64 protein-coding genes (2 of these 64 only partly in view) are annotated in these 57,237 nt (G+C 31.6%); 27 read left to right on the forward strand and 37 right to left on the reverse strand.

Translation table 11 applies throughout. The annotated features are described in order from the left end of the window. Both mnmA and AX016_RS09810 read left to right on the forward strand, forming a co-directional pair. Positions 1–667 carry the 3' portion of a tRNA 2-thiouridine(34) synthase MnmA gene (gene mnmA, locus AX016_RS09805; RefSeq protein ID WP_100895434.1) on the forward strand. The gene continues 524 nt to the left of window position 1, outside the view, so 667 of the gene's 1,191 nt are visible here — the last part of the coding sequence; its start codon lies off the left edge, out of view; its stop codon occupies positions 665–667. Between the two features lie 28 nt (positions 668–695). Beyond that, entirely contained in the window at positions 696–1,637 is a 942-nt protein-coding gene (locus tag AX016_RS09810) for an NAD(P)H-dependent flavin oxidoreductase (protein WP_100895435.1), read from the forward strand. A 1-nt stretch (position 1,638) separates the two neighbouring features. Here AX016_RS09810 and AX016_RS09815 read toward each other — a convergent pair whose 3' ends face one another. The 10 genes from AX016_RS09815 to AX016_RS09860 all read right to left on the reverse strand — a co-directional run bounded on the left by AX016_RS09815 (position 1,639) and on the right by AX016_RS09860 (position 11,077). Continuing rightward, complete coding sequence (locus AX016_RS09815) at positions 1,639–2,424, reverse strand: ABC transporter substrate-binding protein (RefSeq protein ID WP_100895436.1); 786 nt, start codon at positions 2,422–2,424, stop codon at positions 1,639–1,641. A gap of 35 nt (positions 2,425–2,459) precedes the next feature. Further along, positions 2,460–2,879 (reverse strand): response regulator, encoded by a 420-nt coding sequence (locus AX016_RS09820; RefSeq protein WP_100895437.1) that lies wholly within the window; start codon positions 2,877–2,879, stop codon positions 2,460–2,462. Continuing rightward, positions 2,876–4,492: a sensor histidine kinase gene (locus AX016_RS09825; RefSeq protein WP_100895438.1), complete on the reverse strand. Its 1,617-nt coding sequence runs from the start codon at positions 4,490–4,492 to the stop codon at positions 2,876–2,878. The genes AX016_RS09820 and AX016_RS09825 overlap by 4 nt, the downstream gene beginning before the upstream one ends. A gap of 123 nt (positions 4,493–4,615) precedes the next feature. Continuing rightward, positions 4,616–4,843 carry a putative signal transducing protein gene (locus AX016_RS09830; RefSeq protein ID WP_100895439.1) on the reverse strand — a complete coding sequence of 76 codons (228 nt, stop codon included), beginning with the start codon at positions 4,841–4,843 and terminating at the stop codon, positions 4,616–4,618. Positions 4,844–4,982: 139 nt separating this feature from the next. Further along, entirely contained in the window at positions 4,983–6,314 is a 1,332-nt protein-coding gene (locus AX016_RS09835; RefSeq protein ID WP_100895440.1) for a DUF58 domain-containing protein, read from the reverse strand. A gap of 3 nt (positions 6,315–6,317) precedes the next feature. Next, positions 6,318–7,304: an AAA family ATPase gene (locus AX016_RS09840; protein ID WP_100895441.1), complete on the reverse strand. Its 987-nt coding sequence runs from the start codon at positions 7,302–7,304 to the stop codon at positions 6,318–6,320. Then, entirely contained in the window at positions 7,291–8,502 is a 1,212-nt protein-coding gene (locus AX016_RS09845) for a DUF4350 domain-containing protein (protein WP_100895442.1), read from the reverse strand. Before AX016_RS09845 ends, AX016_RS09840 begins: the two co-directional genes overlap by 14 nt. Further along, positions 8,499–9,236: a DUF4129 domain-containing protein gene (locus tag AX016_RS09850; RefSeq protein WP_100895443.1), complete on the reverse strand. Its 738-nt coding sequence runs from the start codon at positions 9,234–9,236 to the stop codon at positions 8,499–8,501. Before AX016_RS09850 ends, AX016_RS09845 begins: the two co-directional genes overlap by 4 nt. Before the next feature lies 1 nt (position 9,237). Next, complete coding sequence (locus tag AX016_RS09855) at positions 9,238–10,122, reverse strand: hypothetical protein (RefSeq protein ID WP_100895444.1); 885 nt, start codon at positions 10,120–10,122, stop codon at positions 9,238–9,240. Beyond that, the gene (locus tag AX016_RS09860; protein ID WP_100895445.1) at positions 10,112–11,077 is read right to left on the reverse strand and encodes a stage II sporulation protein M; all 966 of its coding nucleotides are present in this window, start codon (positions 11,075–11,077) and stop codon (positions 10,112–10,114) included. Before AX016_RS09860 ends, AX016_RS09855 begins: the two co-directional genes overlap by 11 nt. 33 nt (positions 11,078–11,110) lie before the next feature. On the opposite strand from AX016_RS09860, the gene AX016_RS09865 reads away from it, so the two are divergent. Beyond that, positions 11,111–11,827, forward strand: a complete 717-nt coding sequence (locus AX016_RS09865) for an RDD family protein (protein WP_100895446.1) — start codon at positions 11,111–11,113, stop codon at positions 11,825–11,827. Between the two features lie 4 nt (positions 11,828–11,831). Further along, entirely contained in the window at positions 11,832–12,452 is a 621-nt protein-coding gene (locus AX016_RS09870; RefSeq protein WP_100895447.1) for a trimeric intracellular cation channel family protein, read from the forward strand. A gap of 32 nt (positions 12,453–12,484) precedes the next feature. Here AX016_RS09870 and AX016_RS09875 read toward each other — a convergent pair whose 3' ends face one another. Continuing rightward, complete coding sequence (locus AX016_RS09875) at positions 12,485–13,195, reverse strand: peptidylprolyl isomerase (RefSeq protein ID WP_100895448.1); 711 nt, start codon at positions 13,193–13,195, stop codon at positions 12,485–12,487. Here AX016_RS09875 and AX016_RS09880 point away from each other — a divergent pair. Both AX016_RS09880 and AX016_RS09885 read left to right on the forward strand, forming a co-directional pair. Then, entirely contained in the window at positions 13,194–13,835 is a 642-nt protein-coding gene (locus AX016_RS09880; RefSeq protein ID WP_198519424.1) for an NUDIX hydrolase, read from the forward strand. The genes AX016_RS09875 and AX016_RS09880 overlap by 2 nt on opposite strands. A gap of 38 nt (positions 13,836–13,873) precedes the next feature. Beyond that, positions 13,874–14,680: a lysophospholipid acyltransferase family protein gene (locus AX016_RS09885; RefSeq protein ID WP_100895449.1), complete on the forward strand. Its 807-nt coding sequence runs from the start codon at positions 13,874–13,876 to the stop codon at positions 14,678–14,680. Positions 14,681–14,768: 88 nt separating this feature from the next. Here AX016_RS09885 and AX016_RS09890 read toward each other — a convergent pair whose 3' ends face one another. From AX016_RS09890 to AX016_RS09900, 3 genes are all read right to left on the reverse strand, one after another. Continuing rightward, a complete protein-coding gene (locus AX016_RS09890) occupies positions 14,769–15,416 on the reverse strand; it encodes a hypothetical protein (protein WP_100895450.1) in 648 nt (215 codons plus the stop codon). 4 nt (positions 15,417–15,420) lie between these two features. Then, on the reverse strand, positions 15,421–15,915 hold the full coding sequence (locus AX016_RS09895; RefSeq protein ID WP_100895451.1) for an RNA polymerase sigma factor: 495 nt from the start codon (positions 15,913–15,915) through the stop codon (positions 15,421–15,423). Between the two features lie 69 nt (positions 15,916–15,984). Further along, entirely contained in the window at positions 15,985–16,881 is an 897-nt protein-coding gene (locus AX016_RS09900) for a site-specific tyrosine recombinase (protein WP_100895452.1), read from the reverse strand. A 184-nt stretch (positions 16,882–17,065) separates the two neighbouring features. On the opposite strand from AX016_RS09900, the gene AX016_RS09905 reads away from it, so the two are divergent. The 5 genes from AX016_RS09905 (at position 17,066) to AX016_RS09925 (ending at position 20,248) form a co-directional block, all read left to right on the forward strand. After that, positions 17,066–17,617, forward strand: coding sequence for a hypothetical protein (locus AX016_RS09905; RefSeq protein WP_100895453.1), 552 nt, complete (start codon positions 17,066–17,068; stop codon positions 17,615–17,617). A 164-nt stretch (positions 17,618–17,781) separates the two neighbouring features. After that, the gene (locus AX016_RS09910) at positions 17,782–18,327 is read left to right on the forward strand and encodes an outer membrane beta-barrel protein (protein ID WP_100895454.1); all 546 of its coding nucleotides are present in this window, start codon (positions 17,782–17,784) and stop codon (positions 18,325–18,327) included. Positions 18,328–18,502: 175 nt separating this feature from the next. Then, on the forward strand, positions 18,503–19,006 hold the full coding sequence (locus tag AX016_RS09915) for an outer membrane beta-barrel protein (protein WP_100895455.1): 504 nt from the start codon (positions 18,503–18,505) through the stop codon (positions 19,004–19,006). 78 nt (positions 19,007–19,084) lie between these two features. After that, positions 19,085–19,507, forward strand: coding sequence for a type II 3-dehydroquinate dehydratase (gene aroQ, locus AX016_RS09920; protein ID WP_100895456.1), 423 nt, complete (start codon positions 19,085–19,087; stop codon positions 19,505–19,507). Between the two features lie 9 nt (positions 19,508–19,516). Then, positions 19,517–20,248 (forward strand): diphthine--ammonia ligase, encoded by a 732-nt coding sequence (locus AX016_RS09925; protein WP_100895457.1) that lies wholly within the window; start codon positions 19,517–19,519, stop codon positions 20,246–20,248. A gap of 8 nt (positions 20,249–20,256) precedes the next feature. On the opposite strand, the gene AX016_RS09930 is transcribed toward AX016_RS09925, so the two are convergent. The 6 genes from AX016_RS09930 to AX016_RS09955 all read right to left on the reverse strand — a co-directional run bounded on the left by AX016_RS09930 (position 20,257) and on the right by AX016_RS09955 (position 24,438). Beyond that, positions 20,257–20,547, reverse strand: a complete 291-nt coding sequence (locus AX016_RS09930) for a DUF3817 domain-containing protein (protein ID WP_100895458.1) — start codon at positions 20,545–20,547, stop codon at positions 20,257–20,259. Between the two features lie 82 nt (positions 20,548–20,629). Beyond that, the gene (gene lpdA / locus AX016_RS09935) at positions 20,630–22,021 is read right to left on the reverse strand and encodes a dihydrolipoyl dehydrogenase (RefSeq protein ID WP_100895459.1); all 1,392 of its coding nucleotides are present in this window, start codon (positions 22,019–22,021) and stop codon (positions 20,630–20,632) included. A 329-nt stretch (positions 22,022–22,350) separates the two neighbouring features. Further along, positions 22,351–22,878, reverse strand: a complete 528-nt coding sequence (locus tag AX016_RS09940) for a DUF1572 family protein (RefSeq protein WP_100895460.1) — start codon at positions 22,876–22,878, stop codon at positions 22,351–22,353. Between the two features lie 11 nt (positions 22,879–22,889). Then, entirely contained in the window at positions 22,890–23,291 is a 402-nt protein-coding gene (gene msrB, locus AX016_RS09945) for a peptide-methionine (R)-S-oxide reductase MsrB (RefSeq protein ID WP_100895461.1), read from the reverse strand. Continuing rightward, positions 23,291–23,779 carry a peptide-methionine (R)-S-oxide reductase MsrB gene (gene msrB / locus AX016_RS09950; protein ID WP_100896842.1) on the reverse strand — a complete coding sequence of 163 codons (489 nt, stop codon included), beginning with the start codon at positions 23,777–23,779 and terminating at the stop codon, positions 23,291–23,293. Before msrB (AX016_RS09950) ends, msrB (AX016_RS09945) begins: the two co-directional genes overlap by 1 nt. 122 nt (positions 23,780–23,901) lie before the next feature. Then, a complete protein-coding gene (locus AX016_RS09955; protein WP_100895462.1) occupies positions 23,902–24,438 on the reverse strand; it encodes a hypothetical protein in 537 nt (178 codons plus the stop codon). 171 nt (positions 24,439–24,609) lie between these two features. Between AX016_RS09955 and AX016_RS09960 the strand changes: the two genes are divergently transcribed. Together AX016_RS09960 and AX016_RS09965 are read left to right on the forward strand one after the other, a co-directional pair. Next, on the forward strand, positions 24,610–25,419 hold the full coding sequence (locus AX016_RS09960) for a M48 family metallopeptidase (RefSeq protein ID WP_100895463.1): 810 nt from the start codon (positions 24,610–24,612) through the stop codon (positions 25,417–25,419). Between the two features lie 82 nt (positions 25,420–25,501). Further along, the gene (locus AX016_RS09965) at positions 25,502–26,821 is read left to right on the forward strand and encodes an MFS transporter (protein WP_100895464.1); all 1,320 of its coding nucleotides are present in this window, start codon (positions 25,502–25,504) and stop codon (positions 26,819–26,821) included. An 87-nt stretch (positions 26,822–26,908) separates the two neighbouring features. On the opposite strand, the gene AX016_RS09970 is transcribed toward AX016_RS09965, so the two are convergent. Genes AX016_RS09970 through AX016_RS09985 form a run of 4 tightly spaced genes read right to left on the reverse strand, consistent with a single transcriptional unit; the run spans position 26,909 to position 29,804 of the window. Beyond that, on the reverse strand, positions 26,909–27,631 hold the full coding sequence (locus tag AX016_RS09970) for a head GIN domain-containing protein (protein WP_100895465.1): 723 nt from the start codon (positions 27,629–27,631) through the stop codon (positions 26,909–26,911). A 13-nt stretch (positions 27,632–27,644) separates the two neighbouring features. Next, positions 27,645–28,721, reverse strand: coding sequence for a hypothetical protein (locus AX016_RS09975; protein WP_100895466.1), 1,077 nt, complete (start codon positions 28,719–28,721; stop codon positions 27,645–27,647). After that, on the reverse strand, positions 28,702–29,250 hold the full coding sequence (locus AX016_RS09980) for a hypothetical protein (protein WP_100895467.1): 549 nt from the start codon (positions 29,248–29,250) through the stop codon (positions 28,702–28,704). The genes AX016_RS09975 and AX016_RS09980 overlap by 20 nt, the downstream gene beginning before the upstream one ends. Beyond that, positions 29,247–29,804 (reverse strand): RNA polymerase sigma factor, encoded by a 558-nt coding sequence (locus tag AX016_RS09985; RefSeq protein WP_100895468.1) that lies wholly within the window; start codon positions 29,802–29,804, stop codon positions 29,247–29,249. The genes AX016_RS09980 and AX016_RS09985 overlap by 4 nt, the downstream gene beginning before the upstream one ends. A 218-nt stretch (positions 29,805–30,022) precedes the next feature. Here AX016_RS09985 and lon point away from each other — a divergent pair, with 218 nt between their 5' ends. Both lon and cmk read left to right on the forward strand, forming a co-directional pair. Then, positions 30,023–32,467, forward strand: coding sequence for an endopeptidase La (lon, locus tag AX016_RS09990; protein ID WP_100895469.1), 2,445 nt, complete (start codon positions 30,023–30,025; stop codon positions 32,465–32,467). Positions 32,468–32,522: 55 nt separating this feature from the next. Beyond that, entirely contained in the window at positions 32,523–33,215 is a 693-nt protein-coding gene (gene cmk, locus AX016_RS09995; RefSeq protein ID WP_100895470.1) for a (d)CMP kinase, read from the forward strand. 57 nt (positions 33,216–33,272) lie between these two features. Here cmk and AX016_RS10000 read toward each other — a convergent pair whose 3' ends face one another. Continuing rightward, the gene (locus AX016_RS10000) at positions 33,273–33,653 is read right to left on the reverse strand and encodes a LysM peptidoglycan-binding domain-containing protein (protein WP_100895471.1); all 381 of its coding nucleotides are present in this window, start codon (positions 33,651–33,653) and stop codon (positions 33,273–33,275) included. Between the two features lie 272 nt (positions 33,654–33,925). Between AX016_RS10000 and rpsA the strand changes: the two genes are divergently transcribed. The 8 genes from rpsA (at position 33,926) to mtaB (ending at position 41,951) form a co-directional block, all read left to right on the forward strand. Next, positions 33,926–35,758 (forward strand): 30S ribosomal protein S1, encoded by a 1,833-nt coding sequence (gene rpsA, locus AX016_RS10005; protein ID WP_100896843.1) that lies wholly within the window; start codon positions 33,926–33,928, stop codon positions 35,756–35,758. A 209-nt stretch (positions 35,759–35,967) separates the two neighbouring features. Continuing rightward, positions 35,968–36,507 (forward strand): bifunctional pyr operon transcriptional regulator/uracil phosphoribosyltransferase PyrR, encoded by a 540-nt coding sequence (pyrR, locus tag AX016_RS10010; RefSeq protein WP_100895472.1) that lies wholly within the window; start codon positions 35,968–35,970, stop codon positions 36,505–36,507. A 10-nt stretch (positions 36,508–36,517) separates the two neighbouring features. After that, complete coding sequence (locus AX016_RS10015) at positions 36,518–37,444, forward strand: aspartate carbamoyltransferase catalytic subunit (protein ID WP_100896844.1); 927 nt, start codon at positions 36,518–36,520, stop codon at positions 37,442–37,444. A gap of 6 nt (positions 37,445–37,450) precedes the next feature. After that, a complete protein-coding gene (locus AX016_RS10020; protein WP_100895473.1) occupies positions 37,451–37,783 on the forward strand; it encodes a ribonuclease Z in 333 nt (110 codons plus the stop codon). A 79-nt stretch (positions 37,784–37,862) separates the two neighbouring features. After that, entirely contained in the window at positions 37,863–38,768 is a 906-nt protein-coding gene (locus AX016_RS10025; RefSeq protein ID WP_100895474.1) for a ribonuclease Z, read from the forward strand. A gap of 137 nt (positions 38,769–38,905) precedes the next feature. Beyond that, entirely contained in the window at positions 38,906–39,829 is a 924-nt protein-coding gene (locus AX016_RS10030) for a DMT family transporter (RefSeq protein ID WP_100895475.1), read from the forward strand. Positions 39,830–39,916: 87 nt separating this feature from the next. Next, the gene (gene pdxH / locus AX016_RS10035) at positions 39,917–40,564 is read left to right on the forward strand and encodes a pyridoxamine 5'-phosphate oxidase (protein WP_100895476.1); all 648 of its coding nucleotides are present in this window, start codon (positions 39,917–39,919) and stop codon (positions 40,562–40,564) included. A gap of 58 nt (positions 40,565–40,622) precedes the next feature. Beyond that, positions 40,623–41,951 carry a tRNA (N(6)-L-threonylcarbamoyladenosine(37)-C(2))-methylthiotransferase MtaB gene (gene mtaB, locus AX016_RS10040; RefSeq protein ID WP_100895477.1) on the forward strand — a complete coding sequence of 443 codons (1,329 nt, stop codon included), beginning with the start codon at positions 40,623–40,625 and terminating at the stop codon, positions 41,949–41,951. 53 nt (positions 41,952–42,004) lie between these two features. On the opposite strand, the gene AX016_RS10045 is transcribed toward mtaB, so the two are convergent. After that, a complete protein-coding gene (locus AX016_RS10045) occupies positions 42,005–42,301 on the reverse strand; it encodes an N-acetyltransferase (protein WP_100895478.1) in 297 nt (98 codons plus the stop codon). A gap of 180 nt (positions 42,302–42,481) precedes the next feature. Between AX016_RS10045 and AX016_RS10050 the strand changes: the two genes are divergently transcribed. Beyond that, positions 42,482–43,132: an alpha/beta hydrolase gene (locus tag AX016_RS10050; RefSeq protein ID WP_100895479.1), complete on the forward strand. Its 651-nt coding sequence runs from the start codon at positions 42,482–42,484 to the stop codon at positions 43,130–43,132. Positions 43,133–43,187: 55 nt separating this feature from the next. Then, the gene (locus AX016_RS10055) at positions 43,188–44,129 is read left to right on the forward strand and encodes a lytic transglycosylase domain-containing protein (protein WP_100895480.1); all 942 of its coding nucleotides are present in this window, start codon (positions 43,188–43,190) and stop codon (positions 44,127–44,129) included. Positions 44,130–44,209: 80 nt separating this feature from the next. Here AX016_RS10055 and AX016_RS10060 read toward each other — a convergent pair whose 3' ends face one another. Both AX016_RS10060 and AX016_RS10065 read right to left on the reverse strand, forming a co-directional pair. After that, a complete protein-coding gene (locus AX016_RS10060) occupies positions 44,210–44,725 on the reverse strand; it encodes a hypothetical protein (RefSeq protein WP_100895481.1) in 516 nt (171 codons plus the stop codon). A gap of 3 nt (positions 44,726–44,728) precedes the next feature. Continuing rightward, positions 44,729–45,619, reverse strand: a complete 891-nt coding sequence (locus AX016_RS10065) for a DUF6263 family protein (RefSeq protein WP_100895482.1) — start codon at positions 45,617–45,619, stop codon at positions 44,729–44,731. 166 nt (positions 45,620–45,785) lie between these two features. Here AX016_RS10065 and rpmH point away from each other — a divergent pair, with 166 nt between their 5' ends. After that, positions 45,786–45,947, forward strand: coding sequence for a 50S ribosomal protein L34 (gene rpmH, locus AX016_RS10070; protein WP_013619748.1), 162 nt, complete (start codon positions 45,786–45,788; stop codon positions 45,945–45,947). Positions 45,948–46,068: 121 nt separating this feature from the next. Beyond that, complete coding sequence (gene carB, locus AX016_RS10075) at positions 46,069–48,921, forward strand: carbamoyl-phosphate synthase large subunit (protein WP_100895483.1); 2,853 nt, start codon at positions 46,069–46,071, stop codon at positions 48,919–48,921. A 144-nt stretch (positions 48,922–49,065) separates the two neighbouring features. Here the strand turns inward: carB and AX016_RS10080 are convergent, their stop codons facing one another. The 9 genes from AX016_RS10080 to AX016_RS10120 form a co-directional block, all read right to left on the reverse strand. Further along, on the reverse strand, positions 49,066–49,695 hold the full coding sequence (locus tag AX016_RS10080; protein ID WP_100895484.1) for a DUF1266 domain-containing protein: 630 nt from the start codon (positions 49,693–49,695) through the stop codon (positions 49,066–49,068). 203 nt (positions 49,696–49,898) lie between these two features. After that, positions 49,899–50,633, reverse strand: coding sequence for a LytR/AlgR family response regulator transcription factor (locus tag AX016_RS10085; protein ID WP_100895485.1), 735 nt, complete (start codon positions 50,631–50,633; stop codon positions 49,899–49,901). Further along, on the reverse strand, positions 50,626–52,326 hold the full coding sequence (locus tag AX016_RS10090; protein ID WP_100895486.1) for a tetratricopeptide repeat-containing sensor histidine kinase: 1,701 nt from the start codon (positions 52,324–52,326) through the stop codon (positions 50,626–50,628). Before AX016_RS10090 ends, AX016_RS10085 begins: the two co-directional genes overlap by 8 nt. 98 nt (positions 52,327–52,424) lie before the next feature. Continuing rightward, positions 52,425–53,039, reverse strand: coding sequence for a hypothetical protein (locus tag AX016_RS10095; protein ID WP_100895487.1), 615 nt, complete (start codon positions 53,037–53,039; stop codon positions 52,425–52,427). A gap of 99 nt (positions 53,040–53,138) precedes the next feature. Further along, positions 53,139–53,684: an acyl-CoA thioesterase gene (locus AX016_RS10100; protein WP_100895488.1), complete on the reverse strand. Its 546-nt coding sequence runs from the start codon at positions 53,682–53,684 to the stop codon at positions 53,139–53,141. Positions 53,685–53,688: 4 nt separating this feature from the next. Next, complete coding sequence (locus AX016_RS10105; RefSeq protein ID WP_100895489.1) at positions 53,689–54,054, reverse strand: 6-phosphogluconate dehydrogenase; 366 nt, start codon at positions 54,052–54,054, stop codon at positions 53,689–53,691. A gap of 32 nt (positions 54,055–54,086) precedes the next feature. Next, positions 54,087–55,421, reverse strand: a complete 1,335-nt coding sequence (gene rmuC / locus AX016_RS10110) for a DNA recombination protein RmuC (RefSeq protein ID WP_100895490.1) — start codon at positions 55,419–55,421, stop codon at positions 54,087–54,089. A gap of 131 nt (positions 55,422–55,552) precedes the next feature. Beyond that, positions 55,553–56,362, reverse strand: a complete 810-nt coding sequence (locus tag AX016_RS10115; protein ID WP_330400388.1) for an ABC transporter ATP-binding protein — start codon at positions 56,360–56,362, stop codon at positions 55,553–55,555. Position 56,363: 1 nt separating this feature from the next. Then, on the reverse strand, positions 56,364–57,237 hold the 3' portion of the coding sequence (locus AX016_RS10120) for a FecCD family ABC transporter permease (protein WP_100895492.1). It continues 158 nt past the right edge of the window; only the last 874 of its 1,032 coding nucleotides appear in the window; its start codon lies off the right edge, out of view — the gene reads right to left on this strand; its stop codon occupies positions 56,364–56,366.

A 57,237-nucleotide genomic window follows, 5' to 3' on the forward strand; every position in this document is an offset into this window, starting at 1 on the left:
GCTAAAGCCAGAAGTACGTAAAATTGCAGCAGAAAACGATTTAATTACAGCAGATAAAAAAGATTCTCAAGGTCTTTGTTTTATAGGTAAAGTTCGTTTGCCAGATTTTCTTCAACAAAAACTAAAACCAAAACAAGGAGTTATAGTAGAGGTTTCTTCTAATTTAGAACAATACAATACTGCAATACCAGAGTTTACCACCAAAGAAGAAGAACTGTCTTATTATGCTACAAAACCAGTTTACAATGTAGCAGACGGTAAAGTGGTAGGTGAGCATCAAGGAGCGCATTATTTTACTAAAGGACAGCGTAAAGGTTTGGCTGTTGGTGGTACCAAAGAACCTTTGTTTGTTATAGAGACAGATGTTAATGAGAATGTAATATATACCGGTCAGGGTAAAAAACACCCAGGATTGTACCGTAGAACACTTTTTGTTTCTAATGAAGAATTGCACTGGGTGCGTACAGATATGGCTTTACAGGTTGATGAAACAATGGAGGTTATGGCACGTATACGCTATAGGCAAGCTTTACAAAAAGCAACTTTATATAAGGTTGATGCTGGTTTGTATGTAGATTTTGAAGAAGAACAATCTGCTATGGCAGAAGGACAATTTGTTGCTTGGCACATAGGAGATGAACTTATAGGTTCTGGAGTTATATCATAATAATTTTTAAGTTTGATAAAATAAGAATATGCAAAATAGAATAACATCATTATTTAATATTGAATATCCAATTATACAAGCCGGAATGATTTGGGCTAGTGGTTGGAAACTTGCGTCTGCTGTTTCTAATGCAGGTGGTTTAGGAATAATTGGTGCTGGGTCTATGTATCCAGATGTCTTAAAAGAGCATATTTTAAAATGTCAAAAAGCTACAAACAAACCTTTTGCCGTTAATGTTCCAATGTTGTACCCTAACGTAGAGGAGATTATGAAAATAATTGTAGACTTGGGTGTAAAAATAGTATTTACATCTGCAGGTAATCCTAAAACGTGGACAGGTTATTTAAAAGAAAACGGAATTATAGTAGTGCACGTTGTTAGTAGTTTAAAATTTGCATTAAAATCTGAAGCTGCAGGAGTAGATGCTATTGTTGCAGAAGGTTTTGAGGCAGGCGGGCATAACGGTAGAGATGAGACTACTACCTTGGCATTAATACCAGCTGTAAAAGAACAATTAAAAATACCATTAATAGCAGCAGGAGGTATTGCTACAGGTAAAGCAATGTTGGCTGTTATGGTTTTAGGTGCAGATGGTGTGCAAATTGGTAGTCGTTTTGTGGCAAGTGACGAGGCATCTTCTCATCAATTATTTAAAGAGAGTGTAGTAGCTGCACAAGAAGGAGATACGCAGTTAACATTAAAAGAACTTGCGCCAGTACGTTTACTTAAAAATAAGTTTTTTGTAGAGGTACAAGATGCTTACGCAAAAGGAGCAACACCAGAAGATTTAAAAACACTTTTAGGTAGAGCACGCGCCAAACGTGGTATGTTTGAAGGCGATATGGAAGACGGTGAATTAGAAATAGGACAAGTAGCCGCTATTATTCATAAAATAATGCCAGCGGCAGATATTGTTAAAGAAATAGTAACCGAGTTTCAGTTGGCTAAAAATGCAGCTGTAAATTTATAATCTAGTAGTGTAAAGACTTAAAATAGATAAATGCATCTAGTAGTCTGCTACCATACCAAGAAAAGTATTCGCCATCTACCAGCTCAACAGTTGTAGATGGCATTATTTTTTTAATCTCATCTATATGTTCTCGTTTAAATGGATAAGGTTCTGATGATAGTAAAATGTAATCAGGGTTTAGTTCTTTAATAGTTTCTAAAGTAGCTTCAGGGTACCTTAAACTGCCTTTAAAAACATTTTTATACTTGTTTAGGCTAAGCATATGATCTATAAAAGTTTGTTTGCCAGCTGCCATATATGGATCTTTCCAAATTAAATAGGCTACTTTTTTAGCAGGTTTGTCTTTTATAAAATTTTTAAAAGAATTTGCTTCGTTTCTAATAGTGCTAACAATTTTTGTAGCATCTAAAGAGCTATTAAAAATAACACCATATTGGGTAATTAAATCTAGCGCATCTTCTAAGTCATTAATGTCTGATACGTGTACGGGGTATATTTTTTCTAGCTGCTCAACAATTTCTTTTGTATTTTCTTCTTTGTTGCATAAGATAATATCTGGTTTTACAGCTTCAATTTTAGCTAAGGAAATTTTTTTTGTACCACCAACTACTTTTTTAGACATACGTAGATGTTTAGGATGAATACAAAATTTTGTAACACCTACAATGTACTCTTCTAAACCTAAATCTACCAACAGCTCAGTTTGTGATGGCACTAGAGAAATAATTCGTAAGGGTCTTTTTGGGCATTCAAATTGCCTCCCCATTTGATCTGTAATCTTTTGCATATGGGTAAATATACCTTAATTATTAGCTGTAATGTTTATATATCATCAGGAAACATAAAAAAGCTTTTAAGTATATCTCTTAAACCGTCTGGCGTAAGTGGTTTACTTTTAAAATCGTTTATTTGGGTAAAACCTAAAGCTCTAGCTTTATCATCAGGATTTAAAGATGTTGTTAGCATAACAATTACTGTTTCTGCCATTTGGTTTTCTTCAAGCTTTTTATACTCTTGTAAAAACTCCCAACCATTCATAATAGGCATATTAATGTCTAATAAAATTAAGCTTGGTTGCGGAAAAACACCATCTTTTTCTGTTTTAAGGTAATCTATGGCTTCTTGTCCGTTAGTTTTAACAATAACATCATTTGTACAATTAAGCTTTTTAATAACCATTTTGTGCAAAAAATTAGTTGCCTCATCATCATCTATTAACAATATACTTTTTAGCATGTTCATTCTTGTTTTTTAATAGTAAATTTAAATTCGCTCCCTTTATTTGGTTCAGATGTTACCCATATTCTACCTTGGTGCATTAGTACAATTTTTAAGCAATGCGTAAGCCCTATTCCTATTCCTTCATAAACGTCTTTAGAATGTAAGCGTTGAAACATAGAAAATATTTTATCTTGATGCTTTTTTTCTATACCAATACCGTTGTCTTTTATACTAAATTCCCAAAAATCTCCAAGGTCTTTTGCTTTTATTTCTATTACGGGTGTTGCGCCTTCTTTTTGGAATCTAATAGCATTTGATAGCAGATTTTGAAATAGAATACGTAGCTCTGTTTTTTGACCTTCTATTTTTGGTAACTTTTTATAGTGTATTACAGTATTGGTTTCTTTAATAATATGGTCCATTTCTGCAATAACCTCATTAAGTAATTTATTAGTTTTTACCTTGCTAATTTCATTTTTGGCTCCAATTCTAGAATAGTCAAAAACAGCTTTAATAAGCAAGCTCATTCTTGTAGATGCTTGTCTAATAAAGTTTAAATACGTAATACCATTTTTATCTAACTTGTCACTATACTCTTCTTTAAATAGTTGAGTAAAGTTCATTACAGTACGTAAAGGTTCTTGTAAATCATGAGATGCAATAAAGGCAAACTGTTCTAGTTCTTTATTTTTTTGACTAACAGCATAATGAGCATTTTTTAATGCGGTAAGTCGTATTTGTTCTTTTTTATGGGTAGATATATAGTCTAACATAATTCCAATAAATGGTATAGCATATGATATTGCTTTTAAAGAATGGGCTATGTTAAAGTTAGAATCATGTAAATGTTCAGACCCAAAAGCCATATACATTTGCGTAGCTATAGCAGGTATCATACTCCATAAAAGAGCATTAGAAAATATATTGTTTTCTTTTTTATGGAACTTTGGAAATAAGTATAATGCTAAAAATGAGAATAATACAAGCGGAATTAAATCATAGGGCCTTGTAATAAAACTATCATGTATTGTTGTAGTTGGTAAAGATTTACTTAGGGCAGAAAAATATACAGTTAAAAATACAATTAGACCAAAAATTAAGGTCACAATAAATACAAAGCGCCTTCCGTTTTTTGGAAGCATCCTTTTCTTTTGTAACAAAATTATACTAACACCCAAAATTAAAATTACACTATTAAATATTCTAGATAGTGCCCAAGTAAATGGTAAAAAATTTTCATTACCAGTAGCTGGATTTATTATTTTAATAGCTGCCAAAGCATGAAAGGCATCTATAAAGCCAGCACATAACAATGCGCCTCCAATAATAGGAGTAGTTGGGTTGTTTGTTATTCTGTATTGTATAAAGGCTAATACGGCAGTTGCAATGGCAATACAAATTGCTGTCCATTCTAAAATTAAATGTGTAAAAGTACCTCTTAAATGAGTTAAAACTAGATCTTGAGAAGCATGGTCTAAGGCGACTTTTTCTCCGTTAGCATTAAATATGATATTTATGTTTCCAAAATCAACTCCAATTAACTGAAGTATAAAAGGAAAAATACATATAACTAAAATGGTAAGAATTAAAGTTTTGGAAAACCTTAATTCTTTAAACTGGGGGGAAGTTTTCATATGTAAATAAATACTTACTTGTAATTAAATATTACGTGTAAGATATTACAGGTTTTAGTTTTATTGCCTAACACTACTACTTTTTATTGTTTTTAAGCAGTAATTAGGTAATATTTCTGGTTGTTATTTTTTAAAATGACTTTTTATTAATTCTAAAGCTTTTTCTACTTCATCATTATGTACATATAAGTCTTGTTCTCCAGGTATAGCAGAAGCAAAACCAGCTAGTCTTCCAGATTCTGACTCGTCTTTTACAACGCCTTCTATATTTATTGAATGTAATTTTTCTACAATAGCTTTTACATCAAATTGGTTTCCGCTATATATTTTTTGGTAGTTTGATTTTAACATAGGTTGTAATTATGGTTTAAAATATATAATATAGGGAAAAATAAAGAAATTTTACATTAAAACTATTTATTTGTAGTACTTTTTTAAGTATTATTTGTAAGTGGTTCTGTTACAGAAGCTAACTTTTTAGTTTTAACTTTTATAAGAGTCCTCTAGCTTTAATTTCTAAGTATTTATTAATGGTGTTAATAGTAAGCTCTTCTGGCTTGGTAAGTATTGTTTGTATGCCGTATTGTTGCAGTTCTTTTTGCATTAACCTTTTATCCATAGAAAACTTTTCTGCAATAGTTTTATGGTAAATACCCTGTATGTCTTCTGCATCAGAATTTATTAAGCTTTCTAATTCTGTATTTTCAAAAAATATAACAACTAATACATGCTTTTTTGCAATAGCAAGCAAATATGGTAACTGCCTGCGCATTGCTGTTATATGTTCAAAATTAGTATATAGTAATAATAAGCTTCTATGGTTTACTTTACGTTTTAAATGTGCATAAAGTAATCCAAAATCAGAATCTACGTAGTCTGTAGTAATATTATAAAGCTTTTCTAGTATGGCATTTAAATAAGTAGGCTTTTGCATAGCAGGTAAAAATGACTCTATGTTTTTAGAGAAAGATATCATTCCTGTTTTGTCATTCTTTTTAAGAGCTACATTAGAAAATGCTAACGTACTATTTATGGCATAATCTAAAAGTTTTAAACCATTAAAGGGCATTTTCATTACTCTACCAGTATCTATTACAGAGTAAATGGGTTGTGATTTTTCATCTTGATATTGGTTAACCATTAACTGGTTACTTTTAGCTGTAGCTTTCCAGTTTATGGTTCTAAAGTCATCACCAGGAACGTACTCTTTAATTTGCTCAAACTCTTGCGTATTACCTATACGTCTAATTTTTTTCATTCCAAATTCTGATAATTTATTGCTGATAGCTAAAAAATCATATTTCTGCATTTGAATGATAGATGGATATACTGGAACCATCTGGTTTTTAAGATACAAAAATCTACGTTTTACAATGCGTAGGGGAGAAGAAGCATAAATATTTAAGTTGCCAAAATAATATTCACCACGTCCTACTGGTCTAACTGTATATTCAAAAGTTTTAGGTTCTTTTTTTGTAAGTATTGTATTGTATTTAAAATCTCTTTTTTGAAATTGAATAGGCAATTCTTCAACAACAGAAACACCAGTTTTAAAAGCATAAGTACTTACAAACTGCATAACAATAGGGTTATGGTCACTGTTTGATAATTTTTGCGGTAGTGTTCTGCTTGCTTTTACACTATTTTTTGATGCGAATAGTAAAACTATATCAAATAAAAACAAGGCAATTAAAACCATAGTACAAAGCCATGCAATAGGGTATAGCCATTTGTACCAATACGATGTCATGAACATTGCGGCAAGTATGGCTAAGTACCAAAAAAAGGTGTTATGTATGTAAAACGATTTTAAAAAACGCATGTATTATCTAGGTATTTCTACAGATTCCATAATCATATGTACAACACTTTCTGTTGTCATACCTTCCATTTCGCGCTCTGGAGTTAAAATAACTCTATGGTTAAGTACAGGTGTTAGTGCTTTTTTTACATCTTCTGGAGTAACAAAGTCTCTACCATTAATGGCAGCAAAAGCTTTTGCTGCATTTAAAGTTGCTAAGGATGCTCTAGGAGAACCACCAAGGTATAAATGTGGGTGGTTACGTGTTTTAGAAATTATTTCTGCTATGTAGCGTAGAATTTTTTCTTCAACAATTACCTCTTGTATGTTTTTTTTGTATTCCTTTAATTTTGCAGGAGACAACACATCTTTTATAAGTGTTTGCGGCTTTATGCCTTTACGTTGGTGGTGTGTTGTTAGTATTTTTATTTCTTCTTCTAGTGTTGGGTATTCTACTTTAATTTTAAACAAAAAACGGTCTAATTGTGCTTCTGGTAGGGCATAAGTACCTTCTTGTTCAATTGGGTTTTGTGTAGCTAAAACCATAAAAGGAGCCTCCATTTTATAGGTTTTACCGTCCATAGTTACTTGTGTTTCTTCCATAATCTCAAACAAAGCAGCTTGTGTTTTAGCAGGAGCTCTATTTATTTCATCAATCAAAATAATATTAGAAAAAATAGGCCCTTGTTTAAACTCAAATTCAGACGATTTTACGTTAAAAATAGAAGTACCTAAAATATCACTAGGCATTAAATCTGGTGTAAATTGTATACGACTAAATTCTGTTTTTAAAGTTTTAGCAAATAATTTGGCAGTAACCGTTTTTGCTATTCCAGGTACACCTTCTATTAAAACGTGACCATCTACTAATAGCGAAACAATTAACAACTCTACAAAACGATCTTGACCAATAATTACCTTAGCCAGCTCTTGCTTAATTTCGGTAACAGCATTTTTTAAATCTTCTAAAGGTATTCTATTATCAAAATTGATATCGTTATTTGCTTCCATTTGCTTTGTCTTTAAATTGTTCTATTTTTTTATCTAATGCTATTAGTTGGTCATTAGTTATATTTTGTTGTTGTAAAAGTTGATCAAAATATGAAAACAACTTTGTAATTTCTTCTTTGGTATGAAAACTTCTTGCAGAAACGGTATTGTAAAAATCATCGTTCTTTTCTAGGGTATTTACATGAAATTTAGAGCGTACATAGTCCATAAAAAAGTTAATCTTGTGCTCTGCAATTTCTTTTTGCCTGTTTCTTTGGTAATACATATCTGCAATGGTACGGGTAAATGCCAAAGTCTGATTTTTTAAAGGAGTAACTATTGGTATTGCACGTTGTTTTCTTTTTCCTTCAAAAAAGACATAAAATAAAGCACCAATTAGGGCTATATAATATGCCCATTTTAATTCTTTTGCGCTTAAAAATATACGCATTGGAGATGTGTAAAAGGTTTTTCCTGATTTATGGTGATTATCTATGTAAATATTTTTAGAAGTGTCTACATAAGCTAATAAAGACGATGTGTAATCTGTATTGTTTTCATTATCTAAAATAAAAAAATTGGTAAATGCGTAAGGAAAATGATTTAAAATAACGGTTCCTTTACCATAGTCTTGTTTTATGATGTTTGCATTTTTTATAGAGATTGTTTCAAAATCATCTATAACACCCAACACTTTTGCGTTTAGAGTATCTATTTTAGAAAAATAATTAATATCGGATTTTTTACTAAAAACAATAGGTTTTTTAGTTTTTATAGACGGATTAACTAAATGCATATAAAATTTATGATCTAATTCATCTGTGTAAAGTGTTTTTGTGCTAAAATTAAGCTCATGTTCTAAAGCGTTACCAAAACTAGAGCCTGCAAGGTAAAGTGTATTTCCTTTGGCAGTCCACTCTAATAATTTACTTACTTCGCTTTTATCTAATTCAAGGTTGTTATTTATTAGCAAATATGTACCTGTTATAGTGTCGTTTTTATTTAAAAATATAAAAGGTGGTTCGTAAACAGATGTTGTTTTATCTCCTAATTTATTTTCTAAAATATCATTAAAAACCTTAGTGCCAAAAGGAATTTTATGGTGAGTAGCAAAAGAAGGAAACCAGTTGACCTCTTTAGGTTTACTATACTCTAAAGCCAAGTAAACAATAAGTGTTACTGCTATAATGATGATATATGAGCTTCCTTTTTTTATCACTTTTTAATGATGCTATTTTGTAGTTTAATAAATTCTTCTGCTGCTTTATTGTACTTAAGTTCATCTATAGTAAAATCTCCATACCAAACATAATCATATAATCTTGTTATGGTTATAAAAGACTTAGCGTAAGTAGAGCCGCTTAGCTCTTGTTGGTAATCATCATTAGTTTTTTGTAATTGCCAATCTATGAGCTCTTTGTCGCTCATTATTTTTAAAATATGCAAGTAGTAATATCTAATGGCTAATCTGTAATTTTTATCCTCTAAAGCCTTTTTTATAAGTTGTTGTATGTCTTCGTTCTTAATAATATTTTCTTCTTCAGACAAGGTAACAGAACTTTGATTTTTTTTAGATAAGTGTATACTGTTTGCGTTTACCTTTAAAAAGAATTTTATACCAATAAAAATTAATATTCCAAGCAGTACGTACGGTATAATTTTTAAAAAAGCAGCTAAATAGCCTACAGCTTTTGTTCCTCCAAATAGCCATTGAAAAAAGCGTAACCAATAAGAGTAAAGCCAAGATTTAAATTTATCCCACCAAGAGTTATCTGCTTTTTCTAAGGTGTAATTATAACTAGAGTCATCTTTGTAAGATTGTAAGTCTTCTTTTGTTATTTTCTTTACAGATAAAGGTGCATCATCATAATCTACCATAGTAGAGTCTTGAAAACTATACGCAGATAAAGAAAACGTGATACTAATAAGAAAAGAAAAAAGAAGTTTTTGCATATTATAAATCGGTAGTATTTCCTAAATTTTTAATACGCTCCATAGTACCCGTTAAATTTTTTCTTTCGTTTAAATCAAAATAAATAAGAGCGCCAGAAATGACCGTTAAAATACTTAATAGGTATTGGCACAAGCTACTTAAGGCTTGTATTATTATGCTAATAGGATCGGTTAAATTGTTTCCCATAGTACTAGGGTCTACTTCAGCAGAAAACACTCCCATTTTTGCCCACATATATATGGCAGAAGGTATTCCAAATGCCATACCTGCAACAAAAACAACAATAACAATTACTAAAAGAGTAGCAAAAGTTATCCACCAATAATCTTTAACTAAACCAAAGCTATCACTAAAGGCATCACCAACAGATTTTTGGTTAAAAATTAAAATACTAAAGGCTAAAGACATTGGAACATAAAGATAAATAGTGCCCAAACCACAAGGTATTAGTCCAATAATTAGGCAAATACTAGCTAAAAATGATAGTCCAATAAACTTCCAAAAACTATTGTAAACTTCAGATTTAATTTGATTGTAGTTTATAGAACCATTATTTTCTATATAACTTTTTATATAATGTAAGGTAACAGATTGTGCCATTGAATAAGCAACTATCATTGATATAAAAAAAAGAAAGAAAGAAAGAAAAAACATAAAAAGATCCGAGGATTTCCTTGCTTTTTCTATGTTAAAATCAAACAAGTCTCCGGTAGAATATGAGTAAAATGCGTGACAAATTAAGTAAACAACCAAATACGGACCAGCTATTTTAAAAAAGGTGTTAAAAAATGGTTTTAATTGAGTTCTTAAAAAAGCAAAAGTGTCGCCTAAAATTTCACCTAAATCTCTTTTCTTTTTAAACTCTACGTAATTGTTATTCTGCATGGTTGGTTCTTTTGTGTAATAAATAAGGATAAATAACGTAATAATATAATATTAAAACTAATGAGCTTGTAATAATTAATATAGCAAGCCAATCTGGCATTTCTGTATGTCTAGTAACAAAACCCTCTAAAAAGCCAGCTACAACAAAGAAAGGAACAGTAGATAGCATTATTTTTAAGCCGTTTACAGTGCCTCTTTTAAAAGATTCTAGTCTTGTATAAGTGCCAGGAAAAAGAATCCCTTTTGCTAAAACAAGTCCGGCACAACCAGCAATTATAATTACAGATATCTCTATAGTGCCGTGTATCCAAATAGTACGTGCAGACTCCCATAGCAATCCTTTTTCATAAAACATATACTGAAAACTACCTAGCATAATGCCATTTTGCATCATCACAAATAAAGAACCTATACCAAGCAAAATGCCATATATAAAAGCCATCATAGCTACTTTTATATTGTTAATAGTAATCCCTAAAAACATTTTAAATTCACTTTGCTGTTTGTAAACAGCCATAGGATCATCATTGGCAATATTTTCTAAAGTCATATTTACATAGCCATCGCCTAAAAAAGATCTAACAAAATCACCATCATTAGCAGCAGAGAAAGCTCCTACTGCGCAAAAAAATGAAAAAACTAGAAATGCAATTAGTAATTCACGACGATTGTGATAAAATAATGTGGGAAATTCTGTTTTCCAAAAGCTGATTATTCTGTTTTTTGGCTCTTTTTTGGTCTTATATATTTTTTGATGAGCTTCTGAAGCCAAAGAATTTAAAAAAAATGCGGTGTTGCTACCAGGGTAGAAAGTCTTGGCATAGCTAAGGTGATCGGTAATTTCGATATACAAATCTGATAATTTGTTTGGGTCAATTTCCGTTTTCTTTGCCAGGACACTTTCAAAAGTAGTCCATTTGTCTTTATTTTGCTTTACAAAGGCAGCTTCGCGCATTGGCTTTAAGATTTGTACCAAAGAAACTAAAATATGAACGAAATTCAAATAGAAACTGCTCAAAATATTAGCATTCATCAAAATGCTGCACATTTGGGTGATAGGATGCTGGCCTATATTATAGACAGCATTGTTATTTTTGTTTACACGTTACTTATGATTCTTTTGTTGGTATATATGAATATCCATTTTAAAGATATGTGGCATTTATATTTAATAGTAACATTACCAGCTTTCTTCTATTATTTATTGTTAGAGTATTTTATGAATGGCTCTACGGTTGGTAAAAAAATAATGTCTATTAGAGTTGTAAAATTAGATGGGTCTAAACCAAATTTTTCTAGCTATTTTATACGTTGGATTATGCGTATTGTAGATGTAGTTTTGTCTACCGGAGGTGTTGCTGTACTTACAATATTGTTAAGAGGTAACGGACAGCGTTTGGGAGATATAGCTGCAGGAACTACAGTAATTACGGAAAAGAAAAAAGTGAAATTGCAAGATACAATGGTGGCTAATTTACCAGAAAATTACTCGCCAAGTTACCCGCAGGTAACTGTTTTTAAAGATCCAGAGATGCAAACTATAAAAGAATTATATAGCTCTGCAAAACGTAATGGAGACCACAACGTTATAGTATCTTTGTCTAATAAAATAAAAGAAGTTACTAGTATAACTACAGATAAAAAACCTTTAGAATTTGTAGACACTGTTATTAAAGATTATATCTACTATACTCAAGAATTATAAGCTTATGTTTTATCTAGTTATAGATATTTTAGGAACAATAGCATTTGCTATATCTGGTGTTTTGGTAGCAATGGATAAAAAACTGGATCCTTTTGGAGTTTTTATTGTTGCCTTTGTTACAGCTGTTGGTGGTGGTACATTAAGAGATTTGTTGCTTGGTAATACACCAGTAACTTGGTTGTTGCAACCAATTTATATTTATACAATTTTAACTACGGTAGTGCTCTCTATCATTTTTAGAAAACAATTAAAATACTTAAGAACTTCTCTTTTTTTGTTTGATACCATAGGTATTGGTCTTTATACTTTAGCAGGAGTAGAGAAGGGACTAGATGCAAATCTACTGCCAATTATGTGTATTGTTGTTGGTACAATAACTGCCTGTTTTGGAGGTGTTATACGCGATATTTTGTGTAATGAAATTCCTGTGATATTTAGAAAAGAAGTGTATGCAACAGCTTGTATAATAGGGGCTAGCAGTTATTTTTTATTGATAAAATTACCTGTGAAACCTAATTATATACACGTAATTTGCATTTTTATTGTAATTACAGTGCGTTTGTTGGCTGTTAAATTTAAAATTGCTTTACCAACTATTTATCCGCCAGTAGAAACTAAAAAATAAGCATAATTTTTAATTAAAGTAATAACTACAATCTACTTTATAACTTCAGCTTTAATTATAAAAATATTTTTTTTAGGCCAATCTCCTTTGTCAACAGGTTGTCTGTTAATTAAATCTACAACATCCATACCTTCTATAACACGACCAAAAGGAGTATAATCTTTATCTAAATGATAAGAGCCAGGTTTTGTTACCACAATAAAAAACTCATAAGGAGAGGCTAATTTATGCGGGTTGTCACTTTCACTGCTTGGCATAGATATCACGCCTCTATGGTGTTTGTGTCCTTTTTTTGTATCAGGAGGTAATAAATACCTGCCAATTTCTCCTCTTTTTTTAGCTGTTTTTATATTATCTGCATTACCACCTTGAATAATAAAATTTTTGACTACTCTATGAAAATAGGTGTCATTAAAATAGCCTTTTTTTGTTAGGTAAATAAAATTAGCTTTGTGGTAAGGTACATTATCAAATAATTGCAAAGTAAAGCTACCAAGGTTTGTGGTAATTTTTACTTTATCTTCTTTTAATGTTTTATTGTATTCATAAAAAAAAGGAATAGCATTTTCCTCGGTAAGTACAAACTTTTCTTCTTTTTTAGTAACTTTAGAACTGTCTATTGCAAGAGTGTCTGTTTTTACTTTAGCATCCTCTGTTTTTTGCTTTTGTTTTGCTGCGTTGTTGCAACTGAATGTTAAAATTAGTAGTAATAGTATAGTGTAAGATAGTACCTTTGTATTCATGAATTTTGATGATTTTACCAAGAGAATTTCAAAAATAAAGAATCTTCCTTTACTAGGTGAAGAATCTCATAATAAAATGGCTCCATCTATTAGAATAGATGAGTTAAGTAGAATGAAAAATCAGCGTGATAAAGCACGTAAAGCAGCTGTTATGGCTTTGTTTTACCCAACAGAAGAAAACAGTACCAACTTGTTGTTAATGCTGCGTAAAACTTATAAAGGTGTGCACTCTAACCAAATTGGTTTTCCGGGTGGTAAGGTAGAAAAAGAAGATAAAAATCTATTAGCTACAGCATTAAGAGAAACGTATGAAGAAGTGGGTGTACCACAACAAAAAGTACAGGTAATGGCAGAGCTATCATCTATATACATACCACCAAGTAATTTTGAAGTGCAACCCTATATAGGATTATACCCTAATCCAGCTCCTTTTGTTATTCAAGAGTCAGAAGTAGAGCATTTAGTAGAGGTTTCTTTGCTAGATTTTATGGATGATAGTAAAATTAGCACTCAAAATTTAACAACTTCTTATGCTGTAAATATAGATGTACCAGCCTTTAAATTAGGTGGTTATGTTGTTTGGGGTGCAACTGCAATGATAATGAGCGAACTTAAAGAGCTACTAAAACAATTGTTATAGTTATATAAATTTGTAGATTTGGCAACACAATATTAATTATGGGTTTATTTAAAAAGAATCCTTTTGGGCATATACTATTTTTAAAAAAATGGTTAATAAGAATTGCGGCTTTATTTACACACCGCAGGTACAAAGGGTTTAATAAATTAGAAATAGAAGGATCACAAATACTAAGAGACTTGCCAGACAAAGGCGTACTATTTGTATCTAACCACCAAACATACTTTGCAGATGTAGTTGCAATGTTTCATGTTTTTAATGCCAGTTTAAGTGGCAGAGAAGATAATATTAGAAATATTGGTTACATCTGGAAGCCTAAGTTGAATATGTACTATGTAGCTGCTGCAGAGACAATGAAAAAAAGTCTTTTAACTAAGATTTTGGCTTACGCTGGTTCTATTAGTATACAACGTACGTGGCGTGCAGACGGGCAAGATGTAAAAAGGCAAGTAAAAATGAGCGATATTAGTAATATTGGTACCGCTTTAGATGATGGTTGGGTTATTACATTTCCGCAAGGAACAACCACTCCTTGGAAACCTTTACGTAAAGGAACTGCACATATTATAAAAAAATACAAGCCTATTGTTGTACCTGTTGTAATAGATGGTTTTAGACGTTCTTTTGATAAAAAAGGACTGAGAATAAAGAAAAAAGGTATTTTACAGTCTATGGTTATAAAAGAACCTTTAGATATAGATTATGAAAATGATTCTTTTGAGTCTATTATAGATAAGCTAGGGCACGCTATAGAGCAAGATCCTTCTTATTTAAAAGTAATTTCTAAGGCAGATTTGAAAGCGCTAGAAGAAGAAAATGAACTTAGAAAGTGGAAACTAGATTAATTGTTTAATATTTCATTTTCGTATAAAAAAAAACCATCTGATTAATCAGATGGTTTTTTTTTTTTGGTTGTATAATAGGGTCGTTTGTTTAAATCTCCATTTTTTTTAATTCGTAGTAGTTTCTGTTTAATTTTTTAAGTAATAACCCGTACAAGAGAAAATAAATTAAAGCAAATACAACAGTAGTTACAACAGCTACAACAACAAATGTTATTGTCATTATGGTTTTAAATTTTTCTGCAGATACGTTTGTAGGCAATTCTTCAGGATAAATTGTGGTGAGCATTACAGGATCAAAATAAACACAAACTGCTTGTGCAAGCATTGTAAACATTAAGGTAGCTAAACTAAAAATAACATAGTGTTTTACCGTTTTTCTAGTCCGTATAATATTTTTCATTAACGTCTTAGAGTCATCTAAAACAGAAATCTCTTTATATCTTTTATAAAATTGATAAATAAAATAGAATATAACGGTGTATTGTATAATAGACAATGCTATAAAAAATACACCATATGTATTGCCATAGTACATTTTAGCAATATGTTCTCTTGTACTAGGGAAAATAAAGAGTAAGTTGGGGAGTACAAATTCCAAAATACTAATTATAAATATCCACTTAACAATAGAGGAAGACTTCTTCCATATCATTTTGTAAATATCATTGTACGACAATTTAGGAAGTTCGTCTCCCTTTTTTTGCCAATCTTTTTTTAAGATATCCAATTCATCCATACAATTAAGGATTTAAAATGGTTTTTAATTTTTTCTTTATTCTGTTCATCTTTACCCTAGCGTTTACTTCGCTAATACCTAGTGTTTCAGATATTTCTGTATAATCCTTATCTTCTAAGTAAAGAAAAACCAATGCTTTATCTATGTCTCCCAACTGCTTTACAGCTTTGTACATAAGTTTTAGTTGTAATTCTTGTGTTTCATCATATTCATCAGCCTTGATTTTAAAAATTACAGACTCATAACTTTGTGTGCTAACTTTTCTTTTAGATTTTCTGTAAAGTGTAATAGCAGTGTTTAAAGCCACTCTATACATCCAAGTACTAAATTTAGAATCGCCTCTAAATTTTGGGTACGCTTTCCATAGTTGTATAGTTATTTCTTGAAACAAGTCGTTATGAGCATCCTTGTCATTAGTGTACAGCGTACAGACCTTGTGAACAATATTTTGGTTGTTCTCTAGTTCTGTTACAAATGCATGTTCTAAGTCTTTGCTCACTTTTTTGGTTGGTAGTTGTACTTGTTAGTATTGGTTATTTATAATTTGTTACATTATAAAGTAAAAATATTATTTTCTAGGATGATAGTTAGCAATTACGCTTGCCAAGTGTGTACGGTCTACGTGTACGTAAACTTCTGTAGTTGTAATACTTTCGTGACCCAACATTTGTTGTATTGCTCTTAAGTCTGCTCCATTTTCTAGCAAATGTGTTGCAAATGAGTGACGTAAGGTATGCGGACTAATTGTTTTTTTTAATTCAATGGTTTCTGCTAATTGTTTAATAATAGTAAAAATCATAGCACGTGTTAATTGTCTTCCTCTGCGGTTTAGAAACAAAATATCTTCAAAACCTTTTTTTATATCTAAATGATTTCTAATTTCATCTTTATATATAGTAATGTACTTTTTATTAATATTACTAATAGGAACAAAACGTTGTTTATCTCCTTTTCCTGTAACTCTTATAAAATCTTCATTAAAGAATAAATCTGATAGTCTCAAATTTGTAAGTTCGGACACACGTAGACCACAACCATATAAAGTTTCTAGCATTGCTCTGTTGCGTTCGCCTTCAGGCTTGCTTAGGTCTATTGCGTCTATCAAATTATTAATTTCCTCAACAGACAAGGTATCTGGCAGTTTTCTACCAATTTTTGGAGCCTCTATTAAATCCATAGGATTGTCTGCTCTATAATCTTCAAAAATTAGGTAATTAAAAAAACTCTTTAGACCAGATAATATTCTTGCTTGTGACCTTGGGTTAATACTGGCAGATATCTCGTATATAAACCTTAGTGTAGTTTCTTTAGTAATAGTAATGGGAGTTTCTGTTATATTTTTTTGCTCTAAAAAGGAAATTAACTTTTCTACATCTAATACGTAATTAGTGATAGAATTCTCCATTAATCCTCTTTCTATTTTTAGATAGTGCTGATAATCAGTTAGTCCCTGTCTCCATTTCATATAGGTTAAAATTAAGTTAATAATTTGGTTAAAAAAAGAGTTTTTTATCGGTCTTTTTTCTTCACAACTGTTTGTTGTTGGTTTACAACAATTACTTACATTTACACAACAAACATTGTAAGTGAACAAGATTAACAATCTATGTTTACTGCATAATTATAAACTAAAAATTAAAATTATTTTTATGAAAAAGTTATTTATTGTAGCTATCACAGCTCTAGGATTTACTTTTGCTGCACAAGCACAAGATGCAGCTACTTCTACTAACGGTGGTCAAACTGCTCAAGGTAAATGGTTAATTGAAGCTAATACTGGTTTTGGTGGTCAAGCTGGAACTCCTGCAGCAAATACAGGATTTAATTTAAACTCTTCTGACGGAGAAACTTCTTGGTCGATAGGTGCAGAAGGTGGTTACTTTGTAGCTGATGATTTAGCTGTAAAAGTTGGTTTAGGTTTCCAGGATTATGAAGGAGATGGTTCTTCTTTTAACTATAAAGTTGGAGCTAAATATTACATCGCTAGTATGATTCCTGTACAGGTTGATTATGTAGGAATTAGTGAGAAAGATGCAGATGAAAACCCTAGCTTTTTAGGTTTACAAGGTGGTTATGCTATTTTCTTAGGAGAAAATGTTAGTATTGAACCAGGTTTGCGTTATAGCATAGCTTTAAATGATGATTCATATGCTACAGAAGATGTTTTTCAATTCCAAATTGGTTTCGCTTTACATTTCTAAGTAAAACTTGCTAATAATATTTAAAAGGCTGTCTATGTTATAGATGGCTTTTTTTTATAAAATTAGGTTTGTTAATTCTACGTTAACTGTGGTTTTTGCACTTCTATTTGTGTAAGTTTATTCTGTATATTTGTTTTTGAATTTTTAAAGAAAATATTTATTTTATGAAAAAGTTATTTATTGTAGCTGTTGCAAGTTTGGGGTTTGTTATGGGAGTTCAGGCCCAAGAAGAATCAACTGATGTTATTAATGGACAAACTAGTAAAGGAAAATGGTTAATTGAAGCTAATACTAATTTTGGTAAATTAACTGAATCAAATACTTCTTTTAGTTTAAGATCTGAGGACGGTGATACTTCTTGGAGTGTTGGGGCAGAAGGAGGTTATTTTATAGCTGATGATTTAGCTGTAAAAGTTGGTTTAGGATACTTTAAAGGTAGTGGAAGTGGCCGTGGTAGTAGTTCTTTTAATTATAAGTTAGGTGCTAAGTACTATATTGCTAGTATGATTCCTGTACAAGTAGATTTTTCAGGAGTAAGTATTAAAGACTACGATGATAATGCAACCTTCGTTGGTTTACAAGGAGGATATGCAATTTTTTTAGGTAAAAATGTTAGTGTAGAGCCTGGTTTACGTTATAATATATCTTTAGATGAGGATGTAACTGATAGTCAGTTTCAGTTCAATATTGGTTTCGCTTTACATTTCTAAGCAAAACTTGCTAATAATATTAAAGGCTACCTAATTTAGGTAGCCTTTTTTATTATAAACTGATTTTGTTAAATAATCTATAAATTAATATAAATACTACTTTTTCTGTAGGCCGATTAAATTATTTAATTAAGTTTATACTATAATTATAAACTAAAAATTAAAATTATTATTTATGAAAAAGTTATTTATTGTAGCTATTGCAGTTTTAGGATTTACTTTTGGAGCGCAGGCTCAAGAAGGTTTTGGAGCAGGTGTTAATTTAGGTATTCCAATGGGAGATTTGGATGATTTTTATGGCTTTAACGCAGGTGTGGATGTACAGTATTTGGGAGCTGTTTCAGAAACTTTTTACGCAGGTGGTACTATTGGGTATTCTCACTATTTTGGTAAAACTTATGATGCAGGTCCTGGTATTGAAATAGAGCAAGATGATATTCAGTTTTTGCCAATTGCTGCCGTAGCTAAATTTATGATTACTGAAGATTTTTCTATAGGTACAGATTTAGGTTATGCTCTTGGCCTTAAGGAAAATGTAGATGGTGGTTTTTATTACCGTCCTAAATTAGGTTACAGAATTGCAGATTCAATTGAGCTTAATTTATCATATGCTGGTATTAGTTTAGAAGATGATATAAATGCATCTACTTTTAATATAGGATTTATGTTTCAGTTGTAAAAATAACTGATATAGATTATTTAAAAGGAAGCCAATTTGCTTCCTTTTTTTATGCGTAATATTTAGTATTTTTACCATATGAAAATACTTATAATTAACGGGCCAAACCTAAACCTTTTAGGTAAAAGAGAGCCAACAATATATGGTAATACTACTTTTGTAGATTATTTTTCAGGCTTACAACTAACTTATAAAAATATAGAGTTAAGTTATTACCAGTCTAATATAGAGGGTGAGCTTATATCTAAAATACAAGAAGTGGGCTTTAGTTATGATGGTATTGTTTTAAATGCTGCTGCATACACGCATACATCTATTGGTATTGGTGATGCAATAAAAGCTATAGAAACACCTGTTGTAGAGGTGCATATTTCTAATACATTTGGGCGTGAAGAATTTCGTCATCAATCTTATATATCTCCTGTTGCTAAAGGCGTGATACTTGGTTTTGGCTTACAGAGTTATGATTTGGCTATACAGAGCTTTTTAGCATCAAAATAAATATTCTTAATGCATAAAACATATTTTAACTGGAGTAGTGGTAAAGACTCTGCCTTGGCACTGTATAAAATGCAACAATCTAAAACACATAAAGTAGATAGACTTGTAACTTCTGTAAATGCTAGTTTTAACAGAGTGTCTATGCACGGTTTACGTTTGCCGCTTTTAGAGGCGCAAGCAAAGGCTATTGGCTTGCCTTTAGAAACTATTATGTTAAATGCAGATGTATCTATGTCTGCATACAATAAGGTTATGAAAACCGCAATGCAAGGCTTAATTACAGAAGGGTATACACACGCAGTTTTTGGAGATATTTTTTTAGAAGATTTAAAAAAGTATAGAGAAGAGAAACTCCAAGAAGTTGGTGTAAATGGAGTTTTTCCGCTTTGGAAACATGATACAAAAGAGTTGCTAAAAGAGTTATTGCAATTGGGGTTTAAAGCAATTACAGTTTGTGTAAATGCTAAATTACTAGATGAGTCCTTTGTTGGTAGAGAGGTAGATGAAAGTTTTTTTAACGATTTACCAGAGAATGTAGATCCTTGTGGAGAAAACGGAGAGTTTCATACGTTTGTGTATGATGGTCCTATTTTTAAAAATCCTGTACGTTTTACAGTAGGGGAGAAAGTACAAAAAGGATATACGCCAACGACAAATAAAGATGACAATTGCTTTAAAAAAGATGAAGATACTACTTGGGATACTTCCTTTTGGTATTGTGATCTTCTTCCTAATAAATAAAAAAAGCCCTACGCTTTTAATGCTTTAGGGCTAAAATATTTTTCTTCAATGTAAAATGTTCCAAAGGGTAGTAGGGAGGCTATAAATAGTATAGCGTATCTTTTTATACCCCATTTTAATTGTCTGCATACAAAAAATGCCAATATAGCGTATGCTATAAATAGTATGCCGTGTGCATTACCAATGTATATGTTAGGATCTTTAATCCCTGCCATATATTTTAAGGGCATACCAACACCAAATAGTAATAAGTAAGATATTCCTTCTAATATTGCAATAAGTCTAAATGCTTTAATCATATTTTAATATTTAAAAAAGCCTAAAACCTAAGTGTAAAATACGCTTAGACTTTAGGCTTTGTATAAGTAAGTTTAATTACTACTACAAGTGTATTACCTCGTCATAAGCATCTGCTACGGCTTCCATAACAGCTTCACTCATTGTTGGGTGTGGATGTATAGCTTTTAGTATTTCATGACCTGTAGTTTCTAATTTACGAGCAACAACAGCCTCAGCAATCATATCTGTAACACCAGCACCAATCATATGGCAACCTAACCACTCACCATACTTAGCATCAAAAATAACTTTAACAAAACCTTCTGGAGTACCAGAAGCTTTAGCTTTACCACTAGCAGAGAATGGGAACTTTCCAATTTTTAAATCAAATCCTTTTTCTTTTGCTTGTTTTTCTGTTAAACCAACAGAAGCAATTTCTGGAATACAGTAAGTACAACCTGGTATGTTACCGTAATCTATAGGTTCTACGTGCATACCTGCTATTTTTTCTACACATAAAATACCTTCTGCAGAAGCAACGTGTGCTAAAGCTGGCCCAGGAGTAACATCTCCAATTGCGTAGTAACCAGGTATGTTTGTTTGATAATAATCATTTACCATAATTTTATCTCTGTCTGTAGCAATACCAACATTTTCTAAGCCAATGTTTTCAATGTTAGTTTTAATACCTACCGCAGATAAAACAACATCTGCCTGTATAATTTCTTCTCCTTTACTAGTTTTAACGTGTACACTAACACCGTTACCAGCAGTATCTACTTTAGTAACTTCAGACGAAGTCATTACTTTTATACCTGCTTTTTTAAAGCTACGCTCTAATTGTTTAGATATATCTTGGTCCTCTACAGGAACTACACTTGGTAAATATTCTACCACTGTAACCTCTGTACCAATAGAGTTGTAGAAGTATGCAAACTCCATACCTATAGCACCACTACCAACAACAACCATTTTTTTAGGTTGTTCTGGTAAAGACATTGCTTCTCTATATCCTATAATTTTTTTACCGTCTTGTGGTAAACTTGGTAATTCTCTACTACGTGCACCAGTTGCTACAACAATATGGTCTGCACTATATTCGGTTTCTTTACCGTCTGCATCTTTGACAGATACCTTTTTGCCAGACTTTAAAGTACCATAACCGTTAATGACTTCAATTTTATTTTTTTTCATTAAAAACTGAACCCCTTTACTCATACCTTCAGCAACACCTCGGCTACGCTTAATAATAGCACCAAAGTCCTTGTCTACATTATCAGCATTTAAACCGTAGTCGCCCGCGTGCTTTAAATACTCAAAAACCTGAGCAGATTTAATTAATGCTTTGGTAGGGATACAACCCCAATTTAAACATACACCGCCTAAACTTTCTTTCTCTACAATAGCTGTTTTTAAACCTAATTGTGAAGCTCTAATTGCAGTTACATAACCACCTGGTCCACTACCTAAAACAATAACATCAAAATTGCTCATATATATACTTTTTTTGTCTCTAATTTTAATCACACAAATGTACAAAACCAATTATCAATTAGCAATTACCAAAATCTATAAATATGAATAATAACATATTGCTAACTTTTTAGTACTTATCTTTATATTTTACACATAAAAACAATCAATTTTTAAGGGAGAGAATAATAAAATTTAGTTTTTTACGACCCTTTTTTATGTTATAGAAAATTAAACAATTATAATTTCTGATTTATTGTAGTTGGCTTGATGCTACTTATACCTTTAGTTTTATAACTGCGGATAAAATAAAAACAACTTTTTATACAAGTTTAACAAGTAAGTAACAGTTACTTGCTAAACATTTGTTTGTTAAATTCATCAGATTTTCCTGCTGGTATAGAGAGAGATTGCCATTGCTTACCTTTTAGCATTCTGCCAACGTAAGCAATTTGTGCAATATGCCCAGCGTAGTGAGCTAATTGCCTGCTTACAGCTGCCATAACAGAATGCTCTACAGCTCTAATTTTAATTTTATTGTTAAAATTATCTTCATTAATACTATCTATTGCAGCAAATAAGCAATCCCAGCCTTTGTTCCAATGTACTAGCATTTCTTCTTTATTTTGGTAAGGAGCAACAAACTCGGACTCTCTATTGCGCCATTCTTTTTCGCCATCTTCAGTAAAAAAGTTTGTCCATCTACTTAGCATATTGCCAACCATATGTTTTACAATAATGGCAATGCTATTATCAGCTTCACCATAAGTCCAATGCAAATCTTGGTTGGTAAGTTGGTTAAATGTTTTTTCTGCCATTGTTTTGTTTCGGTGAAACTCAAACAGCATACTTTCTTTATAGTCATTAACAAAACTCATAAATTACTTTTTTAAGACGGATTAAAATTTAAACTAGCAGAGTTTATGCAGTAGCGCTGTCCTGTTGTTTCTTGTGGTCCATCATCAAAAACGTGACCTAAATGTCCGCCACAATTAGCGCAAACAGTTTCAACTCGTGTCATTCCGTGGCTTGTATCCTTTACATATTCAATAGAGCCTTCTATAGCTTTATCAAAAGAGGGCCATCCACAACCACTTTCAAACTTGTGGTCTGCTTCAAAAAGTTTAGCATTACAACCTTTACAGTTATAACTACCATCTTTAAAGTGCAGGTTAAATTCGCCAGTATGCGGGTATTCTGTCCCTTTATTTCTTAAAACGTTGTAAGATTGCGCGGGAAGTTCAGCTTTCCACTCTTCTTCTGTTTTTTCTACAGTATATTTTTTACTCATTATTTTGTAGGTGTAAATTTTAAAGCAGCACCGTTAATACAGTGTCTTTCTCCTGTTGTTTTTGGTCCATCATTAAAAACGTGACCTAAATGTCCGCCGCAAACAGCGCAATGTTCTTCTGTACGCTTATATCCAATTTTATAATCAACATCAAAAGCAACATTGCCTTCTATTGTTCTATCAAAACTAGGCCATCCGGTACCAGACTTAAATTTATGTTCACTTTTAAACAAAGGAGTGTCGCAAGCAGCACAACTATAAATTCCTTTTTCTTTAATTTGTAAAAGATTGCTAGAAAAAGCACGTTCTGTACCTGCTTTGCGTAATACGTTATATTGTAAAGGTGTTAATTCTTTTTTCCACTGAGCATCTGTTTTTTCAATTTTTGCTAAGTCTTGTTTTTTTGTAGCTTCTTTAGTTTTTTGCGAGTTTCCTTTGCAACTTATAAATAGCGCTACTACACTTAAAATTAGTAATTTTTTATACATCATCTTTATATTTTAAGGTTATTCAAATTTAGTCGATTTTAAACGCAATTCCTATCAAATTAAAGACATAAAAAAAGCCCCTACTAATAATAAGTAGAGGCTTATAATATTGTAAGCTATTCTTATTTTAAAGAAACCTGTATAACATCTTCTTCTTTGGTATCTAAAATACCCATAACATCATTAATATTGCTAGTATCTAATTTGCCGTTAACAGCATCTGCAGGTAAAATAGCAACTCTAAACGTTTGATTGTCTGTGTCACCAGTAGCTAAAGTAGATAAGTCAAAATCAGACTCTAAAAAGAAATTTGCATCTACAAAAGTATGGTCATAATTATAAATTAAAGTACCTTGGTCTAATAATCTAGTTTGGGGCATTAAGCGCCATACATTTATAGGTTGCCCATCAGTACCATCAACTTGTTCCCATAAAATATAAACTAAAACAACATCAGACTCAAAAACTTCTACAGCAGTAGGAAATTCAAAAGTTAATGTGTAATTGTTTCCAATGTTAAAATCTCCAGTAACCTGGTAGACACTGCCAATTGCATCAACTCCGTCTAGTCCGTCAATTCCATCTCTTCCGTCAGAGCCACTGCAAGCTGTTAATACTAATGCAAATATTGCTGCTATTGTTAAGGTAATTTTTTTCATAAGATATCTGTTTTATTTCGTTTTCTTTTTTGATGTTTCAAAAAGCGTTCCAAATTTAAAATTAGAAAATTTATTTTGCATATCAACTAAAGAATTAAGATTATATCTATGATATTATAGCAACATAGAATATTTTTGTATTTTTAAAAGCACACTAAACACATTACTATTATGAAGAAGATATTATTAGTATTAACTATTTTTTTAGCAGTTTCTGCTTGTAAAACAAATCCGTTTACAGGAAAGAAAACATTAAATATGTACCCAAACAGTTCAATATTTCCTACTGCTTTTGCGCAATATGATCAGTTTTTAACTGAAAACAAAACAATAACAGGTACTAGTGAAGCAAGGATGATTGCCTCTGTAGGGCAACGTATAGCTTCAGCAGCAGAACGTTGGTTAACAGCAAATGGGTATCCTGGGTATTTACAAGATTACAAATGGGAATATAACTTGGTAGATGATAATACGGTAAACGCTTGGTGTATGCCAGGAGGTAAAATTGTTTTTTACACAGGTATTTTACCAATTTGTCAAGATGAAACAGGTATAGCTGTAGTTATGGGGCATGAAGTAGCGCACGCGTTAGCAGATCACGGAGCGCAACGTATGTCTGCAGGGCAGTTACAGCAAATAGGTGCTGTTGCAGGTAATGTTTTAATTAAGGATGAAGGAGCAAAAAATACATTTAACCAGGCATACGGTGTAGGATCTCAAGTAGGGGTAATGTTACCTTTTAGTAGAGGTCATGAAACAGAAGCAGATCGTATTGGTTTGCAAATTATGGCAATTGCAGGTTATAACCCAGACGAAGCAGCAGAGCTTTGGAAAAGAATGAAAGCCAATAGTGGAGGACAATCTCAGCCAGAGTTTATGAGTACACACCCATCTAACGATACTAGAATAAATAATTTAACAGCTTGGGCGCCTGCAGCTAAAGAAGAAGCTAAGAAATTTGGTGTAACTACTTTTAAGTAATTGTAGTATAAAAGTAAAATTCATTTATAATTGTATATTAGAGCTGTTCAAAACCAAATTTGAACAGCTCTAATTTTTTTATATGACCAGTATTGCATTAGTAAAAGGAAGTAAAAAGCTATTAAACGCCTGGGCTTTTTATGATTGGGCAAACTCAGTTTACAGTTTAGTAATAGCATCTGCTATTTTTCCTATTTTTTATGGAGCACTTTTTAGAGCAGCAAACATAGAAAAAGTAACCATTTTTGGAGGCGAAATTGCTAGAGCTCCTTTAATTAGTTATACTACATCTTTAGCATTTGTATTTATTGCCATTATTACACCTTTAATTTCTGGCGTTGCAGATTATCTAGGGAATAAAAGAATGTTTATGAAATTCTTTTGCTATTTAGGCGGAGTTTCATGTATTGGTTTGTATTGGTTTTCATTAGATAATTTATACTTTGGTTTGCTTTGTTTTTTTATGGGGTTAGTTGGTTTTTGGGTGAGTTTTGCTATAAACAATTCTTATTTACCAGATGTTGCCCACCCAGAGCAGATGGATGCTATTAGTGCCAAAGGTTTTTCTATGGGCTATGCAGGCAGTGTTATATTATTGCTTTTTAATTTGTTGATGGTGATGAAACCGGAGTTTTTTGGAATTGAAACAGATTCTGAGGGTATTGCAGAGCTAAAAGCAATGAAATATTCTTTTGTTACTGTTGGTATTTGGTGGATTATTTTTAGTCAATATACATTTTACTACTTGCCTAAAGGAAATAAGCAGGAGGGCGACCGTAAAAATGTAATTTTAAATGGTTTTAAAGAGTTAAAAGGAGTTTGGGGGCAACTTGGTAGTCAGGTTAAATTAAAGCGTTATTTAATAGCTTTTTTTGTATACAGTATGGCTGTGCAAACAGTAATGCTAATTGCTACTTATTTTGGAGAAGAAGAAATTGCTTGGGGGACAGACAAGGAACGTACAACAGGCCTAATAGTAAGTATTTTAGTGATACAAATAGTTGCTATTCTTGGAGCATTAGTGACAGCGGCAGCATCTAAAAAGTTTGGTAATGTAAAAACACTTGTGGTGGTAAATATATTGTGGGTAGTAATATGTATTTATGCATTTTATATGATAACGCCTATAGATTTTTACATAGGAGCTGGTTGTGTAGGCCTGGTTATGGGAGGTATACAAGCGTTGTCTAGGTCTACTTATTCTAAATTTTTACCAGAAACAAAAGATACTACGTCCTTTTTTAGTTTTTATGATGTTGCAGAGAAAATAGGAATTGTAATAGGAACCTTTTTATATGGTTTTGTAGCACAAGTAACAGGTAGTATGCGTAATGCTATTGTGTTTTTAGCCATATTTTTTATAGCAGGTGTAGTATTGCTTTTACGAGTAGATAAAAAATAAATATTTTAAATCTATTGATTTTAAATAAAAAGGAGGTTGCAAAACGCAACCTCCTTTTTTGTATTATTATTATTATTATTATTATTATTATCCTTTAGAAATACCACCAGAACCAGAAGTTTTACTTTCTATTTTTTTAGGATTTCCTCGGTATCTAATATCACCAGAACCAGATACTCTAGCGTCTATAGTTTCTTTAGCGGTAACTTTAATATCTGCAGAACCAGATACCAATGCTTTTACATAGTCTGCTTCTAAATCATATGCAGAGATATCTCCAGAACCAGATACTCTAACAGTAAAGTCGGTTGCAGAGCCACTTAAATTAATATCTCCAGACCCAGACATAGATGCTTTTAGTTCTTTTGTTTTAACTTTTAGGCTTATGTCTCCTGAGCCAGAGATGCTAGTTTCAAAAGTATTGCTAACTAAAGTTGTTTTGCCAACTATGTCGCCAGAGCCAGATAATGTTGCTTCATTTATGTGTTCTACAGGTACAGTAACTAACAATTTGCTGTTTCTAGACGGAGTTAAATTCATTCCTTTTTCAGCCTTAATTACCAGTTTTCCGTTTTTAACTTCTGTTTTAATATGATTAATAATGTTTTCATCTCCTTGGATAGTAATTTTTCCTTCTTTACCATCTACAAGTTCTACATCAAAAAAACCAGATAAAGAAATTGCTTCATAATCTCCAACATTTCTAGTATCTGTAGTAATATTTCCGTTTCCTTTTACACGCTTTCCCCACTGTGCATTTGCTGCAAAAGTTAAGGTTAGAGCTAGGCTAAGTGTTATTATTTTTTTCATTTTAAGTGTTTTTTTAGTTTTTATGTATTGATATGCTTCCGTATTCGGTAGCTATGTTTACAAAGTTATTGCTGTTTTCTGATCCGCAAGAGCCTTTATAATATTTTTGTGAGTTTTTAACTTCTTTAACATTTATGTTACAATTGTCTACACCGTTTATTCCCCCGTATGAAGATTTAAGTTCAAACTTAAAGTTGTAATTAGGGTTGTGTCCAATTTTTACTCCAGTATAATCGGCATTAATAGTAATGTTGCCAGCGTTTTCTGTGAGCTCAGCAATTTTAATAGAGCCATAGTCTGCATTTAAAGATACGTTGCCATTAATTTTACCTAGCTTAATACTAATATAATCGCCATTACCTTCAATATTTTTTGCCTCGCTTACAGATAAACTCCCGTAATCACTATTGTAAACTAAATTTTCCATTTTGATTATAGAGGCGCTAGTGTAATCTGTATTTAAATCTAAATTACCAGCTTTTGTAATGGTAAAGCCAGAGTAATCTGCATCAATTTTAGCACTATTAATATAATCTATTTCAGATTTAGAAGTGTAATCAAAATTTAAGTTGTTGTTACGCCCTCTAAGTTCGCCAATATCTAGTCTGCCATAATCACAGTTTATAGTTGCGTGCCCATCAATTCTATCTAAAGTAATAGAGCCATAGTCATTAGTTAAGTCAATATTATTTTTAACAGGTAGTTTAATGGTGTAGTTAATTTGCATATTAACATTGTTGCTATTACCCCAACCCCAACTACTGGTTTTATTTATATTAGTTTTTGCAGATACGTTGCTGCTAGAACCTTTAAAACTAATTGTAATATCATCTAATTTACGCTGTACTTTTTCCTCATTATTTCCACTGGTTTTTATGTGTACTTCTATTTCTATACGGTTTTGATCCCAAGAGGTAATATTTAGGTTGCCGTACTTATTATTTACTTTTAAAAATGCATTTGTATTTACACTAAATTCTTTTTTAATGGTTTTTTCCTTAATGTATTTTCCCTTATCATTGTTAGCAATGCTTAAAATAGGAATGGTTAGTAGTAGTAAAGTTATAAACTTATAGTGTAGAGTTTTCATCATTATATTTCTTTAAATTTTTAATAGTATCAATTTGTGCCATTACATCTTTTATAAGATCTATTCTGGTTTGGTAATTGGTAATTATGGCGCTTAGTATTAATTTGGTGTTACCACCATTTAATAGGTTTTTTTCTAGCTTTTTATAGTCGCTCTCTAATTTATTTAGTTGTATAAGAGTATCATCTATAATTTTTTTTGTGCTAGGGGATGTTTCTTTTTTTAGTTCGTTTACTTGAGTGTTAATTAAGCTGGCAAAATAAAATTTAGTTTCATTTACCTCTGGAGCTATTTCTGCAATTTGCTCGTTAGTGGTTTGCTTTTGGTAAAATAGTGTAAAACCTATTGCACATAAAAATGCTATAGATGCTGCAATTGCAAATGGTTTCCAAGAGAATTTTTTAGGTGTTTTTTTTGTAGCATTAAGCTTCTCTATAAAATTAGCAGTATGTGTAGTGCTAGGTTCTTGAGTGTCAAAACTACCTTTTAACTCTTTAAATAAATTATCTATGTCTGTATTGTTTTTCATATGCAAGCGCTAGTTAATTGTTTACGCAAACTTTCTTTAGCTCTAGAAATTGTAGTTCTACAATTTGCATAACTAATATTCATTATTTCACTTATTTCTTCATAGTCATACCCTTCAATTAAATGTAAGGTCAAAGAAATTCTATAGTTGTCTTTTAAATGTTGCATGGCATCCATCACTTTTTGAGCCTTCAATTGTGTTTCACCATCATCTTTTGTACTACTATCATTATCTTTGACCCTGTACATAATATCATCTAAAGCAACTACTGTGTTTTTTTGTTGCTTTCTGTATTGGTAAATACTATTGTTAATTACTATTCGTTTTAACCAAGCACCAAAAGCTACTTCACCTTTATAGGTATGTAATTTTGTAAATGCACTTAAAAACGATTCTTGCATAATATCCTCTGCTTCGGCGCTATGTTTTACAATTCGGTATGCAGTGTTGTGCATTGCTTTATAGTACCGGTTATAGATCTCTAGCTGTGCACTTTGCTTACCTTGCTTGCATTGTAGCAATAAAGTATTGATATGTTCTTTTTGTTGGCTCAAAAAAATGTATGGTTTGTTTTATAGATGATAGATTGATTTAATTGTTACAATTTTTTTTCAATCTGCTTGGTATTGGCATAAGAATTGACTTTATATAAAGGATTAAAGTACGGTACAAGCTACGTTATATAGGCTTTTACTTAGTATTGATAAAAATAAATAAAATTTAATAATAGATTTCTGTTTTTATTTTATGACAGAATGACTGAAATATAACTATGCGAGATTCAGAATTTGACAATTTGGCGCTGCAAGGTATTAATGAGGAGGCGGAGCTTATACCATTATTAACACCTGAAGACGAGGAGGAAATGAGTAAAGAGCAATTGCCAGAAACATTACCAATATTACCATTGCGTAATACGGTATTATTCCCAGGAGTTGTTGTGCCTATTACTGCAGGTAGAGATGCGTCTATACATTTAATAAAAGATGCTAATAACGGATCTAAAGTTATTGGTGTTGTTGCACAAAAAGATGAAGAAACCGAAAACCCAGGTGTAGATGATATACACACCTTAGGTACTGTTGCTAGAATATTACGTGTTTTAAAAATGCCAGATGGTAACACAACGGTAATAATACAAGGGAAAAAAAGGTTTGAGGTAGCAGAAGTGTTAACCGAGAAGCCTTATATGACCGCTACAGTACGCGAAACAAAAGAGGTTAGAGGAGAAGAAGAAACGCCAGAATTTAAAGCTATTATAGAGTCTATTAAAGAGATGGCTTTAAAGGTAATATCAGAAAGTCCAAATATTCCTAGTGAGGCTTCATTTGCTATTAAAAACATAGAAAGTAACTCTTTTTTAATAAACTTTGTATCATCTAACTTAAGGTTACCTGTAAAAGACAAACAAGAACTGTTAGAGATAGAGAACTTAAAAGAAAGAGCATTAGCTACTTTAAAGTTTATGAATGTTGAAATGCAAAAACTGCAATTGAAAAACGATATTCAGTCTAAGGTACGTACAGATATGGACCGCCAGCAAAGAGAATACTTTTTGCACCAACAAATGAGAACCATACAAGAAGAATTGGGTGGTGGTGCTACGGCAGAAGATGAGTTGGCAGAATTAAGAGAAAGAGCTAAAAATAAAAAGTTTACTAAAAAGGAAAGAGAGTATTTTAATAAGGAAATTAGTAAAATGCAACGTATGAATCCGCAAGTAGCGGAATATGCCATACAGCGTAATTACTTAGACTTTTTTGTTGATTTACCTTGGGGAGATTACTCTACAGATAAGTTTGACTTAAAAGAGGCTCAAAGAATATTAGATAGAGATCATTACGGGTTAGAAGATGTAAAAAAGAGAATTATAGAGTATTTAGCAGTTTTAAAGCTAAGAAATGATATGAAATCTCCTATTTTATGTTTGTACGGACCTCCAGGTACAGGTAAAACATCTTTAGGTAAATCTATAGCAGAAGCCTTAGGTAGAAGTTATGTTAGAATGTCTTTAGGTGGCTTACGAGATGAGTCTGAAATTAGAGGACACCGTAAAACATATATTGGCGCTATGCCAGGTAGAGTTCTAAAAAACATTAAAAAGGCAGAGCACTCTAATCCTGTTTTTGTTTTAGATGAAATAGATAAGTTATCTAATAGTCATCAAGGAGATCCTTCTTCTGCAATGTTAGAAGTTTTAGACCCAGAACAAAACAACGAGTTTTATGACAATTTCTTAGAAGTTGGGTACGATTTGTCTAAGGTGATGTTTATAGCAACTGCAAACAACCTTGGTGCAATACAGCCAGCGCTTAGAGATCGTATGGAAATTATAAACGTGTCTGGTTATACTATTGAAGAAAAAGTAGAAATAGCAAAAAGACACTTGTTGCCTAAGCAATTAAAAGAGCACGGTTTAAAAACCAAAGACTTAAAAATAGGCAAGGCGCAATTAGAGAAAATAGTAGAAGGTTATACAAGAGAGTCTGGTGTACGTTCTTTAGATAAGCAAATAGCTAAAATGGTACGTTTTGCCGCAAAATCTATAGCAACAGAAGAAGAATACGAGGTTAAAGTAACCAACGAGATTGTAGAAAAAGTTCTTGGCCCAGCAAGGTTAGAAAGAGATAAGTACGAGAATAACGATGTTGCAGGTGTTGTAACTGGCTTAGCTTGGACAAGTGTTGGTGGAGATATTTTATTTATAGAGTCTATTTTATCTAAAGGTAAAGGCGCTATGAATATTACAGGTAACCTAGGAAAGGTCATGAAAGAGTCTGCAACTATAGCTTTAGAGTACATAAAATCTAATTCAGATTATTTTGGAATTAAAGACGATATTTTTGACAAGTATAATGTGCACATACACGTGCCAGAAGGTGCTACGCCAAAAGATGGTCCTAGTGCAGGGGTAACAATGTTAACTTCTTTAGTTTCTTTATTTACACAACGCAAGGTTAAAAAGAGCCTAGCAATGACAGGTGAAATTACATTACGTGGTAAAGTATTGCCTGTAGGTGGTATTAAAGAGAAAATTTTGGCTGCCAAAAGAGCAAGAATTAAAGAAATAATTTTGTGTGAAGACAACCGCAAAGATATTTTAGAAATTAAAGAAGATTATCTAAAAGGACTTACTTTTCATTATGTAACAGATATGAGTCAGGTTATAGATATTGCTGTAACAGACCAAAAAGTAAAAAACGCAAAGAAAATCTAGCATACCAAAGGCTATTTAATTAAATTTAGATAGCCTTTATTTTAAGCATATTAATATGAAGAAAATTACAATTGCTATAGATGGGTATTCATCAACCGGAAAAAGTACCATAGCAAAACAATTAGCTAAAGCACTGAGTTATGTGTATGTAGATACAGGAGCAATGTATAGAGCAGTAACGCTTTATGCAGTAAAAAAAGGTTTTGTATCAGAAACAAGTGATGATTTTGCTGCATTAATAGCAGATTTGCCTAACATCAATTTAAAATTTGTGCATAATGAAGATTTAGGATTTTCAGAAATGTATTTAAATGATGAAAACGTAGAAAAAGAAATTAGAACTCTTGCGGTTTCTAAATTGGTAAGTAAAGTTGCTTCTGTAAAAGAAGTGCGTGTAAAGCTTGTGGAAATGCAACAAGCAATGGGTAAGGAAAAGGGTATTGTTATGGATGGCAGAGATATAGGTTCTGTTGTTTTTCCTGATGCAGAGTTTAAAGTTTTTATGACAGCCTCACCAGAGACAAGAGCACACAGGCGTTACAAAGAATTAATAGATAGGGGAGATGACGTAACTTATGATGATGTTCTTAAAAATGTACGTAGCAGAGATCATATAGACTCTACCCGTAAAGAATCTCCGCTTATATTATCTAAAGACGCAATAGAGTTTGATAATAGCGATATGGGATTAGCAGAACAGTTTGAGCGTATGCACAATTACGCATTACGAGTAATAGAAAAACAATAAGCATAAAAAAACGGCAATCTAAATTTAGATTGCCGTTTTCTTTTAAACCGCTGTATTTTATAAATTTGGTATTACCAAAACTTGGTCAGGGTGTATAACATCTGGATTTTTAAGAAGACCAGTATTGGCTTCAAAAATCTGCTTGTATTTCATTGGGTCACCGTAGTAATGTTTTGCAATTTTACTTAAAGACTCTCCACCTTGTACAGTATGTCTGTGGTATACAGACTCATCTGCTACAGTAATGTTAGCTTTAACATCTGCAGGACTATCACCACCAACTTCTTTAATTTTATCCCAAATTAAGTTTTTTTCGTACTGTGTTGCAGCTTGTCCTTTTATTTTTAAAACGCCACCTTCTTCAGTAACATCTCCGTCTTTAATGGCTAATTTTTCACCTAGGTCTAAAACAGACTGGTATTTCGCTTTTACGCTCATAATGTTTATTATTTATAGTTAATTACTAAAGCCTAATATAGTAAATATTAGATCAATTGTAAAGTAAAAAATCTAAAAAAGCATATAGATTTTGTAAATGCCTGAAAATTAGTTGAAAACAGTACTTGTTTTAATAAGTAATAAGTTGTATTTTTGCACCCCTTTTTAACGGTAGTGTAAGAGGAAAAGGGAGTAAACAAAACTTATATAACATCTTTTGCAGTGGAAGTATAACTCTTATAACATTGCAAAATACAAATTTTAATCAGCAAATGGCTGAAGAGAAAAACAACGCCCAAGTAGAGGAATCTACACCGGCAACAGAAGTAAAAGCAGTTACACCTAAGCAAGATCCAAAAGAATTTTTGGCTGAATTTGATTGGGATAAGTACGAAGAAGGAATTGAGCGTGTAGACGATTCTAAATTAGAAGAGTTTGAGGCAATGGTTGCTGAAAACTTCGTAGATACTGCAGATGAAGAAGTAGTTACAGGTAAAGTTGTTCATTTAACTGAGCGTGAAGCTATTATTGATATTAACGCTAAGTCTGAAGGTGTTATATCTTTAAACGAATTCCGTTACAATCCAGATCTTAAAGTTGGTGACAACGTTGAGGTTTTAATTGATATTCGTGAAGACAAAAGTGGACAATTAGTATTATCTCACAGAAAAGCTAGAACAATTAAGGCTTGGGATAGAGTTAATAACGCTTGTGAGAAAGAAGAAATCGTTAATGGTTTTGTTAAGTGCAGAACTAAAGGTGGTATGATCGTAGATGTATTTGGAATTGAAGCATTCTTGCCAGGTTCTCAAATAGACGTGAAGCCAATTAGAGATTACGATCAGTATGTTGGTAAAAACATGGAATTCAAGGTTGTTAAGATTAACCAAGAATTTAAGAACGTAGTTGTTTCTCATAAAGCTTTAATTGAAGCTGATATTGAAGAGCAGAAGAAAGAAATTATAGGTCAATTAGAAAAAGGACAAGTATTAGAAGGTGTTGTTAAAAACATTACTTCTTACGGTGTGTTTATTGATCTTGGTGGTGTAGATGGTTTAATCCATATTACAGATCTTTCTTGGTCTAGAATTAACCACCCTAATGAGGTTGTTGAGTTAGATCAGAAAATGAACGTTGTAATTTTAGATTTTGATGATAACAAATCTAGAATCCAATTAGGTCTTAAGCAGTTAGAGAAGCACCCATGGGAAGCGCTTAGCGAAGAAATGAAAGTTGGTGACAAAGTTAAAGGTAAAGTAGTTGTTATAGCAGATTACGGTGCATTTATTGAAGTTGCTGAAGGTGTTGAAGGTTTAGTACACGTTTCTGAAATGTCTTGGTCTACGCACTTGCGTTCAGCTCAGGATTTTGTAAAAGTTGGTGATGAGATAGAAGCTCAAATCTTAACTTTAGATCGTGATGACCGTAAAATGTCTCTTGGTATTAAGCAATTAACTCCAGATCCATGGACTGATATTGTATCTAAATACCCAGTAAACTCTAGACATAAAGGTATAGTACGTAACTTTACTAACTTTGGTGTGTTTGTAGAAATGGAAGAAGGTATAGATGGTTTAATCTATATTTCTGATCTTTCTTGGACTAAGAAAATTAAGCACCCATCTGAGTTTGTAACTGTTGGTGAAACTTTAGAAGTAGAGGTATTAGAATTAGATGTTGATGCACGTAAACTTAGTTTAGGTCATAAACAAACTACCGAAAACCCTTGGGACAAATATGAGACTGAATTTGCTTTAGACTCTGTTCACAAAGGAACTATTGATGAGATAGTAGACAAAGGAGCAATTGTTAACTTTAACGAAGACATTGCAGCATTTGTACCAACTCGTCACTTAGAAAAAGAAGACGGTAAGAAAATTGCTAAAGGTGAAGAAGCAGACTTTAAAATCATTGAATTCAACAAAGAATTTAAGAGAGTTGTTGCTAGTCATACTGCAATCTTCAGAGAAGAAGAGCAACGTAATGTAAAAGCAGCTGTTAAAAGACAATCTGCTGCAGCTGATGAAGCTAAGCCAACTTTAGGTGATGCTAACGAAGCTTTACAAGCGTTAAAAGATAAAATGGATGCAGCTAACAAAAAGTAAGCTCACATTTTAATAAATTTAAAAGCCTAAACGAAAGTTTAGGCTTTTTTTATGCTTAATTTTTTAAGTTAAATTGTTGATATTGGCTAACGTAACCAACATCAGCCTAAAAAAATAATAGTAAAGTAAAAATAAAGAGGTTACTTTCTTTAACTAGTTTACGTATAAATTGCTATTTTTGTGTAACAAAAGCGTTGGTATCCTAACCTATGAGTAAAAAAGTACTACTTTCCTCTAAAGAAATCCAAATCATATTACATAGATTGGCTTGTCAGTTATTAGAAAATCATACAGATTTTAAAGACACAGTCTTAATAGGGTTACAACCACGTGGTATATATTTAGCAAAAAGACTATCAAATCTTTTAACACAAGAGTATGGTGTTAAAAAAATAGATCTAGGATCTTTAGATATTACATTTTACAGGGATGATTTTAGAAGAGGAGATAAAACCCTAGAAGCAAGTAAAACCCATATTAACTTTTTAGTAGAAGATAAAAAAGTGGTTTTTATTGATGATGTACTTTATACAGGACGTAGCATTAGATCTGCTTTAACAGCAATACAATCTTTTGGTAGACCTGCAGAAATAGAATTACTAACCTTAATAGATCGTAGATTTAGTAGACACTTGCCAATACAACCTAATTATAGAGGTAGACAAGTAGATGCTATTAACGAGGAAAAGGTACAAGTACTTTGGCAAGAGAATGACGGGCAAGACATTGTCTATTTAATAAATGAATAAAACAACGAAAATGAGCGAATTGAGTGTTAATCACTTATTAGGAATAAAATATCTTAACAAAAACGATATTAATCTCATTTTTGAAACCGCAGACCATTTTAAAGAAGTAATAAATAGGTCTATAAAAAAAGTCCCTTCTTTAAGAGATATTACTATCGCAAACATTTTTTTTGAAAATAGTACCAGAACAAAACTTTCTTTTGAGCTAGCAGAAAAAAGATTGTCGGCAGATGTAATTAACTTTTCGGCATCACAATCATCTGTAAAAAAAGGAGAAACGTTAATAGATACTGTAAATAACATATTATCTATGAAAGTAGATATGGTTGTTATGAGGCATCCAAACCCTGGTGCAGGTGTGTTTTTATCTAAGCACGTAAAAGCTGCAATAATTAATGCTGGTGATGGTGCGCATGAGCACCCAACACAGGCATTGTTAGACTCTTACTCTATACGAGAAAAGTTAGGAGATGTAGGAGGTAAAAATGTTGTTATAGTAGGTGATATTCTTCATTCTAGAGTGGCTTTGTCTAATATATTAGCACTTAAATTACAAGGGGCAAATGTAAAAGTATGCGGTCCAAAAACATTAATTCCAAAACACATAGAGTCTTTAGGTGTTACGGTAGAAACAGATTTGCGTAAAGCGTTAAATTGGTGTGACGTAGCTAATATGTTACGTGTACAAAATGAGCGTATGGATATTAGTTATTTTCCAACTACCAGAGAGTACACTCAGCAATTTGGAGTAAACAAAGCTTTGTTAGAAAGTTTAGATAAAGAAATAGTAATAATGCACCCAGGACCAATAAACCGTGGCGTAGAAATTACTAGTGATGTTGCAGACTCTAATCAATCTATAATCTTAGATCAGGTAGAAAATGGTGTAGCTGTACGTATGGCTGTTATTTATTTGCTTGCATCTAAAATAAAATAATTTACTATGGTTTTTGATAAAGATGGTACAACTACAATTGTAGACCAAGAGAATATCTCTTTGGCTAAATTTTTAGAAAATTTAAACAATGCTTACGAGAAAATAAAGAACGATAATATTATTGTAAACCTTTTCTCTTTTTCAGCTTTAACAAGTTCAGATGTGTTAGAGTTTTTAGATTTATCTAACCAGCACAGAGGAGCTAATAAATCTTTTGTTTTGGTTACTAATAAGGTTTCTTATGATGACGTGCCAGAAGAAATATCTGTTGTTCCTACCATACAAGAAGCTAGGGATATTATAGAAATGGAAGAAATTGAACGTGATTTAGGCATCTAATTTTAAATTAAATAATACTTTTTTTAGCAAATAAGCAATGTTTGTTTGTTATAAATACTAACAAACAATAACTACTATTTTGCAATTAACTGTACTAGGTTGCCACGCAGCCACACCACGCTCACTGGCTAACCCTACATCTCAGACATTAGATATAAGAGGACATCTTTTTTTAATAGATTGTGGTGAGAGTACACAAGTACAACTAAGAAAAAGTAAGCTTAAGTTTTCTAGAATTAAGCATATTTTTATTTCTCATTTACACGGAGATCATTTTTTTGGACTTCCGGGTTTGGTATCTACCTTTAGGTTGTTAGGTAGAGAAAAAGAGTTACATATTTACGGACCAAAAGGGATTAAAGAAGCAATTACAATGTTGCTAAAACTTGGGGATTCTTGGACAAATTATCCGCTGTATTTTCACGAGTTAACTAGCAAAGAATCTACCGTTGTTTTTGAAGATGACAAAGTAAAAGTATCTACCATACCATTAAATCACAGAATTTACACAAATGGTTTCCTGTTTCAGGAAAAAGAAGTAGACCGTAAGTTAAATATAGATGCAGTAGCCTCTTATAAAATTGACAAGTGCTATTATCAAAAAATTAAAAACGGGAAAGATATTACTTTGGATGATGGTACTTTGGTTGCTAATGCAGATTTAACTTTTGATCCGCCTAAACCTAAAAGTTATGCCTTTTGTAGTGATACCGTTTTTGAACCTAGTATAATACCAGTTATAAAAGGAGTAGATGTATTGTATCATGAAGCTACTTTTTTAAATTCTGAAGCAGAATTAGCAACAAAAACAAAACACTCTACCGCAAAACAGGCTGCAACAATAGCTAAGCAAGCTAACGCAGGCGCTCTAGTTTTAGGTCATTATTCTACACGTTACAAAACTACCGAATTGTTTAAGCAAGAGGCAGAAGAAGTATTTACTCCAGTGCTATTAGGAGAAGATGGTAAATCGTTCGATTTTTAAAGGTATACACTGTTATCAATTTTTTAAGTTTTATCTTTGCCGGCTTTTTAAAGGCTAAATAGGCTTAATTTGTAGTGTAAAATTATTACAAAACTACATCACAAATGTCTTAGCTTTTAAAAATATAATTTATAGATATGGAGAAGTTAAAAGGAGCGCTATTTGTTTTAATTGGGGCAGCTAGTTATGGTGTGTTGGCAACATTTGTAAAGAAAGCAAATTTAGAAGGATTTAGTACCAGCGGATTAAATACATTGCAATATTTAATAGGTTTTATAGGGGTGGCTTTATTGGCATTACTTAATAAAAAAAATCGCACGGTTGCAAAAACTAAAGAAAATAAAAACGGAAAACTTAAGTTAGTACTTTTTGGTACAGCAGCAGGTTTAACAAGTTATTTTTATTATTTAAGTCTTAATTATATTCCTGTTTCTGTGGCTATTATTTTTCTTATGCAAGCCATTTGGATGGGGGTTGTTTTAGAAATGATTTTAAGTAAAAAAGTAGACAAACTTAAACTGTTTGGGAGTTTATTAGTAATTATAGGAACTTTATTTGCTGTTAATGTTTTTAATGAAAGCAAAGCTATAGATCCAACAGGTTTTATTTTGGGAGTTATGGCAAGTATGTGTTATACTGCTACTTTGTATGCATCTAACACAGTTGCTGTTAGTTTACCTAATATGGTTAGGAGTAAGTATTTAGTTTTAGGTGGTTTGCTAATAGTATTACTTATTTGGAATACAGACTTACTTACGGAGTTTGACTATGCCAGCTTAAGTTTTTGGCAATATGGACTGTTTTTAGGCTTTTTTGGTGCAGTTTTGCCTCCAATAGCCTTTAATAAAGGATTTCCTATTACAGGTATTGGTCTGGGTAGTATTTTAACATCATTAGAAATTCCGGTTTCAATATTAACTGCAAGTATAATTTTGGGCGAAGAAATTAAGGGTATACAATGGATTGGTGTTTTAATTATTATAGTCTCTGTCGCAGTTATTAATTATAAGAGTATTGTTAACGATATTAAAAACAGTAAAAACCAGCCAACTTCTGCTTAAATAATTAGTAAATTTGTAGTTGTAAAATTACAGTTGTTTTATGTTTTAGAACGATGTTATTTACGTTGTAAAAATAGAGATTACACTATGAAAAAGGATTTAGGGAACTACAGAAAATCATACCAAAAAAGTGAACTTTTAGAAGGCGGAGTATCTGACAACCCAATAGAATTATTTCAAAAATGGTTTTATGAAGTAGAAGCTACAGATGGCGTGGAGGAACCTAATGCTATGACAATTTCTACAATTGGTTTAGATGGTTTTCCTAAAAGTAGGGTAGTATTACTTAAAAAATATACACATGAAGGTTTTATTTTTTACACAAATTACAATAGTGAAAAAGGTAAAGCAATAGCAAACAACCCTAATATGTGTGTGTCTTTCTTTTGGCCAAATTTAGAAAGACAGGTTATTATTAAAGGAAAGGCAGAAAAAATAGCAGAGAATTTATCTGATGGTTATTTTGAATCTAGGCCAGATGGTAGTAAACTAGGTGCAATAGTGTCTGACCAAAGTACGGTGATACCTTCTAGAGAGTTTTTAGAAGATAAATTAAAATCTTTAGAGGAAGAGTATGAAGATAAAGAAATAGAAAGACCAAAGCATTGGGGCGGATATATTGTTAAGCCTGTATCTATAGAGTTTTGGCAAGGGAGACCAAATAGGTTACATGATAGAATTAGATATGAGTTGCAAGAAGATTACAATTGGAAGATTGAAAGGCTTGCACCGTAAAGGTCTAGAAGTAATTTGTATATTTGCACCCCAATAAAAATGCTGTAATTAATTAAAAATGAAGAAGAAAGTAGCTTTTTACACACTAGGTTGTAAACTTAACTTTTCAGAAACTTCTACCATTGCTCGTAGCTTTGTAGATGAAGGTTTTGATAGAGTAGATTTTGCAGAAGCTGCAGATATGTATGTGATTAATACGTGCTCTGTAACCGAAAATGCAGATAAAAGATTTAAATCTATAGTAAAACAAGCTCAAAAGAAAAATCCAGATGCATTTGTAGCAGCAGTTGGTTGTTATGCACAGTTAAAGCCAGAAGAACTAGCAGCGGTAGATGGTGTAGATTTGGTTTTAGGTGCTACAGAGAAATTTAAAATTACAGACTATATAAACGATTTATCTAAAAACGATTTTGGAGAAGTACACTCTTGCGAAATTGAAGAAGCAGATTTTTATGTTGGTAGTTATGCAATAGGAGATAGAACACGTGCTTTTTTAAAGGTACAAGATGGTTGCGATTATAAATGTACCTATTGTACAATTCCGCTTGCTAGAGGAATTTCTAGGAGTGATACTTTAGAAAATGTTTTAAAGAATGCAGCAGAGATATCTGAAAAAAATATAAAAGAAATTGTACTTACTGGTGTAAATATTGGTGATTATGGTAAAGGTGAATTTGGAAACAAAAAACACCAACATACATTTTTAGAGTTGGTAAAAGCTTTAGATACTGTAGACGGTATTCATAGGCTTAGAATATCTTCAATAGAGCCAAATTTATTAAAAAATGAGACCATAGATTTTGTGTCTAAAAGTAATTCTTTTGTACCTCATTTTCATATTCCTTTACAGAGTGGTAGTGATGCTATTTTAAAATTAATGAGACGTAGGTATTTAACTAATTTATACATAGATCGTGTAGCTAAAATTAGAGAAGTTATGCCACACGCCTGTATTGGTGTAGATGTTATTGTTGGTTTTCCGGGTGAGACAGAAGAACACTTTTTAGAAACGTATCATTTTTTAAATGAATTAGATATTTCTTATTTACACGTTTTTACTTATTCTGAAAGAGATAACACGGTAGCTGCAGAAATGGAAAATGCAGTACCTAAAAATGTAAGAGCTAAGCGTAGTAAAATGTTACGTGGCTTGTCTGTTAAAAAGCGTAGAGCATTTTATGAAAGTCAACTTGGATCTACAAGAACAGTTTTGTTTGAAAGTGAAAATAAAGAAGGTTACATAACTGGTTTTACAGAGAATTATGTAAAAGTTAAGGCACCTTGGAACCCAGAGTTGGTAAACACATTGCATACAATACAACTAACGGAAATTGATGAGGATGGTTTGGTACGATTTGACTTTGTTAAAACCGAAGTTACGGTATAAAAAAAAGGTGCTTTTAAAGTAGAACAACTTTTAAAGCACCTTTTGTGATTTTATTAGATACGTATACCAATAGGTAACATTTCTTTGTAGAGTCTTTTGTTTTTTCTTAAAAAGCTAGCGACATCAGGACTAGTAGGAACAACTCGCATATTCTTTTCTTGTATATCGTTTAAAACAGCCTTAATAAAGCCTTCTTTAAATTCAGTTTCGATAATTTCTTCAGGAATAATAAGTTTTGTTAAAAACACTTTACGTTCTTGTGATGAGTATTCTAATTTGGCCAAATGCCCATTAACTCTAGTTTCATACTGACGTAAAAAACTATTGTCTTTAATTTCTACTGCATTCATATAGTATTTATTTTAAATTGAAGTTAAAATATGCGCTATTGTGTTCTAAAATAACGATATTTAGTATCGTGAAATCATTATATTTTTCAGAGAAAAAAATGATAACAACCTAACAAAGTTACGTTAAAAATACGTAAAAACCTAGTTTTCAATTTACTAAAGAAATAGTTGTATTAATATATGGTTAACGTTTACTTAATGCCAGGTATGGCTGCAAACCCATCGATATTTAAAAACATTAAATTACCAGAAGAAAATTTTAATCAACATTTATTAGAGTGGTTTGTGCCTGCAAAAAATATGACATTAGACGAGTACGCAAAGGAGATGTGTACTAAAATTAAAGAAACTAACGTTGTATTAATAGGTGTATCTTTTGGTGGTATTTTGGTTCAGGAAATGGCCAAACATATTAAAGTTAAGAAAGTTATAATTATATCAAGTGTAAAAACAAAGTATGAGCTTCCTAAACGTATGCGTTTAGCAAAGTATACCAAGGCATATAAGTTATTGCCAACAGGTTTGGTTACTAATATGGAAGTGTTAGCAAAGTATGCATTTGGAGAAACGGTAACCAAACGTTTAGAGTTGTATGAGGAATATTTATCTGTTAACGACAAATATTACATAGATTGGTCTTTAGAACAAATCATAGAGTGGAATCAAGAAAAATATAGTCCAGATTTAGTTCATATACACGGAGATAACGATCCTGTTTTTCCTATAAAACATATAAAAGACTGTATTATAGTACCAAAAGGAACTCATATTATGGTAATAAATAGATTTAAGTGGTTTAATGAGCATTTGCCACAAATAATTTTAGAATAGATAAGGTATTTAATACCTTTGGTAGCAATTGAATTTAAATAGAAATAGATATAGGATGAAAATAGTAAAAAGTATATTGATGTTTTTGGGAGTGGTTTTAGTGGCAGGCTCTTTAATGTTTGCTGTACAGAGTACTTCTGTAATACCACAGTTAAAAGAAGATGTAGATGTTGTGACACCAGAAAATGGATATAAAGTTACTTCTATTGATATTCCTGCAGATTTAAATTTTGCAGGTGAAGCTGTACCATTAACAGATCCAGAAGTTATGGAGCGTATAGACCGTGAGTTTTTAGTAAATACATACTGGCAATCTAATGCTTTGTTGTTAATGAAAAGAGCTAATAAATACTTTCCTATAATAGAACCAATTTTAGCTAAAAACGGAGTTCCGGATGATTTTAAGTACTTAGCGGTTGCAGAAAGCGGATTACAAAATGTAGTGTCGCCTGCAGGTGCAACTGGATTTTGGCAAATTATGAGAGCTACAGGTAAAGAATATGGTTTAGAGGTTAACAGTAATGTAGATGAGCGTTACCACATTCAAAAATCTACAGAGGTTGCTTGTAAGTACTTAAAAAAGTATAAAAATAAATTTGGAAATTGGACTTTGGCAGCTGCTTCTTATAATGCAGGCGCAGGAGCTATTAATAAATATCTAACGCAGCAGAAGGTAGATTCTTATTACGATTTATTATTAGGGCAGGAGACAGGGAGATATTTATTCAGGATTATGGCGATAAAAGAAATTTTATCTGCGCCAGAAAAATATGGTTTTGAAATTTCTGAAGATGAAATGTATAAAGCTGTGCCTAGCTTTACGGTAGATTTAGATGTTCCTGTATCTAATTTTGCTGACTTTGCAAATGAGTACGAGATTAACTATAAGATTTTAAAACGTCACAATCCTTGGTTAAGAGAGCCTCATTTAAATAATAATTCTAGAAAAAAGTATACTATTGAAATTCCTAATAAAGGATATTATAAAGTAGATTAAGTAGTTATTACTATTAATTTAAAAAGCCCATTAAACTAAGTTTAATGGGCTTTTTAAATTAAAAATACTTTTCTATATAATTAGATTTTCTTCATTTGTTGCTTCATCATTTTTATCTGATCTGCAAGCATACCTTGTTTGTCTAATTTTTTAGCTTCGTTTAAAAGCATTGTAGCTTCTCTTTTACGTCTTTTTTGCATTGCAATACCTGCTAAGCTTAATTTAGCCATAGCAACATCATAATCCATTGTTAAACCTAATTTAAGAGCTTTTTTAAAGTATTTTTCAGACTGAGTTAAATTTGTTTGAGAAAAAATAATTCCGTGTAAGTAATTATAGTACCCTTGTTGTTTAACTGTTAAAGCACCTTCAGGATTTTTAATTTTAGTTAACCATTTTTGAGTTCCAGCAAGGTCTTGCTTTCTCATCCTTAAAAAGGCAAGTAAAATAATTTCGTTTCTAAAGTAAAGAAATACAAATACAAGAGAAAGTAAGATAAGGGCAATTCCGTTACCTATGTTACCTTCTATAAATTGATATACTGCGTATGCTATAATTAAGGCTGCTATACCTATTTTAATGTTTTTATTGAACATATTTTATTCTTCTATAGTTTTATAAGTAATTGTTGATGTAATTTTTGTTGGTATTTTTTGATCTCCTAACATTGGTATAGTAGAATTTCCGTTAGTTGTTCCAGTAACTTCCATTGTGTTAATAAAACCAGTTTTTGCATTAGCTATTGCTTTAGTGGTTTGCGTACCAGTTAAATCCATATTAGCATTTGCATCTTTAACTGTCATTATAACATCTGCAGTACAGCTTAAAGTGGTTGTGTTAGCATCTTGTGCATCTAAGGTCCACTTGTTTTTAGTATTTAACTTACCAGAGTATTCATTTTCCCAAGTATCTCCAACGGCAACTTTGTTTGTTGCATTAGGGTAAATGTATGTCATTTGTTTAAAGCTATTGGCTAAACCTTCTGTTCCGTATTCTTTTCCTAAAGATGTTTTTATAGTAGCTAAAGTAGTAGCATCTGTAATACCAGAGGCATCCATCATTTTAGTCACTAATTTGTCTCCGCCATTAACATTTGTAATATTACCGTTACTAGCCAATGTAATTTTTACAGGAACATTTAAAATAGAATTAAACATTGTAGACTGTATGTCTCCTGCTTTAACTTCTTTAGCTTTTACATCCATTAAAACTCCTTGTAGGTTAGATGTCATCTTCATATTAAGGTCTGTAAAAGACATTTCAATATTATAAGCACCATCTTTTTTTTCTAAAACCTTCATCTTATACTCGCCAGTAATATCATTGGTAAGCTCGTGAGACATACCTTGCATTTCTTGAGTAATAACTTGTTTAGCATTTTGTTGCACAATAAAAACATCGCCAACAGAAAGTTTGTATTCTAATTTAGTTTGGGCACTAATACCTGTAAAGTATAGAAAAACCGAGGTAAGAAAGAATAATTTTTTCATTTAAAAATAGTGTTATAAATTTGCAAATGCAAAAGTACTAAAAACAAACTAAAATATTTTATTAATTAGGTTTGCTAATGAAAAAACTCTTTGTATATTTGCGCCCAGCTTTTATAGAGCTAATTTTTTAAGATTATACATTACACTATTATAAAGATATTCTATTATGCCGAAAAGAACGTTTCAACCATCAAAAAGAAAGAGAAAAAATAAACACGGTTTTAGAGAGCGTATGGCTTCTGTAAACGGAAGAAAAGTTTTAGCTAGAAGAAGAGCTAAAGGTAGAAAAAAACTTACTGTTTCTTCTGAATTGAGACATAAAAAATAATGATTATAGATATCATAAAATAATAAGGTGTTACTTTTTTAAAGTAACACCTTTTTTTTGACTATACCGTAGCAAACTACGATTTTTAAAATTACACCCAACACAGTAAAAATTAGTTACAATGCCAAAAAGAGAAGACATTAAATCCATTTTATTAATAGGTTCTGGACCAATAGTAATAGGACAAGCGTGCGAGTTTGATTATTCAGGATCACAAGCATTACGTTCTTTACGTGAAGATGGTATAGAGACAATCTTAATTAATAGCAACCCTGCTACAATTATGACAGATCCAACAATGGCGGATCATGTGTACTTAAAACCATTAACTACAAAATCTATTATCGAAATCTTAAAAAAGCACCCTAACATAGATGCTGTTTTGCCAACAATGGGTGGGCAAACTGCATTAAATTTATGTATAGAGGCCGATGAAAAGGGAATCTGGGAAGATTTTGATGTTGAGATTATTGGTGTAGATATTGACGCTATTAATATCACAGAAGATCGTGAAAAATTTAGAGAGTTAATGTTAAAAATTGGTGTTGGTATGGCACCGCAAGCAACTGCAACTTCTTTTTTAAAGGGTAAAGAAATAGCACAAGAATTTGGTTTTCCATTAGTAATTAGAGCTTCTTACACCTTGGGTGGGGCAGGAGCTTCTATAGTGTATAAGCCAGAAGATTTTGATGAGTTACTTAGTGTAGGGTTAGAAATTTCTCCTATTCATGAAGTAATGATTGATAAGGCCTTATTGGGCTGGAAAGAATATGAGTTAGAGTTATTGCGTGATAAAAATGATAACGTAGTAATTATATGTGCTATAGAAAATATGGATCCTATGGGGATACATACAGGAGACTCTATAACTGTAGCTCCTGCTATGACATTATCTGACAGTACTTACCAAAGAATGCGAGATATGGCTATACATATGATGCGTAGTATTGGTGACTTTGCAGGTGGTTGTAACGTGCAATTTGCTGTTAGTCCAGATGAAAAAGAAGATATTATTGCAATAGAAATTAACCCAAGGGTATCTAGATCTTCGGCATTAGCATCTAAAGCAACTGGGTATCCAATTGCAAAAATAGCTTCTAAATTAGCTATTGGTTACAACTTAGATGAGTTAGATAATCAAATTACAAAATCTACATCTGCTTTATTTGAGCCTACTTTAGATTACGTTATTGTAAAAATACCACGTTGGAACTTTGATAAGTTTGAGGGATCTGACAGAACTTTAGGATTACAGATGAAATCTGTAGGTGAAGTTATGGGTATAGGACGTTCTTTTCAAGAAGCATTGCATAAAGCAACACAATCATTAGAAATTAAACGTAATGGTTTAGGAGCAGATGGTAAAGGATATAAAGATTACGATCAAATTATACAAAAACTAACTGTGCCAAGTTGGGATAGGGTTTTTGTAATATACGATGCAATACAATTGGGTATTCCATTGAGTAGAATTCATGAAATTACTAAAATAGATATGTGGTTCTTACGTCAGTATGAAGAATTACATCACCTAGAAAAAGAAATTTCTAAATATACAGTAGAGAGTTTACCAAGAGAGTTATTGTTAGAAGCTAAACAAAAAGGTTTTGCAGATAGGCAAATAGCGCATATGTTAGACTGTTATGAGAGTGAAGTACATACAAAGCGTTCTGCTCAAGGCATTAACAGAGTATTTAAACTAGTAGATACATGTGCTGCAGAGTTTAAAGCAATGACACCATATTACTATTCTACTTTTGAAGCAGAAATTGAAACACCAGATGGTAAGCGCTATGTACAAAATGATAGTGTTGTTACCGATAAAAAGAAAATTGTTGTACTTGGTTCTGGACCAAACAGAATAGGGCAAGGTATAGAATTTGATTATTGTTGTGTGCACGGTGTTTTAGCAGCTGCAGAGTGTGGTTATGAAACAATTATGATTAACTGTAACCCAGAAACGGTTTCTACCGATTTTGATACTGCAGATAAATTATACTTTGAGCCTGTTTTTTGGGAACACATTTATGATATTATTCAGCATGAGAAACCAGAAGGTGTAATTGTACAGCTAGGTGGACAAACAGCATTGAAGCTAGCTGAAAAATTATCTAAATACGGTATAAAAATATTAGGAACTAGTTTTGAGTCTCTAGATTTAGCTGAAGACAGAGGAAATTTCTCTAAAATGTTATTAGAAAATAATATTCCTTTTCCAAAATATGGTATAGCAGAAACTGCTGATGAGGCATTGACACTAGCAGACGAGTTAGATTTTCCTTTGTTAGTTAGACCATCTTACGTATTAGGAGGTCAGGGAATGAAAATTGTAATTAACAAAGCAGAGTTAGAGGAGCACGTTGTTAACCTATTAAAATCTATACCAGGTAATAAGCTATTATTAGATCATTATTTAGATGGAGCAATAGAAGCAGAAGCAGATGCAATTTGTGATGGCGAAGATGTTTACATAATTGGTATTATGGAGCATATAGAGCCATGTGGTGTGCATTCTGGAGATTCTAATGCTACATTGCCTCCTTTTAACTTAGGGGAGTTTGTAATGCAGCAAATAAAAGATCATACTAAAAAAATTGCTTTAGCACTTAATACGGTTGGTTTAATAAACATACAATTTGCTATTAAAGATGATATGGTTTACATTATAGAAGCTAACCCTAGAGCTTCTAGAACGGTACCTTTTATAGCAAAAGCATACAAAGAGCCTTACGTTAATTATGCTACTAAAGTAATGTTAGGAGATAAAAAAGTAAAAGACTTTAATTTTAACCCTCAGTTAGAAGGTTTTGCAATTAAGCAACCAGTATTCTCTTTTAATAAGTTTCCTAATGTAAATAAAAACTTAGGTCCAGAGATGAAGAGTACAGGAGAAAGTATTTTATTTATAGATAGTTTAAAAGACGATGATTTTTATAACTTATATGCAAGACGTAAAATGTATTTAAGTAAATAAGCAATAGATTTAATTATAAAAAATCCCTATTAGATTTATTCTAATAGGGATTTTTTTTTAGTAATAAATAAACCCCAACAGGGAGAGGAAAAATTCCTCGTCCCAAAGTGGGGGTAGTGTTGCATTTTTAATACTGTATGCTTTTTAATTATTTAAAGGAAGTATTTTGTAGATAGACTTTTCTCCTTTAGTAATTGTTTTAGCTAGTGTTTCAAAAGATTCTTTTTCTGGGTCATCAGCATTCCAGTCTTTACGTCCTTTATCAAAATCTTCATAATAAGTATCCCAATTGTCATATTTAGTTTTGGCAATAGCTAATACATCTGCTAAAATAGCTGTAGATTCTTCTTTTGTTAAAAAGTTTGCAGAGTAGCCCATTGCTACATTGTTAGTAATTCTAGCATAGTCCCAAGACTTGTATGCGTAATCTCTTGTTTTTAAATCTTCTAAAGTTTCTAATAAAGATTCTTTACTAGTTATACCCCAAGCATTTTTTAATACTCTTTTTGCACCAGAGCTATCAGATTTTTCAAAAGGAAATTCAAATATTTCTTTGTAGCCAACAACTAACTCCTCATTTGTAGAGTAACCAGCATTGGTCATCATAGATTCTACATCACTAGATCCACCATATCCGTGAATAAAATAAATACCACCAAGCATAAAACTACTTAGTTTTTCATCTTTTAATTCGGTTTTTGTTCCACAAGAGACAATACTTAATAGTATTACAGTGCACAATGCAAACAATTTAAATTGTTTTGTATTTTTCATAATAAATAGTTGTTTGGTATCTATATTAAAACTTAATTGGATACTTATTTTTATGCTAAAATACAGTCTAAGTTTAGTGTAACTTTCTCTGAATATATATCCGCTCTAAATTAACTTATATTCGTTTAGATTTGAGCCTTTTTGTGTTGCTTTAGTATGTATTTAATGTAAAACGGTATATTATGGTGTTAATCTAATTTTACTTATTGATTAAGTAAGCGTTCTACAAAGTCATTTTTACGACGTGCAGAAACAGGTATTTTTTCTCCAGATTTTAGAAAAATATAACCGTTTTTATCATATTTGTCTATAAAACTTAAATTTACAACATATGATTGATGCGTACGCATAAAGTTTTTTTCAGGAAACTGATTTTCAAATTCCTTTATTGGTTTAGATGCTATATAAGATTTACCATCACTTAAATAAAAGGTAGTGTAACCTTTGTCTGATTTGCAATGTGTTAAATACCTAAACTCAATTACCTGTAGGCCTTCTTGTAAACGCAAAACTAACTTTTCTTTTTTACGTTCTAGCATTTCACTTTTTACAATTTCCAATTGTTCATTAGCTATTTCTACATTACTGTCTATAGCCTTATCAATAGCGGCTTCTAACTCATCTATATCTACAGGTTTTAAAATATAATCTACCGCTCCGTTTTTTAGTGCTTGCAAAGCATACTGTTCATAAGCAGTAATAAAAATAACATTGTAGCTTAAATTTGTAGTTTGCTCTAAAAAATCAAACGCATTACCATCTAATAGATTAATGTCTAAAAAAATAAGATCTGGTTTACAAGCGTTAGCAACAACTACAGCTTCTTTTACAGATTCGCATTCACCTAAAATGGTAACTTCTTTATCTAGAGAGGTTATCATTGCCAATAATCCTTTTCTAATATATAATTCGTCTTCTACAATTAAAGCTTTAAGCATCTTCTTTTTCTATTTTGTAAGGCAAAGTAAGTGTTACTATTGTACCTTGTTCATTAAATTGTGATCTGTCTTCTATGGTTAAGCCTGTTTCAACTCTTAACTCTTTAGACATAATTTTTAAACGTTCTGCAGATATTTGGGTAGATACTGATTTTTTACTCTTCCTTTTATTAGTACTTGTTTTATTTATACCTAAGCCATTATCTATAATAATACAGCTAAGTTTAGAATCTTTAAAGTGAATAAAGATTGATATTTCTGCATTTTCAAAATTATTATTAAATCCGTGTTCAATAGCATTTTCTACAAAAGGCTGCATTAACATTGGAGGTATAGAAATGATAGATGTATCTATATTTTCATCAATCTTTAAAGTATACTTAAAACTATTTTCTCTACTCATATTTTGCAAGTCAATATAGTTCTGTAATGCTTGTAACTCTTCTTTTAAAGACACAAGTTTTTCTCTAGAGTTTTCTAAAATTATACGTAATAGTTTAGAGAATTTAGATAAGTAAATAATGGCTTTTTTATCTTCTTTATTTAATATCATTCCTTGTATAACAGACAAGCTATTAAATATAAAATGCGGAGTCATTTGTGAACGTAACAACCTTTGCTCCGTTTGTATTTGTACGTGTGCATTTATAATGTTACGGTATTTAAAAATAAATAGCACAGCAAACAATACTACAACTAGTATAACAAGTATAAAAGCACCCCAAATTTTTTGTTTTTCGGCTAAAGCTAACCTGTTATCTATAATTTTAACTTGTTTTTTTAAAGTAGTTTCTCTGGTGTTGGCAAATTCTAATTGTTTAGATGATGTTTCTAAGGCTTTTATTTTTTCACTAATTTTTTGCTTAAAAATAGCTTCGTTTAAACTTTCAATTCTAGCTAAATAAGTTACAGCTTTTTCTACATTATTTTGATTTTTATACATTAAAAAGTAGTGAGAATAGATACTTTTTTGGTTGTAAAGTGATGTATTGTCAGATATAGAAGTAACGGCAGAGTCTAAATATACTTCTGCTTCTTTATATTTTTCTTGTTTTAAATATGCAAAACCAATATTAGAATAGTGTACACTACGGTTATTTTTTGATTTTTTTATAGACTTTTTTAAATAAACAATTGCTTCATCCCATTTTTCTAAACCCATTAAAGTTAGAGCATAGTTATTGGTAAATAGTGAAAGCTTCCTATACTTTGGTAGTGTTATGTTGTTATAAATATCATGAGCTTTTTTGTATTGGTTATTATGGTAATACATCATACCCCATTTAAAACACAGTTTTTGAAACTCAATGGAATCTTTTTCTCTAAAAACAGGAGCTACTTTTTCACAATATTCAATTCCTTTTGTAATATCATTTAAGTCAATAAGGTTTTCTGCCATTAAATTAAAAGCTCTAACCAAATTGGTAGTATCTTTTAGTTTCATAGCTTTTTCCGTCATTTTATTAGAAAAAACCAAGCCATTAGAATACTGTCTGGTTCTTCCGTAGGACTTTGTTATATAAAATAACTCATCTAAATTAAGTTCTTTAAACTCACTTTTTTTGGTAAGTGTATCTATAACAGCTTCAAATTCTCTGGCTTCAAAAAGCTTTTTTGGAGATTGTTGAGCTTTTAAACCCGTATATATCAGGGAGCACAACAAAAATGTTATAATAAACTTTAACTTATTCATAAAATGGTAGGCTGTTACTTTTTTCTTTAAGTGATAAAAATAGAATTAATTTTTAGATACTATTAGATTAATAATGGTGTTTTTGGTTTGATGTTCATTTAATTGTAAACTTCCTGTTCTATGTTACTTTTTTTGTATGCCTTAACAGCAAAAAATATAAATGCCAGTGTAATAACGCTTCCAAGAATTAGACTATTGGTAGCTCCTAAAGACTCAGAAATTGATATCAATATTTTTTTTAAACCTCTTCTAGATCCAGATACAGCAACGTTTTCACCAGCTTCTAATTTTAGGGCACTATCATATAAAGCAAAAGTTAGTAATGCCACAACCAAACTGTATAAAGCTGGTTTAACCCAAGCTTTAGTTTTTTTCTGAACTTTGTTTTTAGATAAATTTGTTTTAGAAACTAATGTATTTAAGGTGTTTTGGTATTCTTCCTCTGATGTAAAATCTAAATACGCTTTTTCATTTTTCCCTTTTTCTATAAAAAATACTTGAAAGCCCTTATCTTCCTTAAAAGGAACAATTTTTATAATATCTGTATATGTAAAAGTATGTTGCGTGTTAAGTAGCCCTTTTTTATCTGAGTCTAACTCAGTATTAAAAGCTTCTAACGTTTTATAGTCTTCATCAGAGAGTCTAACTTTAGATTCTGTAAGTAATATATTTTTAATGTACGTAGCCTTTGTATTAATTATAAACTGTTGCATAAAATTTAATCTTTTAATTTAAGATAAATGTATATGTTACCATTTACATATGTAAACGCTAGTTTATATTTGCTAGGTTTTAGCGCATATTTGTAAAGCTTACTTTAATAGTATCTTTACGTTTTCTTTTTCTAAAGAGTCTAAAAAATCTTCTATTTTAAAGTTTGATGATTCAAACGTGTTATTTCTTTTAAAGGCTTGTTCTTTACGTCTAATGCTACGTGCAAACCTACGTATACCTTGTTTATCTTCTACTAATAATCCAGGTACAACTAGGCTTTTACCGTGTGTGTCTTTAGCAACCATAGTAAAGTATGATGAGTTGCAATGTTTTTTTACACCAGTGGTAATATTTTCAGATTCTACCCTAACGCCAACAACCATAGAGGTTCTTCCTGTGTAGTTTATAGATGCTTTTAAAGTTACCAACTCACCAACCTCTATAGGATTTAAAAAATCTACTCTGTTTACAGATGCTGTAACACAATAACTCCTAGAGTGTTTAGATGCACAAGCAAAAGCAATTTGATCCATAAGGTTTAAAATGTAACCACCGTGTACTTTGCCGCCAAAATTAGAGTGCGCAGGTAACATTAACTCAGTTATAGAAACTTTAGATTCGTTTACTGTTTTAAATTCGCTCATATATTTAGTTTCTAACGTGTGGAGATTGTTCTTTTGTTACCTCTGTAATAAAATATTTAGTATCACCCAACCAAGCAAAAGTAGCATAGCGTTCTACATAAGTTACTTTTACATAGTTACCTTGGTAGTCTTTTAGTTTCTCTATAATATCTGTGTCTTTGTCTAAAACCGAAAAAGAAAATATTTGTGCTCCAGAAATACCTTGACTAATTTCTCCTTCCCAAGTTTTTACAATTACACCTTTGTGGCTAAATTTAATTAACTCACCAGATCTATAACCTTCACTAATTGGCACATAGTAGATAAATGCATATATGGCTGCAAATGCAGCAATTATAATTAATATGGTAATTGCTAAAGCTTTTTTCATTAGGTAAAGTTATATGGTTATTGTGTGTTTAATTATTTAAGATCTTCGTGATTATCAAGAGCACGTTTTAATATAGGCTCTGGAATAGATTTTTTTGCTTTTGCGCCCATTTTTTTAAGCTTTTCTATAGATGTAATAATGTTTCCACGGCCTTCTACCAATTTGTTCATAGCCCCTTTGTATTCATTTTTAGCCTCATCCATTTTTTTACCAACTTTGGTTAAGTCACCAACAAAACCTTCAAACTTATCATATAAAGCACCAGCTTGTCTGGCTATTTCTATGGCATTACGCTGTTGCTTTTCATTATTCCACATAGTATCTATAGTACGCAGTGTAGCTAATAAGGTAGCAGGTGTAACAATTACTATATTCTGCTCAAAAGCTTTGTTGTAAAGGTTGTTATCGTTATTAATAGCAACAGCAAAAGCAGGTTCTATTGGTACAAAAAGTAATACAAAATCTGGACTCTCCATTTCGTATAAATCTTCATACTTTTTGGCAGATAATTGGTCTACGTGCTTGCGCAAAGAAATAATGTGTTCTTTTAAAAACTTCTCTTTTTCGGTTTCATCATCGGCATTTACAAAACGCTCATAGGCAGTTAATGATACTTTAGAATCTACCACCATTTTTTTGTTATCAGGTAAATTAATAATAACATCTGGTAGTACTCTAGAGCCATCTTCTCTGGTGAAACTCTGTTGTACGCTGTATTCTCTGTCTTTTTCTAATCCAGATTTTTCTAATACACGTTCTAACACCAATTCTCCCCAATTACCTTGCATTTTACTATCACCCTTTAAGGCTTTAGTTAAGTTTTCTGCTTCTTGGGTAATTTTAAGGTTCTGACTTTGTAAGTTTAATAGCTGTTCTTTTAAGGCAGAATGTATACTAATATTTTCTTTTTGACTTTCATCCACTTTTTTCTCAAACAATAGAATTTTTTCCTGTAGTGGATGTAAAATATTTTTGATGTTTACCTGATTCTGCTCTGTGAACTTTGTGCTTTTTTCATCTAAAATTTTATTTGCTAAGTTTTCAAATTCCTTAGTAAATTTTTCTTGAAGCTGTTCTACTTCTTGTTTTTGCTCTGTATTTTTAAGCTGAAGATTTTCTAAATCTGCTTGGTACCTAGTAATTTGGTTACTAAGTTGTTCTTTTTCTTCGCGTAACGTATTTTTTTCGTCCTCTAAAGAGACAACTTTATTTTCTAAAGTTGTTAAATTCTGATTTAGAATAGATTCTCTTTCTAATATGGCACTTTGGCTAGATTTTGTTTTTAGGTTCTGAATGTAGTTTCCTAAAAAGTAACCAGCAACAAGGCATATAACTGCAACTAAAAAGTATATCAAAAAATCGGTCATAGGGTGTATAGTGTCTATAAAAAAGTAAAGATAAAGGTTTTGTTTGTTGTTTTCTTTAAAGCCTAATAGAAGTAATTAACATCTAATGGCAAAAAAGTTATTTTCAGTTTTATAAAGTGTTTGTTAAGAAACTAAACAACCTTAAAACTAGCGGTATTTTCATCAAAAACTATAGTGTCTTCAGGAAACAATGCATTAAATTTTTTAGTCGCTATTAAATCTGTTGGTGTACCAAAATGACTAGTGTTTTTATCTAGAATTAAAATTTTATCGCACAATTGCAAAGCAACTTCAATTTCGTGGGTTGTAAATAATATTGTTTTTTTGGTTTTGTGGGCTATATTTTTTAATAGTTTTAAAATAGTTGCCTTGTGGTACAAATCTAGGTGAGATGTTGGTTCGTCTAATAAAATAATAGAGGTGTCTTGTGCCAACGCCCTTGCAATCATTACTTTTTGTAATTGTCCGTCACTAAGTTCGTAACATTTTTTATGCTGCAATTCTTCAATTTGTACTAAAGAAATGGCCTCTGTAATTTTATCTTTGTCAGTATTCGTAAGCGTACCAATCCAATTGGTGTATGGTTGTCTTCCTAAAGCAATAACTTCTAAAACAGTTAAGTTTTTAGAGGCTATTTTCTCTGTTAACACAACACTTATTTTGGCAGCTAATTGTCCTGGTTTGTAGTCGTTAATTTCAATAGTATCAACACTAATACTACCACCAAGTTTAGGTTGTACATTACCCAAAGTACGTAGCAAAGTAGACTTTCCTATGCCGTTTACCCCAACAATAGCCGTTAACTCTCCTTTTTTTAAAGCAAAATTAATATACTTAGAAATAACATTTTGTTGTTTCTTAGAGCTGTAACCTATGCTTAGGCTTGTTACTTTTAGGGCTATATGTTGTTGTTCTTTTTTGATGTCTTTTATTTTAAATATTCTAAAATACCATTTTCTTTTTACGTATTAACAACCAAATTACTACAGGCGCACCAACAATAGAGGTTATAGCGTTTATAGGTAATACATAAGCGCTAGATGGTAATTGCGCAATAGTATCGCACAGGAGCATTAAAATGGCTCCGTAAAGTAGTACTGCTGGTATTAGTGTTTTATGATTTGTAGTATTAAATACTTGTCTGGTTAAATGTGGTACAGCCAAACCTATAAAAGCAATAGGACCCGCAAAAGCAGTAATACCACCAGCTAACAAACCTGTTGCTACAATAATTAAAAAACGTTGTTTTTTAATATGTACTCCTAGACTACGCGCATAGTTTTCGCCCAATAAAAAAGCATTTAAAGATTTTATGGTAAAAATACTTATAATGATTCCTGTACCAACTATAGCTCCTAGCAAACCTAATTGTGACCAAGATAAATTACCAAGGCTACCAAAAGACCAATAAATATACTGTTGTAATTGCTCTGCATCTGTAAAATATGATAACACACTAACAATTGCAGCGGTAATGCTACCAAACATTAAACCAATAATTAAAAGTGCCATAGTGTCTTTTACCTTAGCGGCAACAATCATTACCGCTAATAAAACAAGAAAACTACCTGTGCTAGATGCTATGGCTAAAGTTACATTATTTACAACGCCAAATGTAAAAACACCAGAAAAGAGGGAAGCTCCCATAATTAAAATAGCAGCACCTAAACTAGCACCAGAACTAATACCCAAAACAAAAGGTCCTGCAAGCGGATTTCTAAACAATGTTTGCATTAACAAACCACTTAAAGCCAAGCCACTACCAGTTAATATGGCGGTTATTGCTTTTGGTATTCTGTAATTTCTAATAATATAG

Source organism: Cellulophaga sp. RHA19 (genome assembly GCF_002813425.1).
Classification (GTDB): domain Bacteria; phylum Bacteroidota; class Bacteroidia; order Flavobacteriales; family Flavobacteriaceae; genus Cellulophaga.

Coding starts and splice junctions, on each gene's coding strand:
- lpdA (WP_100895459.1), bottom strand. CDS start 22,021: ATGAGCAATTTTGATGTTATTGTTTTAGGTAGTGGACCAGGTGGTTAT.
- pdxH (WP_100895476.1), top strand. CDS start 39,917: ATGAAAAAGGATTTAGGGAACTACAGAAAATCATACCAAAAAAGTGAA.
- AX016_RS09900 (WP_100895452.1), bottom strand. CDS start 16,881: ATGAAATGGAGACAGGGACTAACTGATTATCAGCACTATCTAAAAATA.
- AX016_RS10095 (WP_100895487.1), bottom strand. CDS start 53,039: ATGCAACAGTTTATAATTAATACAAAGGCTACGTACATTAAAAATATA.
- AX016_RS09940 (WP_100895460.1), bottom strand. CDS start 22,878: ATGAGTTTTGTTAATGACTATAAAGAAAGTATGCTGTTTGAGTTTCAC.
- AX016_RS10090 (WP_100895486.1), bottom strand. CDS start 52,326: ATGAATAAGTTAAAGTTTATTATAACATTTTTGTTGTGCTCCCTGATA.
- AX016_RS09930 (WP_100895458.1), bottom strand. CDS start 20,547: ATGATTAAAGCATTTAGACTTATTGCAATATTAGAAGGAATATCTTAC.
- AX016_RS09855 (WP_100895444.1), bottom strand. CDS start 10,122: ATGCAGAATAACAATTACGTAGAGTTTAAAAAGAAAAGAGATTTAGGT.
- AX016_RS09835 (WP_100895440.1), bottom strand. CDS start 6,314: ATGCGTTTTTTAAAATCGTTTTACATACATAACACCTTTTTTTGGTAC.
- AX016_RS10100 (WP_100895488.1), bottom strand. CDS start 53,684: ATGAGCGAATTTAAAACAGTAAACGAATCTAAAGTTTCTATAACTGAG.
- AX016_RS09850 (WP_100895443.1), bottom strand. CDS start 9,236: ATGCAAAAACTTCTTTTTTCTTTTCTTATTAGTATCACGTTTTCTTTA.
- msrB (WP_100896842.1), bottom strand. CDS start 23,779: ATGTATAAAAAATTACTAATTTTAAGTGTAGTAGCGCTATTTATAAGT.
- cmk (WP_100895470.1), top strand. CDS start 32,523: ATGAAGAAAATTACAATTGCTATAGATGGGTATTCATCAACCGGAAAA.
- AX016_RS10050 (WP_100895479.1), top strand. CDS start 42,482: ATGGTTAACGTTTACTTAATGCCAGGTATGGCTGCAAACCCATCGATA.
- AX016_RS09885 (WP_100895449.1), top strand. CDS start 13,874: ATGGGTTTATTTAAAAAGAATCCTTTTGGGCATATACTATTTTTAAAA.
- rpmH (WP_013619748.1), top strand. CDS start 45,786: ATGCCGAAAAGAACGTTTCAACCATCAAAAAGAAAGAGAAAAAATAAA.
- AX016_RS09825 (WP_100895438.1), bottom strand. CDS start 4,492: ATGAAAACTTCCCCCCAGTTTAAAGAATTAAGGTTTTCCAAAACTTTA.
- mtaB (WP_100895477.1), top strand. CDS start 40,623: ATGAAGAAGAAAGTAGCTTTTTACACACTAGGTTGTAAACTTAACTTT.
- rpsA (WP_100896843.1), top strand. CDS start 33,926: ATGGCTGAAGAGAAAAACAACGCCCAAGTAGAGGAATCTACACCGGCA.
- AX016_RS09915 (WP_100895455.1), top strand. CDS start 18,503: ATGAAAAAGTTATTTATTGTAGCTATTGCAGTTTTAGGATTTACTTTT.
- AX016_RS10080 (WP_100895484.1), bottom strand. CDS start 49,695: ATGAAAAATACAAAACAATTTAAATTGTTTGCATTGTGCACTGTAATA.
- AX016_RS09910 (WP_100895454.1), top strand. CDS start 17,782: ATGAAAAAGTTATTTATTGTAGCTGTTGCAAGTTTGGGGTTTGTTATG.
- lon (WP_100895469.1), top strand. CDS start 30,023: ATGCGAGATTCAGAATTTGACAATTTGGCGCTGCAAGGTATTAATGAG.
- AX016_RS09870 (WP_100895447.1), top strand. CDS start 11,832: ATGTTTTATCTAGTTATAGATATTTTAGGAACAATAGCATTTGCTATA.
- pyrR (WP_100895472.1), top strand. CDS start 35,968: ATGAGTAAAAAAGTACTACTTTCCTCTAAAGAAATCCAAATCATATTA.
- AX016_RS09955 (WP_100895462.1), bottom strand. CDS start 24,438: ATGAAAAAAATTACCTTAACAATAGCAGCAATATTTGCATTAGTATTA.
- AX016_RS09890 (WP_100895450.1), bottom strand. CDS start 15,416: ATGGATGAATTGGATATCTTAAAAAAAGATTGGCAAAAAAAGGGAGAC.
- AX016_RS10045 (WP_100895478.1), bottom strand. CDS start 42,301: ATGAATGCAGTAGAAATTAAAGACAATAGTTTTTTACGTCAGTATGAA.
- AX016_RS10060 (WP_100895481.1), bottom strand. CDS start 44,725: ATGTTCAATAAAAACATTAAAATAGGTATAGCAGCCTTAATTATAGCA.
- AX016_RS10105 (WP_100895489.1), bottom strand. CDS start 54,054: ATGAAAAAAGCTTTAGCAATTACCATATTAATTATAATTGCTGCATTT.
- rmuC (WP_100895490.1), bottom strand. CDS start 55,421: ATGACCGATTTTTTGATATACTTTTTAGTTGCAGTTATATGCCTTGTT.
- AX016_RS09820 (WP_100895437.1), bottom strand. CDS start 2,879: ATGAACATGCTAAAAAGTATATTGTTAATAGATGATGATGAGGCAACT.
- AX016_RS10020 (WP_100895473.1), top strand. CDS start 37,451: ATGGTTTTTGATAAAGATGGTACAACTACAATTGTAGACCAAGAGAAT.
- AX016_RS09810 (WP_100895435.1), top strand. CDS start 696: ATGCAAAATAGAATAACATCATTATTTAATATTGAATATCCAATTATA.
- carB (WP_100895483.1), top strand. CDS start 46,069: ATGCCAAAAAGAGAAGACATTAAATCCATTTTATTAATAGGTTCTGGA.
- AX016_RS10055 (WP_100895480.1), top strand. CDS start 43,188: ATGAAAATAGTAAAAAGTATATTGATGTTTTTGGGAGTGGTTTTAGTG.
- AX016_RS09960 (WP_100895463.1), top strand. CDS start 24,610: ATGAAGAAGATATTATTAGTATTAACTATTTTTTTAGCAGTTTCTGCT.
- AX016_RS10065 (WP_100895482.1), bottom strand. CDS start 45,619: ATGAAAAAATTATTCTTTCTTACCTCGGTTTTTCTATACTTTACAGGT.
- AX016_RS09865 (WP_100895446.1), top strand. CDS start 11,111: ATGAACGAAATTCAAATAGAAACTGCTCAAAATATTAGCATTCATCAA.
- AX016_RS09925 (WP_100895457.1), top strand. CDS start 19,517: ATGCATAAAACATATTTTAACTGGAGTAGTGGTAAAGACTCTGCCTTG.
- AX016_RS09875 (WP_100895448.1), bottom strand. CDS start 13,195: ATGAATACAAAGGTACTATCTTACACTATACTATTACTACTAATTTTA.
- AX016_RS09975 (WP_100895466.1), bottom strand. CDS start 28,721: ATGAAAACTCTACACTATAAGTTTATAACTTTACTACTACTAACCATT.
- AX016_RS10000 (WP_100895471.1), bottom strand. CDS start 33,653: ATGAGCGTAAAAGCGAAATACCAGTCTGTTTTAGACCTAGGTGAAAAA.
- AX016_RS10015 (WP_100896844.1), top strand. CDS start 36,518: ATGAGCGAATTGAGTGTTAATCACTTATTAGGAATAAAATATCTTAAC.
- AX016_RS10085 (WP_100895485.1), bottom strand. CDS start 50,633: ATGCTTAAAGCTTTAATTGTAGAAGACGAATTATATATTAGAAAAGGA.
- AX016_RS09830 (WP_100895439.1), bottom strand. CDS start 4,843: ATGTTAAAATCAAACTACCAAAAAATATATAGCGGAAACCAATTTGAT.
- AX016_RS09840 (WP_100895441.1), bottom strand. CDS start 7,304: ATGGAAGCAAATAACGATATCAATTTTGATAATAGAATACCTTTAGAA.
- msrB (WP_100895461.1), bottom strand. CDS start 23,291: ATGAGTAAAAAATATACTGTAGAAAAAACAGAAGAAGAGTGGAAAGCT.
- AX016_RS09880 (WP_198519424.1), top strand. CDS start 13,194: ATGAATTTTGATGATTTTACCAAGAGAATTTCAAAAATAAAGAATCTT.
- AX016_RS09860 (WP_100895445.1), bottom strand. CDS start 11,077: ATGCGCGAAGCTGCCTTTGTAAAGCAAAATAAAGACAAATGGACTACT.
- AX016_RS09980 (WP_100895467.1), bottom strand. CDS start 29,250: ATGAAAAACAATACAGACATAGATAATTTATTTAAAGAGTTAAAAGGT.
- AX016_RS09905 (WP_100895453.1), top strand. CDS start 17,066: ATGAAAAAGTTATTTATTGTAGCTATCACAGCTCTAGGATTTACTTTT.
- aroQ (WP_100895456.1), top strand. CDS start 19,085: ATGAAAATACTTATAATTAACGGGCCAAACCTAAACCTTTTAGGTAAA.
- AX016_RS09965 (WP_100895464.1), top strand. CDS start 25,502: ATGACCAGTATTGCATTAGTAAAAGGAAGTAAAAAGCTATTAAACGCC.
- AX016_RS09815 (WP_100895436.1), bottom strand. CDS start 2,424: ATGCAAAAGATTACAGATCAAATGGGGAGGCAATTTGAATGCCCAAAA.
- AX016_RS10030 (WP_100895475.1), top strand. CDS start 38,906: ATGGAGAAGTTAAAAGGAGCGCTATTTGTTTTAATTGGGGCAGCTAGT.
- AX016_RS09970 (WP_100895465.1), bottom strand. CDS start 27,631: ATGAAAAAAATAATAACACTTAGCCTAGCTCTAACCTTAACTTTTGCA.